48 protein-coding genes (1 of these 48 running past the window's edge) are annotated in these 57,671 nt (G+C 47.4%); 27 read left to right on the forward strand and 21 right to left on the reverse strand.

Going from position 1 to position 57,671, the window contains the following annotated elements:
* Nucleotides 1–113 precede the first annotated feature (113 nt).
* The 5 genes from NEV57_RS06785 (at nucleotide 114) to NEV57_RS06805 (ending at nucleotide 8,988) form a co-directional block, all read left to right on the forward strand.
* Entirely contained in the window at nucleotides 114–3,470 is a 3,357-nt protein-coding gene (locus tag NEV57_RS06785; protein WP_257657554.1) for a SusC/RagA family TonB-linked outer membrane protein, read from the forward strand.
* An 18-nt stretch (nucleotides 3,471–3,488) separates the two neighbouring features.
* Complete coding sequence (locus tag NEV57_RS06790) at nucleotides 3,489–5,036, forward strand: SusD/RagB family nutrient-binding outer membrane lipoprotein (protein WP_257657555.1); 1,548 nt, start codon at nucleotides 3,489–3,491, stop codon at nucleotides 5,034–5,036.
* 58 nt (nucleotides 5,037–5,094) lie between these two features.
* Entirely contained in the window at nucleotides 5,095–6,591 is a 1,497-nt protein-coding gene (locus tag NEV57_RS06795) for a mandelate racemase/muconate lactonizing enzyme family protein (RefSeq protein WP_257657556.1), read from the forward strand.
* A 104-nt stretch (nucleotides 6,592–6,695) separates the two neighbouring features.
* The gene (locus NEV57_RS06800) at nucleotides 6,696–7,775 is read left to right on the forward strand and encodes a bile acid:sodium symporter family protein (protein ID WP_257657557.1); all 1,080 of its coding nucleotides are present in this window, start codon (nucleotides 6,696–6,698) and stop codon (nucleotides 7,773–7,775) included.
* 58 nt (nucleotides 7,776–7,833) lie between these two features.
* Nucleotides 7,834–8,988, forward strand: a complete 1,155-nt coding sequence (locus NEV57_RS06805) for a mannonate dehydratase (protein ID WP_257657558.1) — start codon at nucleotides 7,834–7,836, stop codon at nucleotides 8,986–8,988.
* A gap of 53 nt (nucleotides 8,989–9,041) precedes the next feature.
* Here the strand turns inward: NEV57_RS06805 and mnhG are convergent, their stop codons facing one another.
* From mnhG to NEV57_RS06840, 7 genes are read right to left on the reverse strand one after another with little or no spacing between them, the layout of a single operon-like run.
* Nucleotides 9,042–9,452: a monovalent cation/H(+) antiporter subunit G gene (mnhG, locus tag NEV57_RS06810; protein WP_257657559.1), complete on the reverse strand. Its 411-nt coding sequence runs from the start codon at nucleotides 9,450–9,452 to the stop codon at nucleotides 9,042–9,044.
* Entirely contained in the window at nucleotides 9,445–9,720 is a 276-nt protein-coding gene (locus NEV57_RS06815; RefSeq protein WP_257657560.1) for a cation:proton antiporter, read from the reverse strand. Before NEV57_RS06815 ends, mnhG begins: the two co-directional genes overlap by 8 nt.
* On the reverse strand, nucleotides 9,717–10,193 hold the full coding sequence (locus NEV57_RS06820) for a Na+/H+ antiporter subunit E (RefSeq protein WP_257657561.1): 477 nt from the start codon (nucleotides 10,191–10,193) through the stop codon (nucleotides 9,717–9,719). Before NEV57_RS06820 ends, NEV57_RS06815 begins: the two co-directional genes overlap by 4 nt.
* A 17-nt stretch (nucleotides 10,194–10,210) precedes the next feature.
* Nucleotides 10,211–11,719, reverse strand: a complete 1,509-nt coding sequence (locus NEV57_RS06825; protein WP_257657562.1) for a proton-conducting transporter transmembrane domain-containing protein — start codon at nucleotides 11,717–11,719, stop codon at nucleotides 10,211–10,213.
* A complete protein-coding gene (locus NEV57_RS06830) occupies nucleotides 11,716–12,072 on the reverse strand; it encodes a Na+/H+ antiporter subunit C (RefSeq protein WP_257657563.1) in 357 nt (118 codons plus the stop codon). The genes NEV57_RS06825 and NEV57_RS06830 overlap by 4 nt, the downstream gene beginning before the upstream one ends.
* 4 nt (nucleotides 12,073–12,076) lie before the next feature.
* Nucleotides 12,077–12,490: a Na+/H+ antiporter subunit B gene (locus NEV57_RS06835; protein WP_257657564.1), complete on the reverse strand. Its 414-nt coding sequence runs from the start codon at nucleotides 12,488–12,490 to the stop codon at nucleotides 12,077–12,079.
* A 2-nt stretch (nucleotides 12,491–12,492) separates the two neighbouring features.
* Nucleotides 12,493–14,802, reverse strand: a complete 2,310-nt coding sequence (locus NEV57_RS06840) for a putative monovalent cation/H+ antiporter subunit A (protein ID WP_257657565.1) — start codon at nucleotides 14,800–14,802, stop codon at nucleotides 12,493–12,495.
* A gap of 357 nt (nucleotides 14,803–15,159) precedes the next feature.
* Between NEV57_RS06840 and NEV57_RS06845 the strand changes: the two genes are divergently transcribed.
* The 7 genes from NEV57_RS06845 (at nucleotide 15,160) to NEV57_RS06875 (ending at nucleotide 25,618) form a co-directional block, all read left to right on the forward strand.
* Nucleotides 15,160–15,687 carry an RNA polymerase sigma-70 factor gene (locus NEV57_RS06845; RefSeq protein WP_257657566.1) on the forward strand — a complete coding sequence of 176 codons (528 nt, stop codon included), beginning with the start codon at nucleotides 15,160–15,162 and terminating at the stop codon, nucleotides 15,685–15,687.
* A gap of 112 nt (nucleotides 15,688–15,799) precedes the next feature.
* Nucleotides 15,800–16,957 carry a FecR family protein gene (locus NEV57_RS15840; RefSeq protein WP_257657567.1) on the forward strand — a complete coding sequence of 386 codons (1,158 nt, stop codon included), beginning with the start codon at nucleotides 15,800–15,802 and terminating at the stop codon, nucleotides 16,955–16,957.
* A gap of 253 nt (nucleotides 16,958–17,210) precedes the next feature.
* Entirely contained in the window at nucleotides 17,211–20,606 is a 3,396-nt protein-coding gene (locus NEV57_RS06855) for a SusC/RagA family TonB-linked outer membrane protein (protein ID WP_257657568.1), read from the forward strand.
* A gap of 25 nt (nucleotides 20,607–20,631) precedes the next feature.
* Nucleotides 20,632–22,188, forward strand: coding sequence for a SusD/RagB family nutrient-binding outer membrane lipoprotein (locus NEV57_RS06860; RefSeq protein ID WP_257657569.1), 1,557 nt, complete (start codon nucleotides 20,632–20,634; stop codon nucleotides 22,186–22,188).
* A gap of 387 nt (nucleotides 22,189–22,575) precedes the next feature.
* On the forward strand, nucleotides 22,576–23,004 hold the full coding sequence (locus tag NEV57_RS06865; protein ID WP_257657570.1) for a cytochrome c: 429 nt from the start codon (nucleotides 22,576–22,578) through the stop codon (nucleotides 23,002–23,004).
* Nucleotides 23,005–23,036: 32 nt separating this feature from the next.
* Nucleotides 23,037–24,458, forward strand: a complete 1,422-nt coding sequence (locus tag NEV57_RS06870) for a PQQ-dependent sugar dehydrogenase (RefSeq protein WP_257657571.1) — start codon at nucleotides 23,037–23,039, stop codon at nucleotides 24,456–24,458.
* Nucleotides 24,459–24,532: 74 nt separating this feature from the next.
* Nucleotides 24,533–25,618, forward strand: coding sequence for a carbohydrate-binding family 9-like protein (locus NEV57_RS06875; RefSeq protein WP_257657572.1), 1,086 nt, complete (start codon nucleotides 24,533–24,535; stop codon nucleotides 25,616–25,618).
* A 39-nt stretch (nucleotides 25,619–25,657) separates the two neighbouring features.
* Here NEV57_RS06875 and NEV57_RS06880 read toward each other — a convergent pair whose 3' ends face one another.
* Complete coding sequence (locus tag NEV57_RS06880; RefSeq protein ID WP_257657573.1) at nucleotides 25,658–27,250, reverse strand: PLP-dependent transferase; 1,593 nt, start codon at nucleotides 27,248–27,250, stop codon at nucleotides 25,658–25,660.
* A gap of 433 nt (nucleotides 27,251–27,683) precedes the next feature.
* Between NEV57_RS06880 and NEV57_RS06885 the strand changes: the two genes are divergently transcribed.
* Nucleotides 27,684–29,384 (forward strand): PQQ-dependent sugar dehydrogenase, encoded by a 1,701-nt coding sequence (locus NEV57_RS06885; RefSeq protein ID WP_257657574.1) that lies wholly within the window; start codon nucleotides 27,684–27,686, stop codon nucleotides 29,382–29,384.
* A gap of 76 nt (nucleotides 29,385–29,460) precedes the next feature.
* On the opposite strand, the gene NEV57_RS06890 is transcribed toward NEV57_RS06885, so the two are convergent.
* From NEV57_RS06890 to NEV57_RS06915, 6 genes are all read right to left on the reverse strand, one after another.
* Entirely contained in the window at nucleotides 29,461–31,125 is a 1,665-nt protein-coding gene (locus tag NEV57_RS06890) for an aminotransferase class V-fold PLP-dependent enzyme (protein ID WP_257657575.1), read from the reverse strand.
* 38 nt (nucleotides 31,126–31,163) lie between these two features.
* Nucleotides 31,164–32,132 (reverse strand): hypothetical protein, encoded by a 969-nt coding sequence (locus NEV57_RS06895; RefSeq protein WP_257657576.1) that lies wholly within the window; start codon nucleotides 32,130–32,132, stop codon nucleotides 31,164–31,166.
* 31 nt (nucleotides 32,133–32,163) lie between these two features.
* A complete protein-coding gene (locus tag NEV57_RS06900) occupies nucleotides 32,164–33,093 on the reverse strand; it encodes an RraA family protein (RefSeq protein WP_257657577.1) in 930 nt (309 codons plus the stop codon).
* A gap of 229 nt (nucleotides 33,094–33,322) precedes the next feature.
* Complete coding sequence (locus NEV57_RS06905) at nucleotides 33,323–33,862, reverse strand: RidA family protein (RefSeq protein ID WP_257657578.1); 540 nt, start codon at nucleotides 33,860–33,862, stop codon at nucleotides 33,323–33,325.
* A 109-nt stretch (nucleotides 33,863–33,971) separates the two neighbouring features.
* Nucleotides 33,972–35,231, reverse strand: a complete 1,260-nt coding sequence (locus NEV57_RS06910) for an amidohydrolase/deacetylase family metallohydrolase (protein ID WP_257657579.1) — start codon at nucleotides 35,229–35,231, stop codon at nucleotides 33,972–33,974.
* Between the two features lie 130 nt (nucleotides 35,232–35,361).
* Nucleotides 35,362–36,570 (reverse strand): selenocysteine synthase, encoded by a 1,209-nt coding sequence (locus tag NEV57_RS06915; protein WP_257657580.1) that lies wholly within the window; start codon nucleotides 36,568–36,570, stop codon nucleotides 35,362–35,364.
* Nucleotides 36,571–36,896: 326 nt separating this feature from the next.
* Here NEV57_RS06915 and NEV57_RS06920 point away from each other — a divergent pair, with 326 nt between their 5' ends.
* The 3 genes from NEV57_RS06920 (at nucleotide 36,897) to NEV57_RS06930 (ending at nucleotide 38,466) form a co-directional block, all read left to right on the forward strand.
* Complete coding sequence (locus NEV57_RS06920; protein ID WP_257657581.1) at nucleotides 36,897–37,361, forward strand: PA2169 family four-helix-bundle protein; 465 nt, start codon at nucleotides 36,897–36,899, stop codon at nucleotides 37,359–37,361.
* Nucleotides 37,362–37,479: 118 nt separating this feature from the next.
* Nucleotides 37,480–37,965, forward strand: coding sequence for a hypothetical protein (locus NEV57_RS06925; RefSeq protein WP_257657582.1), 486 nt, complete (start codon nucleotides 37,480–37,482; stop codon nucleotides 37,963–37,965).
* A 42-nt stretch (nucleotides 37,966–38,007) separates the two neighbouring features.
* Nucleotides 38,008–38,466 (forward strand): ferritin family protein, encoded by a 459-nt coding sequence (locus NEV57_RS06930; protein ID WP_257657583.1) that lies wholly within the window; start codon nucleotides 38,008–38,010, stop codon nucleotides 38,464–38,466.
* A gap of 211 nt (nucleotides 38,467–38,677) precedes the next feature.
* Here NEV57_RS06930 and NEV57_RS06935 read toward each other — a convergent pair whose 3' ends face one another.
* Nucleotides 38,678–38,857 (reverse strand): hypothetical protein, encoded by a 180-nt coding sequence (locus NEV57_RS06935; protein WP_257657584.1) that lies wholly within the window; start codon nucleotides 38,855–38,857, stop codon nucleotides 38,678–38,680.
* 314 nt (nucleotides 38,858–39,171) lie between these two features.
* Between NEV57_RS06935 and NEV57_RS06940 the strand changes: the two genes are divergently transcribed.
* Nucleotides 39,172–41,178 carry a sensor histidine kinase gene (locus tag NEV57_RS06940; protein ID WP_257657585.1) on the forward strand — a complete coding sequence of 669 codons (2,007 nt, stop codon included), beginning with the start codon at nucleotides 39,172–39,174 and terminating at the stop codon, nucleotides 41,176–41,178.
* A gap of 104 nt (nucleotides 41,179–41,282) precedes the next feature.
* Entirely contained in the window at nucleotides 41,283–41,642 is a 360-nt protein-coding gene (locus tag NEV57_RS06945; protein WP_257657586.1) for a response regulator, read from the forward strand.
* A 94-nt stretch (nucleotides 41,643–41,736) separates the two neighbouring features.
* Here NEV57_RS06945 and NEV57_RS06950 read toward each other — a convergent pair whose 3' ends face one another.
* Complete coding sequence (locus NEV57_RS06950; protein WP_257658018.1) at nucleotides 41,737–42,063, reverse strand: DUF892 family protein; 327 nt, start codon at nucleotides 42,061–42,063, stop codon at nucleotides 41,737–41,739.
* Between the two features lie 231 nt (nucleotides 42,064–42,294).
* Here NEV57_RS06950 and NEV57_RS06955 point away from each other — a divergent pair, with 231 nt between their 5' ends.
* The 7 genes from NEV57_RS06955 (at nucleotide 42,295) to NEV57_RS06985 (ending at nucleotide 53,282) form a co-directional block, all read left to right on the forward strand.
* Nucleotides 42,295–43,461, forward strand: a complete 1,167-nt coding sequence (locus NEV57_RS06955; protein WP_257657587.1) for a baeRF7 domain-containing protein — start codon at nucleotides 42,295–42,297, stop codon at nucleotides 43,459–43,461.
* A 140-nt stretch (nucleotides 43,462–43,601) separates the two neighbouring features.
* Nucleotides 43,602–44,792 carry a phospholipase D-like domain-containing protein gene (locus tag NEV57_RS06960; RefSeq protein WP_257657588.1) on the forward strand — a complete coding sequence of 397 codons (1,191 nt, stop codon included), beginning with the start codon at nucleotides 43,602–43,604 and terminating at the stop codon, nucleotides 44,790–44,792.
* Between the two features lie 383 nt (nucleotides 44,793–45,175).
* Nucleotides 45,176–45,715, forward strand: a complete 540-nt coding sequence (locus NEV57_RS06965) for an RNA polymerase sigma factor (RefSeq protein ID WP_257657589.1) — start codon at nucleotides 45,176–45,178, stop codon at nucleotides 45,713–45,715.
* A gap of 44 nt (nucleotides 45,716–45,759) precedes the next feature.
* Nucleotides 45,760–46,962 (forward strand): FecR family protein, encoded by a 1,203-nt coding sequence (locus NEV57_RS06970; protein WP_257657590.1) that lies wholly within the window; start codon nucleotides 45,760–45,762, stop codon nucleotides 46,960–46,962.
* A gap of 216 nt (nucleotides 46,963–47,178) precedes the next feature.
* Complete coding sequence (locus tag NEV57_RS06975) at nucleotides 47,179–50,493, forward strand: TonB-dependent receptor (protein ID WP_257657591.1); 3,315 nt, start codon at nucleotides 47,179–47,181, stop codon at nucleotides 50,491–50,493.
* 28 nt (nucleotides 50,494–50,521) lie between these two features.
* The gene (locus NEV57_RS06980) at nucleotides 50,522–51,973 is read left to right on the forward strand and encodes a RagB/SusD family nutrient uptake outer membrane protein (RefSeq protein ID WP_257657592.1); all 1,452 of its coding nucleotides are present in this window, start codon (nucleotides 50,522–50,524) and stop codon (nucleotides 51,971–51,973) included.
* A gap of 16 nt (nucleotides 51,974–51,989) precedes the next feature.
* Nucleotides 51,990–53,282 (forward strand): amidohydrolase/deacetylase family metallohydrolase, encoded by a 1,293-nt coding sequence (locus NEV57_RS06985; protein WP_257657593.1) that lies wholly within the window; start codon nucleotides 51,990–51,992, stop codon nucleotides 53,280–53,282.
* A 179-nt stretch (nucleotides 53,283–53,461) separates the two neighbouring features.
* Here the strand turns inward: NEV57_RS06985 and NEV57_RS06990 are convergent, their stop codons facing one another.
* The 4 genes from NEV57_RS06990 to NEV57_RS07005 form a co-directional block, all read right to left on the reverse strand.
* The gene (locus NEV57_RS06990) at nucleotides 53,462–53,704 is read right to left on the reverse strand and encodes a hypothetical protein (protein ID WP_257657594.1); all 243 of its coding nucleotides are present in this window, start codon (nucleotides 53,702–53,704) and stop codon (nucleotides 53,462–53,464) included.
* 32 nt (nucleotides 53,705–53,736) lie between these two features.
* Nucleotides 53,737–54,384, reverse strand: coding sequence for a LuxR C-terminal-related transcriptional regulator (locus tag NEV57_RS06995; protein ID WP_257657595.1), 648 nt, complete (start codon nucleotides 54,382–54,384; stop codon nucleotides 53,737–53,739).
* A 201-nt stretch (nucleotides 54,385–54,585) separates the two neighbouring features.
* Nucleotides 54,586–54,954 carry a hypothetical protein gene (locus NEV57_RS07000; protein ID WP_257657596.1) on the reverse strand — a complete coding sequence of 123 codons (369 nt, stop codon included), beginning with the start codon at nucleotides 54,952–54,954 and terminating at the stop codon, nucleotides 54,586–54,588.
* Nucleotides 54,955–54,968: 14 nt separating this feature from the next.
* Nucleotides 54,969–55,220 carry a hypothetical protein gene (locus tag NEV57_RS07005; protein ID WP_257657597.1) on the reverse strand — a complete coding sequence of 84 codons (252 nt, stop codon included), beginning with the start codon at nucleotides 55,218–55,220 and terminating at the stop codon, nucleotides 54,969–54,971.
* A 262-nt stretch (nucleotides 55,221–55,482) separates the two neighbouring features.
* On the opposite strand from NEV57_RS07005, the gene NEV57_RS07010 reads away from it, so the two are divergent.
* Complete coding sequence (locus tag NEV57_RS07010; protein WP_257657598.1) at nucleotides 55,483–56,088, forward strand: hypothetical protein; 606 nt, start codon at nucleotides 55,483–55,485, stop codon at nucleotides 56,086–56,088.
* A gap of 144 nt (nucleotides 56,089–56,232) precedes the next feature.
* On the forward strand, nucleotides 56,233–56,847 hold the full coding sequence (locus tag NEV57_RS07015) for a DUF4142 domain-containing protein (protein WP_257657599.1): 615 nt from the start codon (nucleotides 56,233–56,235) through the stop codon (nucleotides 56,845–56,847).
* A gap of 7 nt (nucleotides 56,848–56,854) precedes the next feature.
* Here NEV57_RS07015 and NEV57_RS07020 read toward each other — a convergent pair whose 3' ends face one another.
* Nucleotides 56,855–57,671 carry the end of a glycosyltransferase family 4 protein gene (locus tag NEV57_RS07020; protein ID WP_257657600.1) on the reverse strand. 1,553 nt of this gene lie beyond the right edge of the window, so 817 of the gene's 2,370 nt are visible here — the last part of the coding sequence; its start codon lies beyond the right edge, outside the window; it ends in the stop codon at nucleotides 56,855–56,857.

Below are 57,671 nucleotides of genomic sequence, written 5' to 3' on the forward strand. Positions count from 1 at the left end.
TACCCTTATCCGATTTTCTAACAATAAAAACCAAAGTTATGAAAAAAAGAGAACTATGCAAACAAGTTCTTCGTACTCACTTCTTTGACCAGTTTAAACAAATTTTTTATTTCTTGAACTACGCAATCCTTTTGACGCTTCTATTGACGTTGAATGTGACGGCCAAGAGCTATTCCCAGGGGGAGAAGATTGACCTGGCTGTTGAGGACGTCAAGCTGAAGCTGGTTTTTCCGATGCTGGAGGAGCGCGGGAAGATTCGGCTGATGTACAGCGAGGATGGGCATTCACTGGAACAACTGGTCACCATTCAGGTAAAGGACACCCCGGTACTGACGGTATTGGATATGCTGCTAACCAACACCAACCTCGAATACCGGGCATTGGATGATAACCTGGTTGTAGTAAGACGTAAAAACGTCCAGCAGGACATCACCGTACGCGGAGCGGTCCGGGATGCCGATGGCCGGCCGCTAAGCGGTGTAAGTGTCACCGTGAAGGGGACAAACAACGGAACGGCTACGAACGACAATGGCCAATTCGAACTCACTTCCGTACCGGTGGATGCCGTACTGGTATTTTCTTATGTCGGGTTCCAGTCCCAGGAAATCCCGGTAAATTCCCGCAGTGAGATTTCCGTGGTTTTAACGGGCGATTCGAGGGAACTGGGCGAAGTAATCGTCACTGCGTTAGGAATCGAACGGGAGAACCGGCAGCTGGGGTATTCTGCCTCGTCGGTGGATACGGACCAGTTAACGGGCAGCCGGACAACCAATGTCGGCAATAGCCTGGTGGGCAAGGTGGCCGGATTAAATGTGTCGGCAGCACCGACCGGGCCGGGCGGATCATCCAAAATCCGGTTGCGGGGACAGTCGTCATTCGGTGGCAATAATGCGCCGCTGATTGTCGTGAATGGTGTGCCGATCAATAACGCGCCCCAGGGGGGTGCCAATGCATCAGGCGGGGGAAACGCCGGTGAATTGAATACGGATTTAGGCGACGGACTGCAAAGTATCAATCCCGATGACGTAGCGTCAATGACCGTGTTGAAGGGTGCCGCTGCTGCAGCATTGTATGGATTCCGGGCGAAAGACGGTGCCATTATCATTACCACAAAAACCGGCCGTAACCAGCAGGGTATCGGTATTTCCTACAGCTTGAATTACCAGGCTGACCAGCCATTGGATTACACCGATTTCCAGTATGAATTCGGTCAGGGAGAATACGGTATCCGGAATAAAACGGTAGAAGATGTGCGCAGAACAGGGGTGTGGAGCTTCGGTCCCCGGTTCGACGGGGCACCGATCATGCAGCACGATGGTGTGGAACGCCCTTATGCACCTTATAAAGACCGGGTGAAAGATTTTTACCAGGTGGCTAATACCTTTACCAACTCGCTGGCGATCACCGGTGGCAACGAAAAAGGTAATTTCAGGCTGTCGTTTGCCAATACCAATGCAAACAGCATTGTCCCGAATTCCGAATTTGACAAGAAAATCATCAACCTGGGGTTGAATTATAACCTGACGGAGAAGCTGTCGACGCAGGTCAATGCCAACTATTCCAATGAATTCAACGACAATCCGCCGGTGGTCAATCAACAGGCGTTTAACGTGAACCAGACGGTATACACATTGGCTAACAGCGTTGACATGCAATGGCTGGAAAATGCCTACAAAGATCCGGAAACCGGCAATGAGATCAATCCTGCGCGCTTCACGGACCGGACCAACCCATATTGGTCGATTTATGAACGGTTTGAAACGCAGAAACGTGACCGGTTGTTCGGCAACCTGACACTTCGCTACGATATCGCCCCTTGGGTGTGGGTACAGGGACGCATCGGGCAGGACTTTTTTACCAGCGTCCGCCACGCCAACCGGCCTACGGGCACAGCCATGCTGCCAGTGGCTCCTACCGGATTCAACGGCAACTATTTCCAGAACACCAGTACGTTCCGGGAGCGTAACCTCGACTTTCTGGTAGGCCTGAACCATGAGATCGGCGTCTGGGGTGTGGATGCCACATTCGGCGCCAATTCCATGGACCAGCAATCGGAACGCATGGGCACCTCGGTCACGAATTTCTTTATCCGTGATTTATATACCGTGGACAACGGCCAGATCAAAAACCCGAATTATTCGTACTGGCATAAGCGGGTAAACTCCGTATTCGGAACCGTTGATTTTTCCTTCAACGACCTGTTATTCCTCAACCTGACCGGACGGAACGACTGGTTCTCTACCCTGAACCCGGCATCCAACAGTGCCTTCTATCCATCGGTGAGCACCAGCTTTGTTTTTAGCCAATTGTTTGAGACATTGCCTAACTGGCTTGATTTCGGTAAGCTACGGGCTTCTTATGCAGAGGTGGGGGGCGACACGGATCCATATACCAACGCGCTTTACTACAACATTGAAGACAATTCCTTCAACGGTGTGCCTTTGGGTGTCATCACTTCCGACGTAAGCCCGAATGCCTTCTTAAGGCCGCTCACCGTAAAAGAGGTGGAAGTCGGTCTTGACGTGCGGATGTTTGACAACAGGCTGTCCCTTGACGTAGCTGCGTATAATAAGCTGACTGAAGACGAAATTCTCAATGTGGATGTTTCCAATGCCTCGGGATACGGCCAGACGCTGGTCAATGTGGGCAAACTGCGCAATAAAGGGGTCGAAGTATTGCTGCGTGTTACGCCCATACAGAACGACCGGTTTACCTGGGAAACCGCATTCAATTATGCGTTGAACCGCAGCGAAGTGCTGCAGTTGGCGGATAACCAACAGCGGTTCGATGTGGGTACCGGCGAGTATGTGGGGATGGTATCCCATGAAGTGGGCTTACCCATGGCGTCGCTGCGGGGAGTGGACTACCTGCGTAACGAGCAGGGCGAGATCATTACATCAAACGGCCTGTTCCTTCCGGGAAGTATCGTAACCTATGGCAGTGCGATTCCACCCCATACGGGAGGCTGGTTGAATACGTTTACCTATAAAGGAATCCGGCTGTTCGCTCAGATTGATTTTAAGGCAGGCCATAAGATGATCTCGAATTCCAATTTCAACTGGACACGCCACGGGCTTCATAAGAACAGTCTTGTTGGCCGCGAGACGGGCGTTGTATTCCCAGGGGTCAATTCGGACGGATCACCAAATGCCACACCGGTGGAGGCCGAGCTGTTTTATAGTCAGTACCGGTCGGCCAACGTGGCAACCCCCTTTGTGTACGACGCCAGCTTCATCCGCTGGAGAACGCTGTCAATCGGATATGATTTCGCTAAGTTTATGCGGGATAACTTCTTTGTCAAAGGCTTGAATCTCAATCTGTTTATTAATAATCCATTGATTATCAGTAAACGCGTTGATAACCTGGACCCGGAAGTACAGTATTCGACATCCGATCTGCGGTCGGGTCTGGAAACCCACGCACTGCCAACGACCCGGACGTACGGACTGAACTTGAATGTCAATTTTTAGCAGCAAAATCTGATTAACATGAAAAGGAAACTAACATTTATCATCGTTGCGCTGCTGGTGTCCGTTAACATCAGTTGCGACAAGGATTTTGAAAAAATAAACACGAATCCATCGCTGGCTAATGAACTGAATCCCGAGTATTTATTTTCGAATGCACAGCGGTTATCTGCGGCACCGTCTTATCACTACGAAGGCGAGATTGTACAGCACATCAACACCCCATATGGGGGTGTCCTTGCCGCCGGAAATCGGAACATCATCAATGATCAGCATTCCAATGCGCTGTTCAATACGATGTACACCGACCCGATCCGGTACCTGACGGAGGTCATCAACAAAACCCGGGAGAATCCGGCGGCCAGCAATCTGCATCACATGGCACGTATCTGGAAAGCGTATTGTTTTCAGCGGCTGGTGGATACGTATGGCGATGTGCCATATTCCGAAGCGGCGTTAGGCTATACCGACGGTAATTTTTTACCTAAATACGATGCATCGGAAGTCGTTTACGATGCGATTATCCAGGAATACATTACCGCAACGGATGCATTAGATCCCGCTCAGGGAACGATCGGCGCGGCCGACCTGTTTTACGGGGGCAATATTGAGCAATGGAAGCGGCTCGGAAACTCGCTGCTGCTGCGCATTGGCATGCGCTTTACCAAAATTGATGCAGCACGCGCAGAATCGCTTGTCGCGCAGGCGGTAGACCCCGCTAGGGGTGGCGTAATGGTTTCCAATGCCGACAATGCATACATTCAGCTCAATGAGATCTTTACGAACAGCACATCCAATGCGTTGCTCGCGGGTGAGCGTGCTAATTATTATGTGGGCGAAGCATTTGTTAACTTTCTCCGGAACAACCACGATCCGCGGCTGCGGTTGATTGCGGTCAAATATGAAAACCCATCGAATCCGCTGGCGACGGCCGGAGCGGCCAATACCAATCCGGAGGATCAACAGGGTATGCCTTATGGCTACGATGAGAGTGCGATTGAAGATGCACCGGGTTTCCCGGGTAAGATCGGGTCGGCTTTCAAGTATTCCCAGTTTAACCGGGCGACCGTTATGCGAATCGATGCGCCGGAATACCTGGTCAGCTACTCGCAGACGCTGCTGCTCCTTGCGGAAGCCAATTACCGGGGGTATGTCAGTACCGGTGATCCCGCCGATTATTATGCCGATGCGATCGCAGCGCATATGGCGCAGGATGATTTATACGGCACGCCGCTGAATGTCTCACCGTCCGAACTGGAAGATTACCTGAACGAACCGAACATAGCCTTTGATCCCGCCAGGGCGCTGGAACAGATAAATGTACAGTACTGGGTGAGCTCTTTCAGGAATTGGGGGGAAGGCTGGGCGAATTTCCGCAGGAGCGGCTATCCGACTTTGACACCGATTAATTTCCCGTCACAGGACCCTTCAGTAACCAATGGCGATGGCTTTATCCACCGGTTGGTGTATCCCCTGCGGGAAGTTTCGGTGAACAGCGCCAATGTGCAGGAAGCCATCGGCCGTATGGGTGGAGACAACTTGGGTAACCGTGTCTTTTGGGATCAATAACCATGTATTTTAGGAGATATTAATATATTTAAAACTTAACTGATTTAACATTTAATTTATGAAACGCGTCCTACAACAGATTATCGAAAAGAACAAAACAGAAGAAAAACAGCGGGTACAGGAAATACAGGCAGAACTTGCCCACCCAAATACAACCAATGCCCGGCGCGATTTTTTGAAAAAAGCCGCTATGGGCGGATTGGCCATCGGCGGATTTATGAGCATGTCCATTGAGGATACATTGGCTCACACGACTTCCCGGGTGAACCGCAGCTCCGCACCATCCGACCTACGGATTACCGACCTGCGTTACTGCGTAACCGCGGTTATGGGCCGTACCGCCATTATCCGTATTGAAACCAATCAGGGGATCTATGGATTGGGCGAAGTGCGGGATGGGGCGGATGTGCGTTATGCCCTGTTTCTCAAGAGCCGCATTCTGGGTGAAAACCCCTGTAATGTAGAGCGGATCTTCAAAAAGATCAGGCAATTCGGCGGGCCGGCACGCCAGGCGGGTGGTGTGTGCGGGGTGGAGATGGCACTCTGGGACATCGTTGGTAAAGCATACGGGGTACCGGCATGGCAGCTACTCGGGGGCATGTACCGCGACAAAGTCAGGCTTTATGCGGATACACCGGAAGGTGGATCACCGGAAGAGCAGCGTAAACGTATTGAATACCGGGTAAAGGACCAAGGGTATACCTGGCTGAAGATGGATGTTTCCATCGGGGAGCTCCGGGGGATGAAAGACACGGTGGTTAACGGAAAATTCTGGGAAAATGACCGGGGGAACCTGAGTCAATGGGGGGCCAATGATTACATGTCTTACGCAAACCGCATGCACCCGTTTACGCAGGTACAGATTACCGAGCAAGGGTTGGAAGAACTGGCGCAGATTGTGGAAAACGTACGGAATCTGACCGGATATGAGATTCCCATTTCGACCGACCATTACGGCCACTTTGACCTCAATAATAACATCCGGCTGGCTAAAGCGCTTGAGAAGTACCGGCTGGCCTGGTTTGAGGACATGGTACCGTGGCAATACACCGAGCAGTGGAAGACAATTACCGAAGCCATTGAGACACCGACGATTACAGGAGAAGACATCTACCTGCTGAAGGACTTCAAACCGCTGATCCATGAGCGTGCGGTGGATCTGATCCATCCCGACCTGGCTTCTTCGGGTGGCCTGCTGGAAACCAAACGCATTGGTGATTATGCGGAAGAATTCGGTATCGCCATGGCCATGCACCAGGCAGGCACACCGGTATCGTTCATGGCCAACGTACATTGCGCGGCAGCGACCGAGAACTTCCTTTCATTGGAACACCATTCCGTGGATGTGCCCTGGTGGGAAGACCTCGTGGTTACGACGGACGGCCGGAAGCTGATCGAAAAAGGATTCGCCAATGTGCCGTTGGAGGCACCCGGACTCGGAATTGAACTCAATGATGAGGTGGTAAAACAGCACCTTCACAAGGAAGATCAAAGCTATTTCCAGCCGACACCGGAATGGGATCAGCTGCGTTCGCATGACCGTACCTGGAGTTAGGGATTGATTCCCACGTATTTTTTATACTTAGGGTGTACCGGCGCTAAATGTTTATTACATTTGGGATAACCGCCGGTACCCCTTACCGGTATAAAAAAACGATTATGATACAAAAACGCATTTACACCATCCTGCTTATTGCGGCGGCCTGTTCATTAAGCTGGGCCGTGGCACGTTCATTCATGGGGCACATCGACACTGCCGGCCCGCTGTTCATTTTATTTTTTGTTTTGCTGGCCATCGGCTTACGCGGTTATGCGTCGCTTAAGGGGTTCTCGTATACGGTCGTGATTTTTGCCGCCGTGACCGCCGCGCTGTATTATCCCGATTATTTTCTGGAGCTCCGTGGGTTCACATTGGCGGCCTTGATTACGCCGCTTATCCAGTTGATTATGTTCGGAATGGGGACTTCCATGAGCGTGCGTGACTTTGCAGGGGTAGCGAAAATGCCCAAAGGCGTGATCATTGGTGTCGTCTGCCAGTTTACCATTATGCCCTTAATGGGGTACACACTCGCCAGCCTTACGGACTTTTCCCCTGAAATTGCCGCGGGAATTATTTTGATCGGCTGTGCACCGAGCGGTATGGCTTCCAATGTCATCTGCTACCTGGCTAAGGGTAACCTGGCGCTGTCCATAACGGTTACGTCCCTGGGAACGCTTATGGCCCCTTTTATGACGCCGTTGCTTATGGGCTGGCTGGGCGGATCGTTTATTGAGGTGGATGTGCTCGCCATGATGTGGGATATTTTCAAAATGGTCATTATTCCGATCGGACTCGGATTAGTGGTAAACCGGATGTTGCGTAATCATTCCAATATTATTAACCGGATTATGCCCCTGGTTTCGATGGCGGGCATTGCTGTTATTATTGTGATTATTACGGCAGCGGGCCGTGACAGCCTCTTAACCATCGGACCGCTGTTGATCCTGGTAGTGTCTATGCATAACCTCTCCGGATATACACTGGGCTATTGGGTGGCGCGATTATTCAGGCTGAGTGAGCAGGATTGCCGGACCATTGCGATTGAGGTAGGTATGCAAAATGGCGGACTGGCATCGGGAATCGCCAAGGAAATGGGAAAAATTGCCACCGTTGGTCTCGCACCCGCTGTCTTCGGTCCGTTGATGAACATCACCGGGTCGGTACTGGCATCGTGGTGGCACCGGAAACCAATAACTTAAACTCGCGGCGTGGAGACACATGAAGCGGCCGCGAAAATTTAATTAACGAAATAACATCATGAAAGATAATCGTAGGAATTTCATTAAGAAAGGAGCCGCATTGGCTGCCCTGGCGGCTTCGGGCGGCGGGTTGGCAAACGCTGCCCAACCATTACCATCCGCAAAAGCACAGCAACGGCTTTCGGAAACCGTACAGGACGCGGGGATGGAAATGAGCGAGGCCTATTTCTGGGGGCCGGATGAACGGCGCGTCACGCTGGCCAAACAGCTGAATGTATTCGGTGCGGTAGCCGGTGTGAATCCACGGGTGGCCGGACTTGAAAATGCCGTACCCTGGCATTACGAAACCATTAAGGCGGTTAAAGACGCGTGGAAAGAAAAACACGGACTGAATTTCAACGTGGTGGAGGGGCCGCCCACACTGGGTTCCAAAACCAAGCTCGGGCTGGATGGCCGTGATGAGGAAATCGACAATTTCATTGCCTTCATGAAAAACCTCAAGCGGGCGGGCATTGATGTAATCTGTTACAATTGGATGCCGGTGATCAGCTGGGCCCGGACGGATAACGAACGGAAGGGCAGGGGTGGTGCGCTGATGACGGCATTTAATTACGACGATGTCAAGGATCAGCCCCTTACGGAATACGGGGAAGTGTCTAAGGAAACCATGTGGAAAAACCTGGAATATTTTCTCCGCGCCGTTGTGCCGGAAGCGGAAAAAATTGAAATGAAGCTGGCCATGCACCCCGACGACCCGCAGGTGCACAACATACGAGGTATTTCGCGGATTATGAATACCGCGGACAATTTCAGGCGCATGCTGGATATTGTGAAAAGTCCGTACAACGGGATTACGATGTGCCAGGGTAATTTTGCGCTGATGGGGGTGGATATTCCAGCCCTCATCCGTGAATTCGGCAAACGGGATGTGATCCACTTCGTGCATTTCCGCAACGTGCAGGACCTGAGCGGTGTGCTTCCCAGCACCCACTTTGTTGAAACGTTCCATGACGAGGGGATGATTGATATGTACGATGCGATGCAGGCCTATTACGACATCGGTTTCCGCGGCCCGATCCGCCCGGACCACGTACCTACCATGGCCGGCGACAGCAACGATCATCCGGGGTACAGTACGATCGGTGCACAGTTTGCATTTGGTTATATGCGTGGCTTGATGACCGGCGTGGCCAAAAACGGCCGAAAGGCATAGACTGCTGTGGGTAAACCGGTTTTAGCGATCCCGCTATCCGGTTTACCCCTTGGCTAACCCGCCTGGTCCGGCCCTTCGCCGGCTGCTGCCTGTTTTGCCTGCACGTCTTTATTACTGCTGCTGAGCCGGTGACTGTCTTTGTCATACATTCCCTTCAAATCATCGCGGACAGTGCCTTTCCATAAGGTGGTGCCGATCAGGTAAGCCGTACGGCCGATCATGTGTGCGGCGACGGGTGCGGTGAGCAGCAGGAAAAAACCAATGGCTACCGCCTTGGTGGTTACCGATACCTGGGGAAAGAAAATAGCCAGGCTAAATAGCAGCAAACCGCTCCCCAGTGTTGCGGCCTTTACCGTTACCGAGAGGCGCAGGTAAAAATCGGGCATGCGTAAAATGCCAATGGCCGCAATCAGGATGGCAATCACGCCGATGGTACTCAATATGGCGATAATCAGGTCAGTCATCTTGGTCTTTTTTCTCCAGGTAAAATGAAAAGGCAATGGTGCTCAAAAAGGCAATCAGCGCCAGAATCATGGCTACGTCCATAAAGGTGGACTGCTGCGTACTGATGCTGTATGCGGCAATGATACTCACCCCTATGGTAATGAGCAGGTCCAGCGCAATGACGCGGTCAACGATCGTCGGTCCCTTAAAAAGCCGGATAAATACCAACAACAGGGAGATCGCCAGAATGGGCAGGATTACGTAATCTATGTATAAACTTAAACTCATCGTATAATCTCCAATAGGCGCCTTTCAAATCCATTTTTTATCTGCCGGATGAATTGATCCTTATCTCTGAGGTACATGACGTGGATATACAGTACCGTCCGGTCTTCGCTGATATCCATAATCAGGGTGCCGGGGGTAAGGGATATCACGGTGGAAAGCATATTGATCTCAAAATCGCTCCGTGCGGCCATGGGATACCGTACGATACCCGGCTGCATGAAGAACCGCGGGGTAATCACATCATACGCTACCTGCAGATTGGCTTTAACCAGTTCATAAAGAAAATACAGGATAAAGCCGATGATTTTGGGTACCCGGTTGAAATACCGTTGGTCGTCTTCGTTCCGGTTCATCAGCCATAGTATGAAGAAGCCCAGCAAGAACCCCAGGTAAAAATTGGAGAAATACAGTGAACCGGTAAGTGCGACCCAGATAAAGGCCAGCAAAAGATTCATTAAAAACTGTTTGACCATGGCACGTTTTTTTGTGACTAACTTTTACCCAATACTGCCCGGATATACGGGGTGGTATCCATCATTTCTGATGCAATGCGTTGCACCACCGCTGTAATGTTTTCAGCGCCTAGTCCGATATACAAAGATATAAATGCCAAAAAAGCGATGGGCGTAACCAGCAATGTTTTTTTTCCGATTCCCATCCGCTTGAAGCGGTCCTCGGGTGATGTGTCGTCCAGCGGGGCACGCTTCCAGAAAACATCGGCCCACATCCGGGAGACAACATACAGGGTGACCAGGCTGCCAATGATGATGGCTGCGATCAGTATGTACTGGCCGGTCATAAACCCGGCTTCAAATAAATAGATCTTGGGCCAGAAACCCGATAATGGCGGTATCCCGATCAACGAAAAGAGTACGATCGCGATCAACAGCGACAGCCGGGGGTATTCGGCGTACAACCCGCCCAGCTTTTCCATGTTCATGGTGCCCCGCTGCTGCCGAATCAGGCCGGCAATCAGAAAGAGGTTGGTCTTTATGATCATGTCGTGAAACAGGTAGAACAACGCACCCATCAGGGCAACTTCTGAAAACAAGCCCAAACCACCGATCATAAAACCGATATGGCAGACAATCAGGTAGGAAAACATACGCCGGATATTCCGTTTGATGATGGCACCGAAACTACCGGTGAGTATGGTCAATACGGCCAGGATGATCAGTAGCGTACGGATAAAATCATCCGGGATAAAAATCAGGGTAAATACCCGGAATAAGGCATAAATACCAACTTTGGTCAGCAACCCGCCGAAGATGGCCGCGACGGCAGACGGCGGGGTATGGTACGACGATGGCAGCCAGAAATACAGTGGAAATACGGCTGATTTGATCCCAAAGCCCAGGATGAAAAAGATCGCTGTGACATCGACCAGGATGCGGTGACCGACCAGGGGTACTTTCATCGCCAGGTCGGCCATGTTCAATGTCCCGGTAATTCCGTACAGCATACCGATCCCGGTCAGGAAAAAGGTAGAGGCCAGAATATTCAATGCCATGTATTTGACTGCCCCCTCGAGCTGTGCTTTTCGGCCGCCGAGGGTCAGCAGCACAAACGAGGAGATAATAATGACCTCAAACCACACATACAGGTTGAAGATATCACCGGTGAGGAAAGCGCCGTTGAGGCCCATCAGCAAAAAGTGCAAAATGGGGAAATAGCCATATTGCATCCGTGCCCGCGCAACCCCAGCTGCGGAGAAGAGGGAAACCGCCAGCCCGGCAAAGGATGTGAGCAGCACCATGCTGCTGCTGAACACGTCGGCAACGAATGTGATGCCAAACGGGGCTTCCCAATTAGCGGCCTGCATCACTAATATGCCGTTATTCCAGACCCGGGTAAACAACCCGATGGCGGCCAGCAGGACAATAAAGCTCCCCGCAATGCTGATGATCCGTTGTGCAACGGTCCGCCGCCAGAAAAACAGCAACAGTACCGCCGTAAACAAATGCGCAATTACAGGCAATATGAGGTAATTATTGATCATATATCTTCGTCTTCCGGGGTATTCAAATCATCAAGGTCGTCTGAATTAATCAGCACGTATACGCGTTTCAACAATACAATAGCAAACGACTGGATGCCGAAACCGATGACAATGGCGGTCAGGATCAACGCCTGCGGGATGGGGTCCGCGTAAATGTCGGTAAAGACCTTGGCGGCTTCGTCGATGACGGGCGGCTGCCCTTTGGTGATCCGGCCCAGCAGGAAAATAAGAATGTTTGCTCCATTACCGAGCAGCATGATGCCAAGCAGTAATTTGACCATACTCCGCCGGAACAGCATGTAAATGCCTGCCGCATAGAGTAATCCCATCAAGATGACCAACAAGATTTCCATACAATCACTCGTTATATTGGGTAATGGTAAACAATATGGTGAGGACGACGCCAATCACCACCAGGTAAACCCCTAAATCGAAAAACAGTGCGGATCCCACCATTCCGATTACCGGTATCGGTTCATCGATCCAAAGTCCGGTCATGACAGGCAGTCCGAGCAATACAGGAGCGAACATGCTGAGCGTAGCCAGAGCCAGCCCAGCGGGAATCAGCACGGCGGGATGGTACCGCATCAGTTTCAGTGTGTTTTCAGTACCGTATGTAAACCCATGCAGGACAAAAGCGATGGAGGCGATGAGCCCGCCAACAAAACCACCGCCGGGATGGTAGTGTCCGCGTAAAAGGATGAACACGGAAAACAGCAACAATATTGGAAGCAGGTAACTGGTGGCGGTTTTTAAAATCGTACTTTTCATAGTTACTCCTTTTCAGTGGCCCGTAATCTTAATTTCAATAAGCTGTATACGCCGATGGCGGCGATGCTGAGTACGACAATTTCGAACATGGTATCAAACCCCCTGAAATCTACCAGGATTACATTTACCACGTTTTTGCCCTTTGCCAGCACATACGCATTATCGCCGTAATAGTTGCTGACCTCTGTACGGATAGGTTCACTGAGTACCAGGAGACCGATCAGGGAGATGATACAGCCGAATAGGGTGGCAATGATGCCATCCCTGATCTTGACGCTGTTGTTGGCAAAATTGAGAAACGGCGGGAGCCTGAATAACACCAGTACAAAGAGTACAACGGTGAGGGTATCAATCGTAAACTGTGTCATTGCTAAGTCCGGCGCACTGTAAAAAACAAACATCAGGCAGATGCAATAGCCGACAACACTGGTTGCCGCGACGGCAGTAAGCCGCGAGGAGGTGGTAACGGACAAGTACAGGCCACCAACCAGGATTGCGCCAACGACAAGCTCATAGATGCTGACCGGCGACACGGTACCCAGGTCGATGACAATTCCATCGGCCGTAAGCAGCCGGAAGGCGAGCAGCAGGATGGCGAAAACCACGATCCGCAATAAGTACACCCGGAGGTAACCGTTATGCATGGTATTGGTATACCATACCGACAACTTGATGATACTGCGATAAAGCCTGCGGAACAGCTGTTCAGGCGACAAAGCATTAAAACGTGTCAGTGCCGACAGGCGCTGCTCCGACGGTTTCCGTACCCAGTAAAGCAGCGCTCCCAATGCCAGCGTTACCCCGCTTAACAGTAACACGAGGTTAAATCCGTGCCAGATTTTCAGGGGGGCTACGGTAGTCAGCCGGGTCATCGATTGTGCGGCGGGATGGAGCAGCACTTCACCTATCCACGCGGGAAAACAGCCGAACAGTACACCCAGGAGGCTCAGGAGCACCGGAGGGATCCAGAGCAGTCCATGGGGCAGGTGCACCCCTTTAAACTGCTGCGGGAGTGATCCCGCAAATGGCTTAATGCCTGCCAGAAAGCCGGCATACAGCAGGAAGATGTTGGTTAATACCGCCACGGCAGTAAGTACAAAACGTAATATGCCCGGTGAATGGAGTGTAGCCTCATAAATGAGGTCTTTGCCAATAAAGCCGAAAGTGAGCGGCAGACCGGCGCTCGACAATGCCGCCAGCAGTCCGCCGATCGCCAACGGGAGCATGACGTGGCGCAATCCCGCGAGCTTTGTGACATCACGGGTGCCGGTCTCGTGGTCAATGATACCCGTGGTTAAAAACAGGGAAGCTTTGTAGAGGGCGTGGACGAGGATAAAGACCGATGCAGCCACTAATGACTCCGGCGTGCCGATACCGATAAGGAACACTAAAATACCCAACGCAGCGATGGTGGAGTAAGCCAATATCCCCTTAAGGTCGGTGCGGAAGATGGAATGAAACGCGCTGTACAGCATAGTGACCCCGCCTACGATCAGCAACGTATACTGCCAGTAATCGCTGCCTCCCAGCACAGGCGAGAACCTGGCCAGCAGGTAAACACCTGCTTTGACCATGGTGGCCGAATGCAGGTAAGCCGATATCGGGGTTGGTGCCTTCATGGCCCCCGGTAGCCAGAAATGAAATGGAAACTGGGCAGATTTGGTAAATGCGCCCGCAAAGACCAGCAGCAGGATTAACCCGTACAATGCATGGTTTTTCAGTCGTTCGGCGTTATCCGCCATTTCCTGTATGGAATAACTGCCGGACAGGTGCCCCATTAAGATCAACCCGGCCATCAGCAGCAAGCCCCCGCCCCCGGTAACTGCCAGGGCAATTAATGCGCTCTTCCGCGATACGGGATCGTCGTTGTTGAAACCGATGAGAAAAAACGAACTGATGCTGGTCAGTTCCCAGAAGATAAATAACAACAGGATATTATCGGATAACACCAATCCCAGCATGGATGCCATAAATAGACTCAGGTAGGCATAAAAGCGATCGAGGTAAGGGTGTCCTTTGAGGTAAGATGAGGCATATAGAAAAACAAGCGACCCAATACCGGTAATCAGCAGGCTGAACAGCAATGCCAGGCCGTCGAGGTGAAAATCCAGGTTAATTCCCATGGAAGGCACCCATGGATAATGAAAAGAAACAGGTAATCCGGACCGGATAACCGGAATGTAACTGAGAAAATACAAAAATAAGCTGATTGGCAGTAATGAAACTGCTATTGCTGCCTGCTGCCTGAAGAATTTACCGAAAGGAATAAACAAAATGGAAACGATCAGGCCTGCAAGTACTGCTATCAGCATTCGATACTTAATTTAATGTTGAAAGGGCACTAAAATAGGTAAATTTCGCGAAAATCCGTTAGGAAATGGAGATAAAAGGCGAAATTTTGTCCAATTAACAAATAAGTTGCTTGCAATAATTTTTTGATTATATGGCTTTGATTACTACCTTTGACCATTCCGATTATAGCCTGATGTGATTACAGGCGGTTGAACTTGTCGGTCTTTGTTCATATTTATTTGTGCTATTTCCCATTCATTGCGTTTGCATCGCCCAAGTGAAAGCAAATGCATGAACGTCACGTGCGATTTACCCCAACTACAGCGATTCCAGATGGCTGTGATACGTCCAATAAATTATTAAATGGAAGAAGATACATGTTGTCGGTAGAAAAATTATTTAAAGAGTACTATACCCGCCTTTGTCATTTTGCCTGGCAGTTATTAAACGATAAGGATGCGGCAGAGGATGTGGTACAGGATGCTTTTATGGTCTACTGGAATAATCGGGAAACGATTATTGATAACGATGTAGCGATTAAGAATTTTCTATATGCCGCGGTCCGCAACGCCTGCTATAACGTGGTCCGCAGGGAGAAAGTAACACAGCGTTTCCAGCTGCTTCATCAAATAGAAGAATTGGAGGAATCCCAGGTGTTGGCCAATATCATCCGCTCGGAAGTGATGGTGGAGATCTACGGGATTATGCAGTCGATGCCGGCTGGATGCCAGGAGGTCTTTCGGCTGGGTTACCTGGAAGGGCTGTCAAACACGGAAATTGCCGAGCAGCTGGATATTAGCGTAAACACGGTGAAGACACAAAAACAGCGTGGATTAAAGCTGGTGAAAGGCAAACTCAACCCCGAGCTGTTTACGTTGCTGCTGCTATTCCTTGTCGGAAAATAAATTTCATTTTTTTGTCACCCCGATTTTCACTTTTGGTTTCTTTACTCATACCAATAAGACCGCCATTTCGGTATAACGGTTAAAAATAGGCATAAAAGGCTAATAGGTAGCTATGAAACTCAATCAATACCAGGTTGCTGTGCTGATCAGCAAGTATCTTCGGAATGACATTTCCGAGGAGGACCATATGGTATTGGAGCAATGGCTGGACGAGAAGGAGGAAAACCGCCTGTTACTGGAATCGTTCCGCAATGGTACGCATGAGGTCCAGCATGATATGGATTTTATCCGTTCACTGGATGCCGAGACGGCATGGGAATCTTTTGAGGAACGTGTTCAGCAGCGACGCTGGAAACGGATGATGCGGTATGTGGGTTACGCCGCAGCTATTGTGGTTGTTGCCGGTCTGGCAATCTGGAAGTTTCTTCCAGGATCGTCCGATGCGGACGATGCGCAGACAGCGAATGTGTTCCATAACGACGTGGCCCCGGGAAGTAACAAAGCCCAGCTGACACTTTCCGACGGCAGTACCGTTGATCTGGAGACCTATATTAATGGCCTGCAGGAGCAGGATGGTACGGCAATTACGGGGAGCGACGGGCAGCTTACCTATTCGACACCGGGTGATGCGGCAAACGAACTGATATATAACACCCTGGTGATCCCGAAAGCAGGTACCTACCAGCTCACGTTATCGGACGGCACTAAAGTGTGGCTGAATGCGATGTCTGAACTGCGTTTTCCGGTTCAGTTTGGTGGAAAGGAACGGCGGGTGTATCTAAAGGGAGAAGCCTATTTTGAAGTGGCACACGATGCCGGACGGCCATTCCGGGTGGCGGTTAACGATACCGAAGTGGAAGTGCTGGGTACCCATTTCAATATTAATTCCTACGCCCAGGTGACCACCACGCTTGTTGAGGGTTCGGTAAAGATATACAAAGAGGAGGAAGAGCAGTTGCTGACACCGGGGCAGGAAGCCAAGGTAGGGGAACATATTTCGGTTTATAAAGCGAATATGGATAAGGTAATTGCTTGGAAGAACGGTGATTTTTATTTTAAGAGCGACAATATGGTCGAAATCATGGAACAGCTGTCGCGCTGGTATGATATTGAGGTGAATTACCGGGGGAATATCCCCCTGAACGCGGGATACAATGGGAGTATTTCGCGGAACGTGAATTTATCTGAGGTATTGGAAATGCTGACTTTTGCGAGTGGTGCCCTGTTTTCCATTGATCAGAAACAGGTGTCCGTAACATTTAACAAATAGATAGATTATAAATTTTAACCAACTATTAACACGATGATGAGACAAACCTACCATTATCCCAAATAGCCGGCAAAAAAGACGGGGGTGTTAGCCGCACCCCCGAGCAATAGCTAAGGCTAAAAGTAACTGAATGTTGTTCAAAATCAACTTATTAAATTAACCTTAAGTATGTAAAGGTATGCAATACTTTTTATTTGACAAAAAATCGAAAACACATCCAAACCTTTCGATTTTCACTAAAATACTACTGACCATGAAAATGACTTTTGTTCTGTTGTTGCTGGTCACTGCCGTGCAGGCAGAAGGTATAGCACAGAAAGTCACTGTTTCTTTCAACAATGCGAAGATCGAACAGGTTTTTAAAGAACTGCGGAAGCAAACGAACTACCGCTTTTTCTACAGCGATGAGGTAGCCGAAAAGGCCGCCCCGATCAGCTTAAATGTGAAAGACGCGGACATTCGGGGCGTGCTTGACCAGATTATGGAAGAGCAGGACCTTTCGATGCGCTACCGGATCATCGGCGGAACGGTAACCATTAACCTGGCACCGCGCAAACTTGCGGTAACAGCAAATGAACCTGCAGCGGAAGAAGTGGTTCAGCAGACCATTACGGGTACTGTTAAAGGAGCAGACGGTGAAACGCTTGGCCAGGCCAGTGTGGTAGTGAAAGCTGATCCGCAGAACCGTGGTACACGCACCGATGAGCAGGGACAATTCTCTTTAGCTGTGCCTCCTAATGCCATATTGGTGGTGTCGTACATTGGTTATGTAACCAAAGAGGTGACCGTAACCGGAACCCAGCCCTTGGAAATCGTACTCGAAAGCGACGATAATGTATTGGGTGAGGTGGTTGTTGCCGCATTGGGTATCAACCGGGAGCGCCGTACACTGAACTATTCCAGTGCTGAAGTAAGCGGTTCTGCATTTACCGAAGCACGTGAAAACAACGTTGCCAGTGCATTGAGCGGTAAAATTGCCGGTGTGGACGCTTCGCAGATTGCTTCCGGACCCGGTGGTTCCAGCCGTGTCGTTATCCGCGGTAACGGCTCCCTGAACAGTAACCAGCAGCCGTTATACGTGGTAAATGGTATTCCGATTAATTCATCCAATAAGGGCGGTGGTACAAATACAACAGGCCTTAATATTGACCGTGGGGATGCAATTTCCAGCATCAACCCGGATGATATCGAATCGATTACCGTACTGAAGAGTGGTGCTGCTGCTGCACTTTATGGCAGCCAGGCGGCAAATGGGGTTATCCTCATTACCACTAAAAAAGGTACGGCACGCCAGGGCATCGGTGTCGAATTCCGTTCGAACACCATGATCGGTACACCGACGGATTACCCGAACTACCAATACCAATACGGTTCCGGTAATGACGGGGTTAAACCGGCCACCCAAACGGCAGCATTGAGCGCCGGCCGTCTATCTTACGGTGCACCGGTGGATGGATCCATGGTGGTTCAGTTCGATGGCGTGGAACGTCCATATTCACCGGTGAATGTAAAAGACAATATTAAAAGTTTTTACCGCCCAAGCGTGGACGTAACCAACTCGTTGGCGTTCAGCGGTGGTTCTGAAGCGATCAACTTCCGTCTGTCGTTGTCCGACCTGCGCTCACAGGCGCAGACACCTAACTCTACCTTTAAAAGGAAGACAGGTAACCTGAGCCTGCAATCCAAATTGGGAAAAAATGATTTCCTGCAATTGGAATCAACCCTGCAGTACAACAAGGAAGACCGGGATAACGTAGCGGGTGTAGGTTACGCGGAACGGAACCCATCTTGGGCAGTTTACTTGCTTGGTAATACCGTGGACATCAACTCGCTGGCCCCGGGCTACGATGCGAATGGCAACGAGACACCATGGAACCCGGTTCCTGCAGCACCAAACCCTTGGTTTTTAGTAAACAAAACCGGTAACAGCGACGATCGTCAGCGGTTCATCGGCCAGTTCAGCGCGCAGGTTAACTTCATGGACAATCTGTATGCACGGGGTACCATTGCCCGCGACTGGATGTCTATTGATTACATGGATTACATGCCGATTGGTACAGGCTTTACACCACAAGGATTGCTGAATACTGAGCAGGAGCAAAGCTCTAAGACCAACTACCTCGGTATTCTAAACTATACTTCTGATTTTTCAGATGATTTCGGATTTACGGCAATGGTAGGTGGCAACATGGAGCGTAACGCGACTACGGTAAGCCAGATTGGCGGTGAGCGATTCATTGTTCCTAATTTCATCAGCTACACCAACCTGTCTATTCTGGACAATCCCTTCCGCAGTGATGTGGAGTGGGGAACGAATTCCGTATTTGGTAGCTTGGATGTGAATTACAAAAGCTTCCTGAACCTAACATTTACGGGTCGTCAGGATTGGTTCTCTACCCTGAACAAGGGAAATAACTCGATTTTCTATCCTTCGGTTGGTGCGAGCGTGATTCTTTCGGATATCATCGATATGCCGTGGAACATGAACTTCCTGAAACTTCGGGGTAACTGGGCACAGGTAGGTAGTTCCAACGTGAATCCGGGTGACGTAATCCGTACGTACGAGATCCGTACCGGTGGATTCAACGGGATTCCTGTACAGGATGCACCGAGTGACCTGATTGACCTGACGCTGCAACCGTTGACGGTAACAACCAGCGAAGGTGGTTTTGAAATGCAGTTCTATAACAACCGGTTAGGCATTGACGCAACCTACTACAGCCGGGTAACGACGAACGACATCCTGCGTCCGAATATCTCCGCTACCAGCGGCTTTACTTCCGGGTTTATTAATGCCGGTAAGATTACCAACAAAGGGGTGGAGCTGGCCTTACGCGGAACGCCGATCAGCAAAGAAAACTTCAGCTGGAACGTGAGCTATAACTTTGCTTACAACCTGAGTGAGATTGTTGACCTGGCACCCGGACTTGATTTTGTAACCGTTGGGTCCAGTATTTCCAACGCTGTCCGTATCATCAATGCTGTTGGCCTGCCTTATGGTACCGTGCGGGGCTGGAAATTACTGAAAGACGAGCAGGGTCGTCAGGTCTTTAACTCCGCCAGCGGCTATGAACAACGCGTGGAAGGTGATCTTGGTATAGCTAACCCGCCATACATGATGGGCTTACACAACCAGTTCCGCTACAAAGATTTCTCTTTGGGCGTATTACTGGATGCAAAATTCGGTGCTGTGGCATTTAACAACCTGTGGACTTATGCGATGCGTTTTGGCTTGACCAAAAACACATTACCGGGCCGTGATAACCCGAACGGGTTGACGGTGGAAGGTGTTGACGAGAACGGCAATCCGTTTACCAAGACCTGGCCGCAGGATCAGCTGGATACCTATTACAACAACTTAGGTGTAATGTATTCGGAACTGCAAACCTTCAACACGGATTTCGTCAAATTGCGGGAATTGGTATTCAATTACAATATCCCGGTAAGCAAATTAGGAATTGGAGCCATCCAGTCGGCCAGCATCGGTATTGTTGCACGGAACTTGGCTATCCTGTACCGCGATAAAGCCGTGCGCGAAGCCGGTCTGGATCCGGAAATGCAGCAAACGGTGGGCAATGCTACAGGTACTGCAGGTACCGGCGAACCCCGTACCCGTAACATTGGTTTCAATTTAAGTGTTAGATTCTAATCCCTAAACATAAATAGTGATGAAAATGAAATTAAAGATAAGCGCGATGGTTTTTGCGGTTGCAGGCATGCTATATGGCTGTAACCCAGATAGCCTCACCGATATGAATGTACCCGAGCATGAGGTGGATAAGGTAGAGCCTGAGTTTATGTTCACCGGTGCTATCCTGGATTTGCCTGAATGGAGCTACGGTATGATGGCTCAAGGTGTACAGTTTTTCTCTTCTTATAAGGAAGTACCCGCTATCGGTGATAAATACTATAGCTTTAATGGGTTAGGTGCTCCTTTTAATGAGTTTTATACAGAAAAGCTAAACCGTCTGTACCAAATCCGGAAAGCGTTGGAAGCTGAACAGGAAGAAGGAATGGATAATACCAATAAACTGGCATTGCTTCGTATTATGCGGGTTTACCTTTACCATCAGTTGACGGATGTAACCGGTGATATCCCTTACTCCGAAGCGCAAAAAGGTGAAGAAGGTATTTTGAAGCCGAAGTACGATACACAGGAATCCATTTACAGGGATATGTTTAAGGAATTGGACGAGGCTGCTGCAACGCTGGATCCGGCGAAGCCCGTTTTTGGTACTGGTGATCTGTTCTATCAGGGCGATGTCGCAAAATGGAAAAAGTTTGCTTACACGCTGATGCTGCGGTTGGGTATGCGCCTGACGAAGGTGGATCAGGCCCTGGCACAGGAATGGGTACAGAAGGCGATCACCGGTGGTGTAATGACGGAACAAAGCGATATCGCTTATATCCAATATTCAAATACACCCGGAGCCATTAACGATAAAATCAATAGCTGGATTAACGGAAACTACAATACGCCGGGTGGTGACAACGTGGAGGGTGGTAAGTATGCGGCGACGTTTATCGACTACATGAAAGCAACGAATGACCCGCGTCTTCCGGTGATGTCAATTGTGTGGGAACCCAAAGGCGATGGTACGTATACGGCAAATAACGACGTCAGCGTACAACGTGGGATGATCAGCGGGTCACTTAATACCCGTCCGGATGACTTTGATACGTATTCGGAGCCGTCTCCGCTGATCCTGAACTTAGCGGCACCAACAGTTATCCTGGGTCCGTCAGAAGCCTATCTGTTATTAGCCGAAGCCGCTATCCGTGGCTGGTATAATGGCATGTCGGCTGAGGCTGCTTATAATAAAGGAGTTGAAATGGGCATGAAACAATGGTCATTGTGGGCTGACCGTGCACCGAGCTCCGGTAACATCACCGATGCGCAGATTGCAGCATACCTCACCGCCAATCCGTTTTTAACGGGTGGGACGTTTGAGGAGCAGTTCGGACAGATTAACACACAGAAATGGGTATGCTTGTTCGGTGATGATTACGAAAACTATTCGAACTGGAGAAGAACGGGATATCCTGAGTTAACACCTGTAAATTATCCAGGCAACGTGACAGGTGGACAATTGTTCCGTCGGATGTATCCACCAATTGATGAAAACCTGACGAACCGGGAAAATTACCTCGAAGCATTGCAACGCCAGGGATTTGAGGAATTCACGGGTGATGCGCTGATTACCCGCGTTTGGTGGGACGTAGCGGAATAACGATTTGTGTTTAAGTGAATAGGCTGTTGTTGTAGGACTGCAATGCATGTCCTGCCGAATGCGGCCGGTTAACTATACCTATGGGTGAATTCACCCATAGGTATTTTTATTTAATGGGAAGACAGGCCTTCCGTTGTTTTCGTTCCTAACGATAGCTGTTATACCCCATATGGGTAGCTGTTTACTGTTTAACATATTTGTTACGGAATTGATAAGTTGTGCTCGGGAAACATTATTTTTTTTAGTTAATTTGTGCGCGATTTGATGCAGATCGGAATGAGGATATACGTGCTCTCCAAAGAAGCAGATAAATGCCTTATTTGCTACATTTAGCTTGATTTTAGACGCATTGACTAATTATTAAATTATATTCTTTTGCTATTTCTAATGAACACAACTAGACAAACTGCGAAAATGCTTTTATGGGTTGCCGCCATTACCAGCGGAACGTTACTTTTATCATTCACCAACATTGGCAATGTACAGGATCGGTGGGTTGCCCCAAAGACAGCTGACACGATCAAGAATCCTTATGAAGTGGAACCGCTTACCGTGAAACAGGGCGAGGAGATTTATTTGATGTACTGTGCACCCTGCCATGGTGATTACGGGTACGGAAATGGAGCTGCAGGTGGTGCTGCAGGGATATTACCGGCTAATTTTCATGATCCCGTCGTGCAGAAACAAACGGATGGTGCAATCTACTGGAAACTGTCTGAGGGACGGGGCAATATGCCGGGATTCAAAGACGCTTTATCGGAAGAGCAACGGTGGCAACTGGTTGTGTTTATCCGGGATTTACCAAAGAATAACTAATCGTTTACTATCATAACTAATTACTGATCATTATGAAATTATATTTTTATGGGTGTTCGCTCAGTTTAACATTACTGCTTTCGGGCGGTTTGGCAAGCAATGTAGCTGCACAGGGAAGACCGGCTCCGCCTGTTAATACACCTGTTGCGTTACGTCCGGACATTACAATTGAACGCGTGATGGATATCGGCCCATTGGGCGTCAGGCTGCTTCGTAACGAGGTAACCGGCGACTTTTGGTATACCACATTTGATGGCAACGTTTTCCGTATTACCAACTTTGATACGCCGAGCGCGAAAACGGAAAAAGTGTTCTCCGCTGAAGATCACGCGATCACGCGGTTACAGGGGGCAGCTTTTCTGGGCAATACCCTGTTTCTTTGCGGCAATATCTCGGTCAATGATGGCAAAGGAACGAAGGGCCGGATGGTACGTTATAACCTGGACGAAGCTTCTCCGAAGCTGGTTGAAGTATTTAATACAGTGGAATACGGTACGAATGCAACAACCTTTGACCATGGTTGGAATGCGCTGGAAATCAGTCCGGACCAAAAATATATTTATGTGAACACCGGCGCAAGAACGGACCACGGAGAAGTTCAGGACAATCGGGGCGCATATCCAAACGCACGTGACAATGCGTTAACGGCTAAGGTATTCCGTTTTCCTGTCGACACGGAGAATTTACTGCTGGAGGATGACGAAGCAGCTTTGAAAGCCAAGGGGTATATTTTTGCAGAGGGGATCCGTAATGCATATGATATGGCGTTTGACGGAAAAGGTCATTTATTTGGTGTAGTTAATTCCGGTGATTATGACCATTCGGAAGATATGTTCTGGATCCGGGAAGGACACCACTATGGATTCCCCTGGATCATGGGTGGTATTGAAAATCCGCAACAGCATCCGGAGTGGGTTCCGGATCCGGACCGCGATCCGCTGATCGGCAAGACTTCGCACGCCTGGATCGTGAAATATTTTCACAATGACCCTAATTTCCCTAAAAGACCGGAAGGGGTTACGTTTACAGGAGGTGTATTAAATATCGGCCCTGACGCAAATGAATACCGGGCGTATTCCGGACATGTACTTGATGGGGATACCACGGGCGTAGCGATCAGCACGTTCAATGCACACAGCTCGCCGCTGGCCTTGTTCTTTGATAAAGAAAATGCCTTAAGCGAGGACCTGAAAGGTGACGGTTTTGTTATCCGGTATGCCGGAGGAGGCAGGGCCGGCCGAATGGATCCGCTTCGCGCGCAGGGAAAAGACCTGTTGCATCTGAAATTATCCTACAACAAATTGCTTGATAATTACATTGTGCAGACGACCCGTATCGTGGACGGATTCAATTCGCCAACGGATGCGGTGCTGGTTGGTAACGTCGCATATATCATTGAATATGCTGCGAATACCGATGGCCGGATCTGGAAAATTACATTGCCAAAGGATTAATAATAACCTATTATATATCATTGCGGGGCTCCCCGGCTCCGCAATGATATAAGTGAAACCAAATAGATTAACCAGTGAAAACCCCAAGCCTCTTTTGTTTATGCCTAGCTGGCGTGTTTGCAGCACAGGCACAGGAAATCGATTCGAAATTACTTCAGTCGCCACGTATCTATACAGCAAAGAAAACAACAGGTACCATCACCATTGATGGGAAAGCCGATGAAGCACAGTGGGGCAGGGCAGATTGGACGGTAGGTTATACTGATATCATGTACGGTGAGGAGAAGCCTGCTGCCTATGCCACGCGGAGTAAGATGTTATGGGATGATACTAATGTATACCTTTATGTGGAATTTGAAGAGCCGCATATTTGGGCGACGCTTAAGGAGCATGACTCTTCCGTTTTTCAGGATAATGCCTTAGAGGTATTCTTTGATCCGGACGACGACACCCACAATTATATAGAATTCCAGATTAATGCGTTTACGACAGTCTGGGATTTAATCATGGATCTTCCGTATCGTAACGGCGGTCGCTCGTTGTCTGACTGGGATATCAAAGGACTCCAAAAAGCTGTCTACATAGATGGCACATTGAATAATCCAGCTGATGAAGATCGTGGATGGGGTATTGAACTGGCTTTTCCCATTAAATCGATATTAGGTGGTAGGAGAGGGGTTATTAAACCAGGAGATTACTGGCGGATGAATCTTTCCAGGGTGCAGCGGGAAACCGAAGTTCAGGACGGGCAATATCGGCGGAAGACTGACAGTAATGGCAGGCCGTTATCCCCTGATTATTGGGTTTGGTCGCCGGTAGGCGAGGTTAGTCTGCATGCCCCCGAGCGTATGGGATATGTATTATTTGCCGAAGATGACGGTAACCCTGTGCCACCGACCATTGACCACGAAGAAGAGGGAATGCGACTTGAGCTTTGGAAATACTATTACGTCCAGCAAGCCTATCAAGGTGAGCACGGCACTTATGCAACGGACCTTCGCGCGCTTCGGGACGCATATCCGAAAGACCAATTGGCTGTTGCTGATGCGATCCAGCTATTTGCTACGCCATACCAGTTCTTACTGCGGTATAATTACCCAAATGGCCAATACATTACGATTGACCATCTGGGAAAAGTAAGAAAGGGAAAAGAAGACTGATAAAAGTCCAAGTCGACTAAAAATAAACATGCGGCGGGATTAAGCCTTATAATCCCGCCGTTTTGCTTTCCATGATGCCGTGCCGTATTCACCCAGACTGACATCTCCGCCCATCTCCGAATTGCTGGTTACTGTTCCCGTAAATTCGAAATTGAGCCGTACACCTTCCTTGGTGTAAGAACTTCTGAATAAAATATCACCACCATGCAGTTCACCGAAGAGGTCCCGGTCGCCAAAACTGGCGAAATGGGTTCCCTGTAAGTTACTATCACCGTTCTGTTGTTCAAAAACCAGTTTCTGGTTGACAACACTGGCTGAAAAATGCATTTCAAGGTCCCACTGCCCGGTCAGGTTAAAGGTAGGGGCTGCCGTGGAAACCGGATTCGGCGGTGTGGGGTTCTTCAATATTTCGGCCACGCGCTGCGCAACGATTTTCTCATCGCCTTCATTAAACTGCGAAGAGCCGATGCTGATATTGGGTTGCATGTTGGGGGGGAAGGGAAGGAAACTTCCCGCACCGCTTACAGCAATGCGCGGTTTGCTGTTCCAAAGCAGTTGCTCCATATCATAACCTGTTAGCGGAATTTGCTGCATATCCCATTCTACCCGAAGGGACGGGCTGTGATTGGAACGGCCCCGGGGCATGCGGATATCCGCCTTTACACCGGATATGCCCTTCAAAGGCTGGGCAATATGTTCTAATTTAGCAACCCATTGCTGCATAATGGCTTTGTGATCCTGTTTTAGCCACACTTCCACGGCGGTGAGCATGCCCAGGATTTCTTCCCGGCCTACTTTAAACCCGCGTCCGAAACCATGATGCGGTGCCATGGCAATCCGGGCGGCCTGAATGAGGTCCTTACGGCCGAGTAGCAGGCCGGCACATTGTGGGCCACGCAGGTATTTACCGCCGCTGTATGCAACTAAATCAGCTCCCTGGGTAATGTGTGGATTAGGTACTTCAAGTCCCTCTGCAGCAGCGTCTACAAAAATGGGGATGTTCAATGGTTTGGTATGTTTTGCAATTTCCCGTATAGACAGTGGCCCTTCTTCCGACCGGGCGCCGGCTAATACAAGCACCATGGCCGTGCGTGGGCCCAATGCAAGTGCTAATTCTTCCGGAGAAGATACTTCGACCATTTTTACGCCAACGGCTTTGGCGCCTGCATCGTATGCTGTGCGTGAATAATTGGTAATAACCACCTCATCTTTCATCCCTGCAAGATTGGGTACCTGCCACAGCTTATCCGGGTCGCCACCGGTAACACAGGCGGCGGTAGCCGCGGTTACGGCTGCAGAAGCGCCCGCACTGACAAATCCCCATTCGGCACCGGTGAGTTCCCCGAGACGGTCGCCCACCTTATCCATCAGTTCATCAAGCTGTACATAATGTTGTGATGCGGCGTCCATGGCCTCCAACACTTCGGGCCATACCCGGCTGGCCCCGATAATCGTAACGGTTCCACGGGCATTGATCAGCGGTGTCGCACCGATGGATTCATAAATGTTATTGGCTTTATTCCAGGGTGCCAGCGTGGCGTTTCGGTCCGACCGGGTTTTTCCGATTGCGTGCAGTACCGATCCTCCCAGAGGTAAAACGGTTAAACTTTTAAGAATTTCTCTACGTTTCATGTTAGTTAGTTGTTTTTAAAAAGTAGGCAAACGCCTTAAATTGGTGGTCTTCAGTTTACACACGTGTGCTAAAAACGTGGTGGTTTCGCTCGTTAAAGGTATAAATATTTTGATAATTGACTGCCGATAATTGCCTTTGTTTTCAGCGCCATCGGCCGATGGGCCATCAAAATATAGGGGTTGTCTAAAAAGTATGCAATCGTTGTTTTTGCAAAGCATCTTGACGGTTTACTTTTCCGGACAACCCCATAATACCCTAAATATATAATGTAAACAACCAAGTTGGCCAAATGGGTGACAAACCTATCGTTATTTGCTGCCGCTGGTTTAATTGGAAGTAGCTATATTTGCGGCTTCAAAAAACTACACGTTAACTATGTATGCTAATCTATTAAAAACCTGCTCTAGGGTAGGAAGGTATTTTTTTCCCGCGATGCTATTGTTTTCCGTAGTCGGTTGTACGCAAACAGGGAGTGGCGGGCTCCAGGGCGATCCGGATAATGGCGGGTTGGCGCTTCCGGGCGGCTTTGAGGCAATTGTGGTGGTCGACAGCCTGGAAGGCAGAGCACGTCACCTTGCCATCAATGACAATGGAGACATTTATGTAAAACTGCGCTTCCCGGATTCCATCGGCGGAAATGTAGCGTTACGGGATACCACGGGCGATGGAAAGGCCGATATTGTAATTCCTTTCGGCGATTATGAAGACAAAGGCAGTTACGGAACAGCCATGCGGATTTATAATGGATACCTGTATTTTAGTTCCATGTTAAATGTATTCCGGTACAAGCTGACTCCGGGAGAATTACTTCCGCAGGAGGATATGGAACTGATTTTACATGATGACCACCCGCATGGTACGCACGAACATATTGCTAAACCGGTTACGTTTGACAACGAAGGTTATATGTATGTTCCTTTCGGGGCACCTTCCAATGGTTGCCAGGTCGAGAACCGTACTCCGAACAGTCCTGGTCAGTACCCCTGTGAGATGCTCGCCGATCACGGTGGCATCTGGCGTTTTGATGCGAACAAGCTTAATCAGACACAGCGGGATGGTGAGTTGTATGCTACCGGACTTCGAAGCGTTGTAGCACAGGACTGGAACCATCAGGAGAATAGCCTGTATGCATTGCAGCATGGCCGCGACGACTTGCTGCGCCTATGGGCCAACTATTATAGCCCGTGGCAAAGTGCCATGCTGCCATCGGAGGAATTTTTTAAGATTGAAAAGGGTGATGATGCCGGATGGCCTTATTTTTATTACGATCAGGTGAAAGGGGAGAAAGTAATTAACCCCGAATATCTGGCGCAACAGAATGAATTGGGCGATGGAAGCCAGTACAAACAGCCGCTTATTGGCTTTCCAGGGCATTGGGCACCAAACGATCTGTTCTTTTATACTGGTGACCAGTTTCCTGAGCGATATAAGCAAGGTGCTTTCATTGCCTTCCACGGTTCAACCAATCGCGCGCCGTACCCGCAATCGGGTTATTTCGTGGCATTTGTTCCGTTTAAAGACGGCGTCCCATCAGGTGAGTGGGAAGTTTTCGCCGATGGCTTTGCAGGTGTGGACCCCATTGTCAATGTCAGTGATGCGAAGCACCGGCCAATGGGACTTGCCATGGGGCCGGACGGATCGCTGTACGTGAGCGACGACGTGAAGGGAAAAGTATGGCGTATTATCTATACCGGTAACAAGGGCGGCTTTGGCGAACAGCAGCTCGCAGAGATGGAAACGCATAAGCAACTTACCCATATCCGTACGCCGGATCAGGAACAGGATAACCTGGATAAAGGCAAAGAAGTCGCCGGCGCCAAGGTTTATTCGACCTACTGTGGCACCTGCCACCAACGTGATGGTAAGGGTGATGGTAGCCGATTCCCGCCATTGGATGGCTCAGAATGGGTAATTGGTGATAAAAAACGACTAATTGATGTTGTTTTAAACGGGCTGGAAGGCGAGATTAAGGTGAAAGGTGTTTCCTACAATAACCTGATGCCACAGCATAGTTTCCTGAGCGACGAGGATATTGCTAAAGTTACCACCTACATCAGGCAGAGTTTTGGTAATAACGCTAGTGAAATTACCAATGAAGAAGTAAAACAGGTCCGGGCTGAGACTGCAAGGTAATAATAGCCGTAATAGAAAAGGGTTGGCTGAGCATATTGCTCAGCCAACCCTTTTCTATTATACATAAATCCATTATCTAGGTAGCCAGCGGAGGGCCTACCGGGATTTTGATCGAACGACGGTTTTCTGTCGTATATTCCACTTTTTTCGCTGCAAAAGTACATTCAAGATACTCGCCCATGTGTAACCTGCCGGTCATTTGATCACCATCGTTTCCGGATAAGGTGCCTGAAAATGAAAACACGAGATTGTCTCCGGGTACGCGGTACGCACTTTGGAATTTCACTTCATTTCCTTCTACTGAGCCTACTAAGTCGCGGGTATAGAAGTCTCCCTGGTGTACACCGGTTACCCAGTTGTCTTGTTGCTCGATGTAAAAATTATGTACGCTTTCGCTGTTCGCAAATTTGATGTTTACTTCCCAGCGGCCAGTAATGTCATGAGCTGCCGCCACGGGTGTTGTTGACTTGGGCGTTCTTTTCTGCGAAAGCACTTCATACAACCGATCTGCAACAATCTTATCATTTCCATCCTGCATTTGGAATGCCGTGATCGAAACACCTGTCATCCCGTTTTCACCTCTTGATCCACCTAGGGCAATTCTTGGCCTTGCATGAACCATCTCGTCAACAATTTCATCGCCTGTTACATGCAATGCATTCGGATCCCAGGTAATGGATAATGAGGGGCTGTGATTTGACAGTCGGTTGGGTTCGCGTACCTCTGTTTTAATGCCCGGAATGGTAGATATCCGTTTGTTAATGGTGTCCAGCCAGGAAAGCCATTTTTGCCATACCGCTTTGTGATCCCGTTCAAGCCACGCCTCTACAGCCGTTACCATACCCATCGTCTCTTCCCGTCCAACTTTATCGTTGCGTCCGATACCGTGGTGTGGTGCACTGGCCTGCCAAGCTGCCTGTAAAATACTCTTCTTGCCCAGTAAGAGTCCTGCGCCCTGTGGGCCACACATTACCTTACCGCCGCTATATGCCACTACATCTGCTCCATCGGCCAAATGCACGTTGGGGACGGTGAGGTCCTCGGCGGCAGCGTCCACTAAAATCGGAACATTATGCGGCTTGGCTATAGCAGCGATTGCGCGCGTGGAAAGCGGACCTTCCTCGCTTTGACCTCCGGACATGAGGTAGATCATCGCTGTACGGTTGCTGATTGCATTTTTTAATTCTTCAGCTGTTTCCACCGTAATAATCGTAGCGCCAGTATTGCGGATGGCATGGTCATAAACGTTACGGGCGTAACGCGGAATAATAACCTCGGTTTTTTCAAATCCGGCAACATTGGGCAAACGGATTAACTTTTCGGGGTTTCCGCCGGTTAAGCAGGCGACCGTTACGTGTTTCATTCCGGCCGCGCAGCCTGAGGATACCATGCCCCACTCGGCACCGGTAATTTTTGCCAGGTGCTGTCCTACACCGGCCGCCAATTCATCGTATTGTACAAAATTGTCAGCGGCAGCATGCACTGCGGCTTTTACTTCCGGCAACTCCACAGATCCGCCAATAATGGTAAATGTTCCACGGCAGTTAATAATAGGTTCAACACCTATTGCACGGAACACTTCCGCACTTGCCTCAGCACCAGTCTGATTTGCACTGGCCAAAGCACCAAGTACGCCTGTTTTACTAGTGCTCGCAGTCGTTGCGCCCTGCGCCAGAGCGGAGCCGTAGACTCCGGCAAGGGGTAAGAGGCTTAGCCCCTTAATCACATCTCTTCGTTTCATCCGATTATTTAATTAGTATAGTAGTTAAAAGATTAGTGTTATTGTTTCGTGGTAAAAAAATCGTAATTAATGGTCCAGTGGAGTGTCTCGTCCGGATTAACGCGGATGGAAATGTAAGGTTCCGGACAAATGGTGTTTGGGCTCGCCCAGAAGTTAAGTTTAGCTATCGGCTGGTCGCTGGTTACCGTCACACCTGCGCCGGTAACGCTATTCTTGATGTCGAAACGGTAATCCGTTGGTTCCGCCGTAAAACCGGTAACGCCGCCAAAAAAGGAAGATCCTCCTTTGGTAATTTCACGGTTAAAGACAAACCGATTATCTTCGATGGTCGCAAAATCACCGGCATTTGGTTCTCCGGTAAGCGGATAGGGGAATTCAACGGTATATTCGGGTCCGATCTTCCGGTTATCCATCACAAAGAAATTGTGATTGTATGTTTCAGTTTCCATCGTCTTCTGGCCGAGATTCTTAAGCTCATGGGTGAGCAGGAGCCGCGGTGCATTGTTTGCCAGTTGGACCGTTTTTTTATACACATAGGGATAATCCTTGTCCGTTAACCGATGAATAAATTCGACCCGGTCTTTCTGCGCATGGACTTCCCATGTTCCATGGTCAACAATTTCATACTGACGACTAAAGGAATAAGGCTTATCATCGGGCTTACGTACCCGGCCAACTCCGATTTTTACGAAAGTTTCACCTGGTTTTGCTTCGTTATAACCCAGTGGTTCGAAATACTCTGCCGGACCGGTAATGGCATCATGCGCCATTGGATCGTGATCACGCCAGGGTCCGAAATAATCATGCCCTTTATAATTTAATGTGTTAATGACACCGGCCCAATCAAACCGCGACCCACGGTAATAGCCATTTTGTTGATCGGGCAAATACAGGCGTGCCTCGATGATACCATTGGAAATTGTTGTTTCAGGAGGTGATACCTGCATCATTGCAGCAGTAACTATGGCGAATGCTGCTAACAGCCCGATGCTTAACTTTTTTAACATGGCATTTATATTCCGTTGTCCGAATAGCCGGTTACCAAGTCCTCTTTTCCATTAACTTATCAAGTTCTTCCCGTGTCATTTTGCCTTCCGAAGGGTTTTCTTTCAACCATTGGAGAAAGGCTTCCTTGATTTCGTCGGTCCACTGGCTATCGATCTGTCCGGTTGTGAAGCGGCCATTACGGATCACCTCAAAACCAAAGTTGTCGCGAAGGACGATAAACTCAGCCGTCAGTACAACCTCTTCCGCTAAGTGTGCGGGAATGAACAGTACCCCTTCGCGCTCAGCCAAAACCAGGTCGCCTGGCATCACAATGGCTTTCCCGATGCGGGTTGGCGTATTAAGCCCCATCAATACAGATTCTTCCAGGAACGAAGGGTGGAAGTCACGGACAAAGGCATTAAACCCATCTATTTGCAATAACCCCTGTAAATCACGTGCACCTCCATTAAAAATAACGCCATTGCCGGATTTATTAAATATGGAATTACCGAGCGTCTGACCAATCAATGTGCCACCGGCAACTTTTCCAAAGCCGTCGGCAACATACACGTCACCCTTTTGCAGCATGTCAATCGGCCAAGCATTGGAGGCTCCGATGTAACCCTGTTTATGGCCACGCTCGAGGATGCTTTTCTCGATATCCGGTCGCTTAGGCATAAAGGTTGCCGTCAATGCCCGGCCTACAACGGTTACATCGTCATGTACCAATTTCCAGCCATCTTCGAATTGATTGTTATATCCCATGTTACGCAAAATAGTCCATGCATCGTCAAGACCAATCGCTTTGGCGCGTTCCACGATGTTGTCCGGAATTTTAGGACGGCCATCCTCAAAACGCTCGCCTTTCCATTCTGACGTCAGGAAAACCAATTCCTCTTTGGAAATGGTTTGGGCTGATAAGCCGATAGGTAGGATTAAACAAAATAGGTACGCACAGAGTAAATACGAAAAACGCTTCATTGCTTCTTATTCTTATAAATTAATTTAACGATAACAGTTCAAAGTTCAACAGGCTTTTGCCAGGTGTATTTTTTATTGGGACGATGCAGTTAACGGGTTGCCCGGAAACTTCTATTACTTCCCCGTAATAATGGAAGTAACCAATTTTACATCAATAATAGGTAAGCAAATTAGTATATAGTTAATTGTAATGCAATTATTACGATATAAAATATACGAATATGATTGCTTAATCCTTTAATTCGACAATCATTTCGATTTCAACGGGAATGCCCGAAGGCAACGATGAGAGTCCCACTGACGAGCGCGCATGCTTGCCGGATTCCCCAAAGACTTCCACCATCAAATCAGAAAAGCCATTGATAACCTGTGAGTGTCGTTCGAAATCGGGAGTCGCATTGACCATCCCTAGCACTTTAACGATACGTTTAACTCTGTTCAGGTCGCCAATTTCGCGTTTTAAGGACGAGAGGAGGGAGATGCCAACTAAACGGGCAGCCGCAGTTCCTTCTTCTACCGTCAGATCAGCACCAAGTTTTCCGATAACCTGCCCTCCTTCGGGTTTGTCAGGGCCATGTCCGGATAAGTAAACATAATTTCCCGACTGAACAGCTTTTAAGTAGTTTGCCGTGGGTGGATTGCCTTGGATGAGCTTGATGCCCAATTCCGCTAAACGCGCCTCTGCATCGGTCGCTCCCTGCCCCCTTACTGTGGCAGCAAATAATAGACAAATCATGGTAAAAGAGATGGAATGAAACAGTTTGGTCATGTTAAGTAACTTTAATTTGAGTTAACGGATAAACGCAATTGTCCGCCATACGATCCCCCGATGACTTTATTGGCATCCGTTGGGCGGCATGGCGGACAGCGCAGTTCAATTATCTTCTTACGTAAATGGGATCGGCAATACCGTTCAGGTCATAAACGATCCGGCCGCCCCGTATAGTCATTTCGCATTCGAATTTACGATCTCCTTCCATTTTGTATCCGGTCTTGTCGTAAAATCCGAAATTGCCTTCTCGCATAGTTAAAATGGCGATGTCAGCTTCGGAGCCCTCAGAAAGGTTGCCCAGTTCCTGGCGTTTGATAATGGTGGCAGGTTTCCAGGTGCTGGCCTCGATCACGTCGGCAAGCGGCATGCCCATATTCAGGAATTTAGACATAACACTGAGCTGGTCTTTCATCGAGCTGTTCATGCTTCCGGTATGGAGGTCTGTACTGATGGCGTCTGGATAAAAACCCTCCTTAATGGCCGGAATAGCCTGTGAATAATTAAAGCTTGCTCCTCCATAGCCGACTTCAAAATTAATTCCCCGTTTGCGGGCTTCCCAAACAAACGGTTTTACTTTGCCTGTTGCTTCGTCCACGATCGTTTCGCGGACATTGCCTGGCAACAGCGTGTAGGTATGGGCAAAAATATCACCCGGACGCAGACGTTTCATGAACAATTCTTCAATGGACAATGGCGGTGTTGATCCCCCGAAGTCAATGAGTACGGGTAGGTCTGCTTGGCGGCCGGCTTCTGTTACACGTTCGATTCCGGTCCAGTCGTGGCCGTCGTAATGCGCTAATTTAAATCCGACAATGTAATTGCGGTTTGCACTCGCCGTCTGCGCAGCCAGTTTGGGATCCATATCATTGGTACTCTGTTCGTAAGCTCCGCCCCGCATGCCTTCACCGACAATATTCAGGAAAGAAAGGACACGTGTTTGTGCCTGGTCGATGATGTTTTCTTTAAACATCCGGAAAGATTTCCAGCCTGCGCCGCCGGCATCAACAATCGTGGTTACGCCTACACGGAACGTAAAGCCATCTGGCACGACTGCCACACTGCCGTTGCTGAGATAGTTTGATCGGTCGGTACCGTAAAATACGTGACCGTGAATATCGATAAGCCCGGGAGTAATGTACATGCCATCAGCATGGACAACCTGTTTGGCGCCGGTAGCGGAAATGTCTTTTGCAACCCGTGCAATCTTTCCATCGAGTACCGCTACATCCATCGGACCATCAATACCGTTTTTCGGATCGATCACATGGCCTCCCTTGATCACCAGGTCATACGACTGTTGCGCGAAACCGGTAGTGGCTGCAAATAGTAAGAGGCAAAAAGTTAAAATACGCATTATAAATTTCATGTAAAGTTATACGATAAAACGAGGGCCTTCGAAATGATGTGATCTTTTCGGATACCCTCGTTTACTAAGAAAAGTTGTGTTCAATAATTTGAAAATTAGGCTCACCTATAAATTATTGTCGTTTTAAGACTTAAACGGCTGCCGAAAACTCCTCATGCAGTCGGTTAGCCACAATTTCAGCTTCCCCTGGTTCCAACATAAAAACCGTGAGGTTTACACCGTCACCATTCCGCATTACTTCAATTGACGGGTTGCCATTACGGAGTTTTTCCGATAAATCTCTGTTGGTTATTTTTACCCGATTATCCCATGTAATAGTCAGTGTGGGGGTGTGGTTGGCTATTGGTGGAACGGTAACCTGCGTGCTTACTCCCGCCACCTGTTTCACCGCACTTTCGATGGTAGCTACTCGCTTTTCCCATTCCTTCCATTCCGCCTCATGATCGGTATTGACATATTTTTCCAGGGCTACATACATACCCAGGATTTCTTCTTTGTTGACTTTCATACCCCGGCCGATGTTTCCGCCACGGGGAGGCGCATTCAGCCTTGCAGCAGCAATAAGATCTTTTCTGCCAAGGAGTAGCCCCGCGCTTTGTGGTCCTTTTAACGCTTTTCCGCCGGAGATGCAGACAAGGTCAAAGCCCATGTCATTGTATTTCCAAAGGTTTTCTACGGGTGGAATGTCCGCCGCAATATCGATAATGGTCGGTATACCATGTTTTTTGGCTACAGCCAACCACTCCTCGTGGAGGATTTTGCCATGCATTGTGCTTTCATTCAGGAAATACATTAATGCGGTTTTACTGTTGACAGCCCGCTCCAGTTCCGCGCTTGTTTCAACCACCACCGGTTTAATGCCTGTATTGGTTAATGCGTGGATGTAACCGTGGTTGTGGCCTTTTTGTAGGATTACTTCATTTTTCTCCAAATTGCTTACGTCCGGAAGCTGTGCAATCTTTTCTTGGTCAGTCCCGGTCAATACGCCGGCAGTTCCCAGCACCAGAGCAGACCAGCATCCCGCGGTCACCATCGCAGCTTCCGAATGGCATATGGCGGCAATCTTTTCACCCACCTTGTCCTGGACTTCATCTAACATGACAAATTTCCGTGAACTAGTCTGGATGGCCTGAATTACTTCGGGTTGCATTAAAGATGCGGTCATTGCCGTATACGTACCCGCAGCATTAATGAATGAACGTATACCGAGTTCTTCCACTAGGCCACGTGCCCGAGCCGCTGCAATTGCTTCGGGTGCTGCAGCTTTCGCCGTTGTAGCTACTATGCCGCCAGCCAACGGAGTCACTGATAAATACTTGAGTGCTTCTCTCCTTTTCATATTTTGAAAGTTAGAATTAATTAGATAGTTAGAACTTTTTGAATAACCAAAGTTACTATTTTTTGAAAACTTTCCTAATATAAAGGTGGGGTATAACGGGGTTTTTAACGTTACCGGTCTTGGATGTAGAACGGGGTGTCAAAGGGGGACTGGAGCAGCTGATGCCGAAAGCAACCGCCCCGGATCCTAGTGCGACGGTCCCGATCAGTCCTTCTCTATTTTGAAATTTTTCAAACAATAAATTACGTGGATTGTCAACATCATAAACGTGTGGCGGATGCCCCGTTGATCACTTGAAAATTTTAATTATCAAAAAGAAGATAATCATGGAAGACTTAAAGAAAACTGCTGAGGTGTTGAACGATCTTATTAAAATCAACAACGATCGCGTAGAGGGATATCAGCGGGCAATAACTGAATTGCCGGAAATCAATGCCGACCTGAAAGGCCTGTTCACCCGTTTTGTTGAACAAAGCGAAGGATTAAAAGCGGAACTACAGCAACATATCAGTGCGTGGGATGGTAAGGTCGATGCGCAGACTACTATGTCAGGCAAGATTTACCGCGCCTGGATGGATATCAAAGCGGCATTGGCGTCCGACGACCGTAAGGCTATCTTAGAAAGTTGCGAATATGGAGAGGACGCTGCCCAAAAAGCATATCGGCAGGCTGAACAGGAAGAAGGGATTTCTCCGGCTGCACGTGCCTTAATTACGAACCAGAAAATACAGCTACTTGCTTCACACGATCAGGTAAAGGAATTGCGTGATCGGGAACGGGAAGAAGCATAATGTGGATACGCCCCGGTCACTTAATAGTTATACCGGTGATGCAGGCAGCAGTCTTAGCAAGGGTAACAGTAGCCGAGAATCTAATCACACTACCATACAATATCATATCTACCATATCATGGAAAACCTAAAAAAAGTTGCCGAATGTCTATATGACTTGATAGACTTTCATAAAGAACGGATCAACGGCTACAGGAAAGCATTGAATATGCTTGGGAACGGGGAGCAATGCCTCGAAACCCTGTTCAATGCATTTATCAAACAAAGTGAAAATATGAAAGTGGAATTGGATAATATGGCCACTCATTGCGGTATAGTCCTGCATCTGCATTCCGAACAATTTGGACTGGCTTGGTCCGTGGTGAAAGCAGTGTTCGACAGCCGTATGCCCACTTATTCGTTGGATCGTTGTAAATCTGGTGAAAATGCCCTACTAATTGCCTATCACGGTGTAGAAGGAAGTGAAGGCTTAGATGTAGAACTTAGGGAACTGGTTAAAAGGCAAAAGCGGGAAATTATTGCAGCGCGTGATTGGATTGCCCATTTTGAAAACTTTCTCCTGGAGTCGCCCAAACAGGATCAACCATTGGCCGCTGTTTCTTAGAGAAAGATTTATAATCGATTGTAAACTTAGCGCACGACAACTATGGAACATTCGCCAAAAACTCCGTCACTGCTTAACGATCTCATTGAGGTGAATGGATGGCGTATTTTGAGTTATCAAGCGGTATTGGCAGAAGCCCGTGTACACTCGCCTGCTGAACAGGACGTTTTTGAGGAAATTGTTTTCCAGGGGCAGCATCTTCAGCATGAATTGGAGGCTGAGCTGGTTTCGCTGACGCGGGATCTGCCCCACCGGGGAAATCCGGATGGTCGGGTGCTGAAAGTTTGGAGTGCGGTAACCTCGTTCCTTAGGGGCAGGAAGGCTATGACCATCGGAGAACTGTTCGATCGGGGAGAGCGTGCGTTGTTGAAAATATATCAATACGTGGAGAAACAGCTGGACGGCCCTAAAAGCACAAAAAAGCTAATTGCACAGCAAAAAGAGGAATTGAAAGCTTTTTATAAACGATACAGGTCCTTATACCTGCATCAGCCGGTGTAGTCTGTAACCGGTCAAGTAATGGCGCCATCAAAACTCAATCATTATCATTCAATGAATAATTATTCGGTTTCCATTTGGATATGGGGGCACCAGCTGCGTTAACTCATGGCATATAAAGCCACTTCCATTCCTGTTTCGCCTGCCAATTTCAGGCGGATCAAAACGGAAACAGGATAGCACGCAACGAAAGGATAATGCAAATACGGGTCGGCTACATGGTATCCGTTTCCATGTCAGTCGTATCCATTGGATACACGCTATCGCGGGGCATGGTTTGCTGATCATAGTCCGCCGTATCCATTTGATTACCGTCGTTGTTTTTCCCGGTTCCGCAGGATGCAGCAAGGATGCTGAAACCCACTATGAATAAACTTATTTTTCCTAAATTCATAACGATATGTGTTTGTATATCATCATTCCTGAGAAAAACGAGCCAAAAACGTTGCAGATGATGGATTAATATTCTTTTAGGCAATTAATATGCTTAATGGACGTTTGTCATTTTACGAACGCGGCATGTCGGGTTTACCAATGTGCAGCATACCATACGAAAAATATAAGATCGTATACAATAAATTCAGTTAACTGTACAGCGGGCGGAAGCACATTTTATTAGGAGATTGTTGAGGATATTATTATAAATTTGTATTTATCGTAACATCCCGAATTTCGAAAGGGCTGTGCCAATTAGGAGCGACCGATTATATGAAAGATTTGTTTCCACGGGTCACTGACCGGGTATTCAAAGAAATGTTTTTGGCTTCGCCTCTGGCTGGCTATATCTGTGATAAAGCAGGTGTCTTATTGGTTTATAACGATGCCGCGGTAGCGTTGTGGGGGCGCAAACCTGAAATTGGTTTGGAAAAATGGAGTGGTGCGTTGGCCAGCTATTATGCCGACGGCAGGCCAATGTCATTGGAAGCTTTCCCTGTGGCCCGGCAGTCCGAAGCCGACGTCACGAGTGATAACGAAGTAATTATTGAGCAACCAAACGGCGTACGGCGGAACGTGTTAGTTTATTCTCGGGTCCTGCTGGATGAAAAAAGCGAAGTAATCGGTTCGCATAATACGCTCATTGATATCACGGCATATAAACAGCAGGATAGCAGACAAGCATTGCTGTCCGCTATTGTCGAGTCCTCTGACGATGCCATTGTAAGTAAGGATCTTAACGGTAACATTATGAGCTGGAATGCAGGGGCGCAGCGCATATTTGGTTATCATGAGACTGAAATTATTGGCAAGTCCATTAACACACTTATACCATCCCGTCTGTACTGGGAAGAGGAACACATCATCCAACAAGTGAAGGCTGGAAAAAATGTCGACCATTATCAAACCGTCCGTCTCACAAAGTCAGGACATGAAATTCCAATATCATTGACAATATCGCCTATGCGTAATGGCGCAGGGCAGATCATCGGGGCTTCCAAGATTGCAAGAGAAATTTCAGAACAGATTCGAAACGAACAGCTGATGAAATTGAATGCACGGAAATTGGAAACGTTATACTCCATCGGTAAGGTGATTTCGGAAAAATTGGATGTGAAATTTATCATTCAGACCGTTATTGAAACAACTATCCGTGCATCGGTCGCCGATATCGGCATTTGCAGTTATTGGATGAAAGAAGGAGACGGTCGTATAACGCATTCCGTGGCTATAGGAGGGACGGCATGCAATGGAAATATGCTTGAAAACCCTCGCAGGCTCCAGGAATTGCTGCAACATGTTTTTGCGGATCGGAAAATCGTTCGGTTTGATCCGCTTTCAACGAACAAGGATATGTGTACGTTGTTTAATGACCTGACCAAAAGCGATATACTGACAATCAATCATTGCCTGTCCGCGCCGATTTACTCAGCTGATGGCGAGCTCACCGGGGTGATTTTATTGGGATATGTACAACGTGAAGTATACCAGGGTGCCGATGATGAACTGATTTACAATATTGCTTCCCAGGTGGCGGTGGCACTTGAAAATGCCAAATTGTTTGAAGAAGTCAATGCGTTGAACCTCAAAAAAAATGAATTTATTGCCTTAGCCAGTCATGAGCTTAAGACGCCTTTAACAACCGTAAAGGGATATCTTCAGATATTGGAACGGTATGAAATTAATCAAATCGGCCAGCGATTTCTTGGTAAAGCGTTGAAGCAGGTTGATCGTATCGAGGCATTGATTGCAGAGTTACTCGATATTTCTAGAATAGAAGCGGGCAGACTCGATCTTTATTATGAAACGTTTGATATTGGTGAGTTGATACTCGATGTTGTCGAGACTTTTCGCTTCAGCAGCACAACCCATCAAATTATCATGAATGATAATCCTAATATCATGGTTCATGCAGACAAGCAACGCATTGAGCAGGTATTGATCAATCTGCTAAGCAATGCCATTAAATATTCACCTGAATCAGACAAAGTATATGTTGCTGTTGAAACATCGGATGCCGCTGTGACCGTAAAAGTGACCGACGAAGGTATGGGTATGAGTTTAGCGCAACGTGGGAAAATATTCACCCGTTTTTTCCGGATCGAGGGTACGTCCAAAATGCCTGGATTGGGACTTGGGTTATACCTGAGTAAAGAAATCATCAATCGGCATAATGGCCATATTGATGTCGAAAGCGAGCTTGGCAAAGGCGCTACGTTTTATTTCTCAATACCTTATACACAGCAAGATACTGATGCCGTGAAGACGCTTTTCGATTAAAACCGGTGCCTGTGAACCTGTAATGGGTTACAACACTATATAACTTTTATTTAAACTTCGCGTGTTTTATTCCGTCAAAACTACAGCTGAGTAAAAGCTGTACGGTGAAAAAGATAATCCATTTCATTGAGGATGATAAGGCAATTGCTGAACTTATCGCTTTTCTATTGAAGGAAGAGGAATATAATGTCAGTATCTATACGAACACAAAAGTCTATAAAGAACAGCTGTTCAGTGCACTGCCTCATTTACTCATCGTTGATGTGAAGCTTTCCTGCGACGATAGCCTGGAAATGTGCCGGACCTGGAAGCTCGATGAGGTGACCCGTGATATTCCTCTCTTGGTTACCTCTGCTTATGAAGGCAACCGAACCGATGAGCGGATTGTATCGGCTGATTATTTTATGGGCAAACCATTTAGTATAACTGAATTTCTTAACCGGGTGGCTTTACTTCTTAGTTAATTACGGATTAGAGTCAACTTCGCGGAATCCCTTTTGCATCTTTAAAATGATTGAAAGATGCAAAAGAGGGTAAATATGTTGCCAGTGAATTACACTATTGTACAACATTTGCTTGTTCCATGGGGATATCGGTTAGTTTACTGTCTGTTTCCTTTTCTTCGTTGAGTGTTGCACTCAGTATCTCATCGGCTTCTTGATGTTCCATTAATTTGGCATAAGTAACCAAGCACCCATAACTGGCTATTTCATAATGCTCAATTTTTTGGGCGGCGGCAATAAGCGCAGCATCAAGTGCATCCGTGTTTTCAAAATTTTCCATGATTTCTTCAGCTTCTTTTAACAGGCTTTTCATTGCTTCGCACGTTTTTGCTCGTGGCGACATATCGATGGATCGAAATTCCTGCCTCCATAGCGATCTTATCGATCATTGCCGTCCGCGGGTTGATGCGCTGGGATATGGGGGCAGTTTAATTTTTTAAATCAAATTTTACCGGGATGTGTTGTTTTAAATACGACGGTTTATACGCGCACAATAGACAAGTGCACGAAAGACCAGGTTGAACGGTTATTAATAGATAATAGAGAAAGGGGTGAATAGATGAATCTGATGCACTGTCAATCACCCGTGATAATATAAGTTTATTTAATACCTATGGGAATAGGAATAGTAACCAAAGAAGATTTTACAGCACTGGCAACGGAGAAATTACCGGCACCCTGTATATCGATTTATTTGCCTACGCATTCTTCAGGCGTAGAAGTAAATGAAAGACATGACCTTATTGTATTTAAAAATTTGCTGCAGGAAGCAAACCGTGAATTAATCAGCAAGGGAATGCCTTCACACAAAGTGGAAGCGCTGCTGAAGCCGGCAACTGCACTGCTTGGCGACGAGTCTTTTTGGTCAAATTTGTCTGAAGGTCTTGTCGTATTCGTAGCGGACGGATTTTTTAAAACGTTCACGTTGCCCCAACCGGTCAAACAGGAAGTTCATGTCAATGCAGCGTTTCATCTAAGTCCGCTGGTGTCATTCGTTGGAAGCACGGAGTATTTTTATTTGCTTGTTTTCAGTAAAAATGCCGCCGCCTTTTATAAAGGAGATGCGTTTGGATTATGGCCGATGCATATTAGTGGCTTGCCGCAGGGCATGAATGACGTGATTCATTTTGAGGAGAAAAGCGCCCGGAAACTTTTCCGGGGAGGCGGTACGGCAACACCGGGCTCAGGGGCCAGCTTTCATGGACATGGTAGTGGCTTGGCAGATGACCGAGAATATATCATACAATATTTGACCGAGATTGATCAAACGTTGCATACGGAGGTACTTGCTAATGAACGGGCGCCTTTGGTATTGGCTGCAGTCGAATACATGGTCGGTGCCTACCGCCAGGTATCCAGTTATGATTACATTGCCGAGCAGGCGATAATCGGAAACTATGATCATGAAAACGCCGGGTCATTGTTTCAGCGCGTACGGAAAATTATCGCTCCCTATTTTAAAGAGCGAAGTAAACGGGCACTGGATAATTATTATAATCAGCTGGCTACACCACGAACATCCTCGATGCCGGACAGAATTATCCCAGCCAGTTTTTATAAGCAGATTTCAGATCTGTTTGTTGAAAAAGATGCGCACATCTGGGGTTCATTTGATGCACATTCCAATAAGTTGGTCGTTCATCCCGAACGGCAACAGCACGACGAGTGTTTAATAAACTTTGCGGTCGTAAACACGTTGTCGAATGGAGGCGATGTCTATGTCCTTGACACCGAGCAGATGCCCAAAAAGGCAGTTATTGCAGCTGTTATGCGATATTAGGTTGACGTAGGAGCACAGATGAATATATTATGTGACGAAATTATGCACAGGTTATGATTACGCTTTAATTAGAGTCATGGTATCTCATTTTGGAATCACACGAGGATTTAATAGCAGTTTATACCAACAATTGGCGTTTCATGATAGGGAAACACAGTGCGTCCAATGCCGCCTTTACGCCGGATCAAAAGATTAAACTACTTTCAAGTGGCCGGGCCTATTTTGAATTACTCATTCGGTTGATCGAACATGCCCGGGAAAATATTCAATTGCAGGTATACATATACGAACCGGACGAAACCGGTCAGCAGGTAGCCGATGCATTGATACGGGCAGCGAAAAGAAAAGTAAAAGTCTATATGCTGGTAGACGGTTATGGAAGTCAGGGACTAAAACGGAGTTTTTTTAGACAATTCAGAGAGAACGGGGTTCATTTTCGATTTTTTAAACCCCTTTTCAAAAGCAGGGACTTTTATGTGGGTAGACGCATGCACCAAAAAATGTTGGTGGTAGATGCGCAGTATGCGTTGGTTACTGGCATTAATATCGGCGACCGATATAATGACAAGCCAGGACAACCAGCCTGGCTGGATTTTGGCGTTTGTATAGAAGGTGAAATTGCTGCCCTGTTGTGTAACTGGGGTTGGACGACTTGGAGAAATTTTAAGCGAATCAAAAACGCACCCTGTGAACCCTCATTAACTGCTGTCGATTTCGGTTATAATCATATCGGTCACATACGTGTAAGAAGAAATGACTGGGTCCGGCGGAAATACGAAATTTCAGATACTTATAAGGCAATCTTGGGCAAAGCACAAGCAAGGGTAATCATACTCTCAAGCTATTTTCTTCCTGGGCACGCGGTAAGAGAGGATATCAGAGGTGCCCGGCGTCGTGGTGTGCAAGTGGAAGTAATTGTCTGTAGCCGGATGGATGTGCCTTTAGTAAAGGACGCCGAACGGTTCATGTACAGCTGGTTGCTCCGGCAGGGTGTAAAAATTTACGAATATTCAGGTAATATTCTTCATGGCAAGCTAGCTATTTGCGACGATGAGTGGATGACTATTGGATCATTCAACGTAAATGATTTGAGTGCCCGTGCCAGTATTGAATTGAATGTGGATATAAAAAGCAAACCCTTCGTAAGGGAGGTTATCGATCACATGGAATACATTATGGCCAAGAAAGCGATGCGGATAAACGCCGAAGACTTTACCCAGCATAATAGGTTGTGGCATCGCCTGATTCAATGGTTTGCTTTTAAATTTTTGCGCCTTATCTTTTTCCTTGGTACGTTTTACATTAAACAGGAGGATCCGAGGGGAAACTAATTGGTTTAGTCATATTGCCATTTTCATAAAAAATAGCCTCCCATTCACCCATTTTTATTGTTAAGCTGTCTCTGATTAAGAATAAATGCTTTGCTGTTTTTTCAGCATAAGTATATAATATGGATTTGCATGCAACGCCATTCAAGGTGTTGGTGTTACCAATTAATAATAACGTTGCCTAAGTTGTGGAATACCAATATGCACAGGATACGGTGATTCCTGCTAACTATTGGATCAGCAAATTTTATGATGTTATGGTACGAAATGGATCATGTGAGGTCTATGTCAAAAGCATTGGTCTGATATGCTGCATGCTCAAACAGTAACGGTTTTGACCTGTAGTGTATAAGTATAGCTGATAAGTCGATCAAAACGTAATATGTATGAAAAACGACGCCGATAACCTTTTACTGCAACAACTTAAAAGCGGAGATATCACGGCCTACGAAAGCCTGTTTAAGAAATATTATAAACTGCTGAATATTGAGGCCCTGCTTTTACTGGCAGATCAGATGGAAGCGGAAGATCAGGTGCAGTTGCTGTTTATTGAATTATGGAATAAAAAGCTGTACCTCAATATCAGATCATCCGTAAAAGGTTATTTGCGAACGTCCATTCGGAACCGATGCCTGAATGTCATTGAAAAATGGAAAACGGAAGAGCGAAAGCTTGGAAATGCCTTTGCCGCAAATCACGATTGGATCGAAGCAGACCTAGAGGAAGAGCATGAGACGGAACAGGAATTCGATGCGTTTTTGGAGACATTACCACCTCAACGGCTACAGGCCTTTTATCTGGTGTACATCGATAAAAAGCGTTACAAAGATGCTGCAGATGTAATGGGTATCACAATCAATTCCATTAAAACACATTTAAAACTAGCCGTAAAGGATTTGAGACGAAAGTTTATCAACTATCGGTAGGTTCACCCATTTTACAAAATTAAAATGTCTCAACATTAAACTGTATGAAATACCACATTGATCATATACAGGAACTGTTAATTGAAAAATTGGCAGGCACCATAAGCGACCAGGATAATTTACACTTGGATAGCGCATTGGAAAGGGACTATCCGGCGCAATTGTTATGGAAAGCAATGTCTGATCAATTCGAGGCGGTTGAAGGGGAACATTTTTTAAATAACGTAAATGAACACGATGCCTGGCTTCGCATCATACAAAAAATAGGTGAAGACACGCAGGTATCGAGAGCAAATAAAAGAAAGACGTTAATTGGCGGGTTCAACCTGAAACACAAAATAGCTGCCGCCGCCTTGCTGCTCGTCATAAGCATCAGTGGATACCTTTGGTTAAATCCGAATGAACAGCTATTGCCTGCTATCTCCGGAGATCATCGATCTTATCAAGCAGAAAATCCCCATCGGAGCGATCAGGCAGTATTAACCTTGTCAAATGGCGAATCAATTATACTGGATAGTGTGGAAACAGGTGTACTGGTAAAAACAGGAAATATTGAGGTCAGCAAAACGGCTGATGGACAACTGATTTATGAGGTAAGTCCAGGGGAGGTAACCGAAGATCCAGCCGGATTAAATACCATTACGACGCCAACTGGGGGCCAATATCAGATTATGCTGCCAGATGGAAGTACAGTATGGCTTAATACCGCTTCTTCGCTAAAATTCCCCAATGTGTTCCGAGGAGAACGACGCGAAGTAGAGTTGGTTGGAGAAGCATACTTCCAAGTGAAGAAAAATGCTGAAATGCCTTTTATCGTGAAGTCAAAATGGGGTGAAATAGAAGTGCTCGGAACGGGTTTCAATGTGATGGCGTATGATGATGAACCCCAGATGAAAACAACACTGATTGAAGGTTCTGTAAAAGTAAAAGGAAGGGAAACCAGGGTGTTGAAACCGGGCGAGCAGGCGATATCGAATGGACAAAAAACACGCGTTGTGCGAGTGGATGTAAACGAGGCAACGGCTTGGAAAAGCAATATGTTCCAGTTCAATGATACACCGGTTGAATCCGTTATGCGCGAGGCATCACGTTGGTACAATGTGGATGTGATATACAGTGGAAAAATACCTGAGCGGTCTTTTACGGGTAAGATATCACGGGAGGTAAGGATTGACGAGTTCCTGGAAATGATCGGTTACCTGGGGGTTCGCTTTAAAGTAGAAGGGAAGCGGGTTACCGTATTATAACATAAAATAAAAAGCATATGCATATGACTTGACGCAAGCAGAAAAATCTTAAACCTGAAAACCGGGAGTGTTGGTCCACCCCCGGTTATAATTCGGGTTGCAACATTCCAAAAAACCATTGAAATAAGTACTAACCCTTAATGCATCAAATTTATGAATTTTAATGCTAAAGTCAACCCTTTGACCAGGCTCGGACTAATCCATTTTTTATTGACCATGAAACTCACCGCAATTGTTATTATGGTCGCACTTAGCAACGTAAGTGCCAAGAGTTACAGCCAGAGCATCATGCTGAAGATGAAACAGGCATCTGTTAAAGAAGTGCTCCGGGTAATTGAGAACCAGACCGACTTCCATTTTCTGTACGATCAAAAAGATCTTGCAGCAGTTGGACCAATTAGTGTAGACCTCGCCAATGTATCGCTTGAAGCGGCGTTGGATGCCTGTTTCCGTGAACAACCGCTCACGTATCGGATATTTAAAAATACGATCGTCCTGAAGCGTAAAGCCATAGAGGAGCATCAAACTTCTGTTATTCAATCCGTAATTCGCGGAAGGGTTACCGACACCAGGGGTGTTCCGCTCACGGGAGTAAGTGTCCAATTGCAGGGGACAACAACCGGGACGGTTACAGACGACGAGGGTAGGTATACTATTAACGTAAGCAGCCAGGCAGGCACACTTGTGTTTACATACGTAGGCTTTGTTGCGCAGGAAATTGCCATTGGAGGCCGGAGCTCCATAGACGTGCAGTTGGAATCAAGCTCAGAATCACTCAGCGAAATTGTGGTTATTGGCTATGGCACACAGCGGAAGAGTGATTTGACGGGAGCCATTACTTCTGTGTCTTCAGAAGAAATTGAAGGGCAGGCATTTTCAAATGTGAACCAGGCGTTACAGGGCAAAGTAGCAGGAGCCGATATCACATCGACATCCGGCGAACCAGGCGGACCGATACAGGTGCGGATCCGCGGACAGGGTACATTCAATAATTCCGGCCCCCTGTATGTTATTGATGGCGTGCCCATGCCCGGTGATAATATTAATGCAATTAACCCAAATGATATTGCATCTGTCAATATACTTAAAGATGCATCGGCATCTGCAATATACGGTTCCCGTGCGGCCAATGGGGTTATTCTGATTACGACAAAGAAAGGGCAGGCAGGCGAAACCCAACTGAATTATAACGGCTATTATGGTGTCCAGTCGTTTACGGATTATATACCGATGGCCAATTCCCAACAACTTGCCGACGTTGTCAACGAAGCACATATTAATGGGGGCTATCCGTTACAGGCTGCTTTTAATGATCCGGAAGTTTTAAAAACAAATACCGACTGGCAACGGGCCGCTTTTCAGACGGCACCTATGCAGGACCATTCGTTGACGGTGTCTGGCGGTGGTGAAAATGCCCGGTTTTATGTCTCAGGTGGATATTTTAATCAGGACGGCGTTATGGTATTCAGTTCATTGGAGCGATTTTCTGGTCGGGTAAACAGTGAATTTACGATAGGTAAAAAGGAAAAGTTGAAAATTGGAGAGTCGCTAACGTTAAGCCGTTCGAATGGGTTAAACCTGGGACAGGCCAATAACCTGGATTTTGCCTACCTGCTCGGATCTTCTCCAACGATGAAATTATATAAACCGGAGAATATCGGCGGGTATGGTGGACCGAATCCGGCGGAAACCGGTGTAAACAACCGGGAAAATATTGTGGGGAGACGCGACCTTCGACGCAATTACACCTACCGGAATAACCTGCTCGGAAATATTTTCGTTGAGTACAACATCATCCCTTCCTTAAAATACCGACTAAATGCGGGATTAAATACCGGGCTCAACACAAACAAGCTATATGTCGGCATATTTGAAATGGATAACCGTTCCAACAATACGCAAACATTAAACCAGTATAAAAATGAATCAAACGAGTACCTCCTGGAACATACCCTGAATTTTGATAAAGTATTTGCCGAGCATTATTCCGTCTCCTTACTTGCCGGATATACCCAGCAAAATGCGGTGTATAGTAACATGAGTGGTAGTCGCCGCGATGCACCAAGCAACGACCTTCAGGTATTTGATGCCATGACGGGCACATTTACACTGGGGGGCAATGAGGCGGAATGGGCGTTGCGTTCTTTCCTGGGGCGTGCCAATATTACCATATTTGATAAATACCTGTTTACCGCAACGATAAGGCGGGATGGTTCATCCCGATTCGGCAAGGAAAACCAGTATGGTAATTTTCCATCATTTGCGGTTGGCTGGAACGTCGACAAAGAACCTTTCATGGAAGCAGTTCCGGCAATTACCGGTTTAAAATTAAGGGCAAGCTGGGGGCGGCTAGGTAATCAGGAGATCGGTAATTACAGCAATATTACCACCGTAACCACGGCACCGAGGTACTTCTTCGGCGCGGATCAAATTGCGCCGGCCGCAGCGGTCACCGAACTCGGTAATCCGGCGTTACGCTGGGAATCGACAGAGCAAACCAACGTCGGCATTGATTTATCGTTTTTTAATCAGTCATTTACCTTCTCTACGGATTATTGGGTTAAGAATACAGATGGTATTCTGTTGAGGACACCGGTTTCTGTGGTGTCGGGCGTATATCGTGACAACGGAGCCTATGAGAACGCCGCGGGCCTGCGAAACTCAGGTTTCGAATTTTTAGCCGGCTATCATGGGCAGGCCGGAAATGTCAACTTCTGTGTGTCGGCAAACCTTTCAACGGTTAAAAACGAAGTGACCTCTTTAGGAAAGGGATCGGAGATCATTAACCTGGTAGAGAATGTATATCAATTTGGTACGTTTACGCGGACGGCTATCGGGGAACCCATGTCGAGCTTCTATGGCTATGTTATGGAAGGAATTTTCCAGACCCCTGAAGAAATAGCTGCCCACGCAACACAAACCGGAGCAGCGCCGGGAGATGTCATTTTTAAGGACATTGATGGAAATGGTATTATTGACGCCAATGACCGCACGGTAATTGGCGATCCGTTTCCCAATTTTAATTATGGCCTATCTTCCAATATATCCTATAAAAGTTTTGATTTGAACTTCAGTTTCCAGGGAGTGCAGGGAAAACAGCTGTATAATGCACAACGCGCTTATCTGGAAAGTATGCAGGGCGAACACGGGCAAATGGCGACCGTAGTGGAGCGTTGGGCAGGCCCAGGCACTTCGAATACGATGCCAAGGGCAATACGTGGGGGAGCTAACTTAAACTCACGCCCCTCTACGCGTTATGTGGAAGATGCCAGTTATTTAAGACTTCAGAATCTGCAGATCGGATATGTATTGCCTGAAAAAACCCTGAGCTCTGTGGGGGTCAAGCGCTTGCGTACGTATCTCAATACACAAAATTTATTTACGATTACGAAGTATTCGAACTACAGCCCCGATGGCCTCGGCGGATCGGGCTATGGCAATAACGACTTGAACCCGCTTTCAATCGGTGTTGACACCGGGAATTATCCGATACCACGGGTTTTCCAATTCGGGGTGCAAGCAAGTTTTTAACCAGATATCCACTTCAAAACTCATTCACATGAAATATATTAAAATAGCCACTGTTGCATTATCCTTGTTGTTTCTAGCAGGTTGTGACAAAAACTTTCTCGAAAAATCACCACCAGACCGCCTACCGGAGGAAGGGTTTATTAATTCCGCTGATCGGTTGGAATTAGCTGTCAATGGGATCTATCAGCAGCTTCAGGTATCCGATTTATATGGCGACTATTTGCCTAAATTTCTTGGTGTACCCTCGGGAGAAGTATTGCTCTCAAACACGCAGCCGCTGGCGATCAACAATTTTTCATTTGATGCGTCCGACACCTATATGTTGAATATTTATGCAGCATTTTATCAGGGCATAAAAAGGGCCAATACCGTAATTACCGAAGCGCCGGCAGTGGAAATGGATGAAACATTAAAGGCAAGGTATATTGCTGAGGCCAAATTCCTGCGGGGATTTTATTATTGGAATCTCACCAACATGTGGGGCGATGTTATTTTGATCACGGCGCCGGTAGCACATCCTGACGATGTTTTGATTGCTAAATCGCCGCAGGATGAAATCTACGCATTTATTGTAGCGGATCTGAAAGCAGCAATCGAAGACCTTCCACGAGTGACCGAGTACGGCACCAATGACATTGGGCGAGCAAGTAAAGGAGCCGCCCAGTCGTTGCTGGGCAAAGTATACCTCTATATGGAAGATTATGAAAGCGCATTAACCCAGTTTGATGAGGTGATCAAATCAAAAGATTATGACCTAATGGACGAATTTGATCAGGTATGGAACCGGAATTTCGAAAACAATAAAGAATCCATTTTTGAAGTCCAATTTGCCGATATTGGCGGATCCGGAACCAGTACCCGGAACCAATCGCATTTACCGGGCGTCAACGGCGGTACGGGCAGCCATGTCGCCACCCAGTTGATCGTAGATGCATTTGAGCCTAATGATCCCCGTCTGGGTTATTCCATATTCAGGGAAGGTGATGTCTTTGCTCCGGAATTGACCAATTCGAATATTAACCTGGATACCTATAAAGCGGCTTGGTCGGCCACGGGATATAACATCCGGAAGGGGATGGTACCGATCCTTTACCTTCAGGGTGGAGGCGCCAATTACCCGGTTATCCGTTTTGCTGATGTGCTGTTAATGTATGCGGAAGTTGCAAACACACTCAATATGCGGGATGAAGCACGCGAAGCTGTCAACCGTGTCCGTCAGCGCCCCTCTGTAAATATGCCTCCGCTTACGGTAGCACAAACAGGAGATCAGACTGCCATGTTTAATGCGATCGTGCATGAAAGACAGGTGGAACTGGCTTTTGAGAACCACCGGTTCAGTGACCTGAGGAGGTGGGGTCTTGCAGCGCAGGAACTGGGATCGTTGGGTTATTTGTCCAAACACCGGTTTTTCCCACTGCCGCAACTTGAGGTTGATATCAACCGACAGTTAAAGCAAAACCCCGATTGGCTATCCGAATAATCAATTAACCCGTATAATGATGAAATGTACACGAAAAACAGCAACGATTATAAAAACGATCAGCCTGCTCAGTGCGCTGTTTGTTTTATGTATATCGGTAAGCATGGCCCAGGAGTTTGATGTCCTGTTAAAAGGTGGGCATGTTATCGATCCGAAGAATCAGATTGACGGGCCGATGGACATTGCCATTACCGGAGATAAGATTGCCCGCGTAGCACCGGATATTCCGGCTGCTCAGGCGAAGAAGGTGGTGAACGTGAAGGGGCTCTACGTGACCCCGGGTATTATCGATATGCATACCCACGTGTTTCATGGAACAAGTGAAGCCCGGTTTACGGGGTTTCAGATCACAAACGGCTTTGGCAGTGTTATCCCCGATGATTTTACTTTTCGGTCCGGTGTTACCACGGTTGTTGATGCAGGCTCATCGGGTTGGCGTGATTTCCACTTATTCAAAAAGCAAACGGTTGACAATTCCAGAACCCGTGTATTGGCATTTATAAGCATTGCAGGGCACGGCATGCTGGGTACCGTACACGCACAGGACGTAACCGATATGAATCCGGTGGCCACAGCTTTCGTGATGAATGAATACCCTGATATCATCGTTGGTATTAAAGCACATCATTACCAAGGGCATGACTTTATACCGGTAGACCGGGCCGTGGAGGCGGGGAAACTTACCAGTAAACCTGTTATGGTCGATTTTGGTGGAACAAAGCCTGCGTTGTCGATTAAATCGCTTTTCATGGAGCACTTACGTCCCGGTGATATTTTTACCCATACTTATGCGTATTCGTTACCGGGTAGAGAATCTGTGGTCGATGAAAACGATCAGGTAAAACCTTTTGTGTTTGAAGCGCAAAAAAGTGGGCGGATCTTTGACGTGGGACATGGTGCCGGTGCTTTTCGATGGCATGTAGCGATCAATTCAGTACAACAGGGATTTTTACCCAATACAATTAGTACGGATCTATATGCAGCAAGTCGGAATGCAGGAATGAAGGATATGGCAAACGTCATGTCTAAATTCCTGGCCATGGGCCTGACTGTCCAGGAGGTTATTCTGCGTTCGACCTGGAATCCAGCCAATGTGATCCAGCATCCGGAGTTAGGCCACTTAAGTGAAGGAGCTGGTGCGGATATCGCTGTTTTCAATGTCAGGAAAGGGAATTTCGGTTTTATGGATGCACGGGGCGCTGTGCTGAATGGTACTGAAAAATTCGAAGCCGAATTGACCGTCCGTGCCGGCAATATTGTATGGGATCTCAATGGAATTAGCGGCGAACACTGGAATAAAGCTGATTGATAAATAAGGGTTGGGAGTGTGTGTAAGCTGCTCTCAACCCTTATGTTTTACTATAATATTGGCACTGAAAAAGATTCCAAACGATGTCTTTGGTAACACGTTTCCAGTGTTTGTAATGCCACCCGGAAGTGCCAATGTAGATGTTACCTGCCATGACATGTGGATAGCATAGCGGATGCTCATTGTAGATGATGTTCAAGTGCTTCGCCGATTGCCAGCACAGAATGCTTATCCAATGTACCCCAAACCTGAATCCAGTCGCCATCACTGGACTGACGGAGCTGGGTTATCGGTTTTCCATCCAACAGGCAATTGTAGATGGAGACGCCATCAGTGGTCTGAACAGGTTCAATCAATAACTGCTCTCCTGATAGTGTGCCTTTTTGAAGGGTTACTGTAAAATAATCAGCGGACTTTTCCATGATAATGCAATGGGTTTATAACCATTATCCGGTCAATTAAGTACGCCTTGCTGCAAGGCAATACGGATGACAGCGGATATATCCGAAGCACCTGTTTTTTCGAGTAGGTTTTCACGGTATTTTACAATGGTTCGCTTATTCGTAAAAAGCTGATAAGCAATTTCCTGATTGGAATACCCTTCTATGATCAGTTTAAGAATCTGTTCTTCACGAGGGGAAAACTCCACAGCCTGATCCTGCTTCCCAAAATCAGTTTCCGCAATACGTTCCAGTACTTTTAAATATAATCGAGTGCAGATATATGTATTTCCTGCCAGAACATGTTTGATCGCAAAAACCAATTCATCCTTGTTGACCTCGTTGAGGATATATCCATCGGCTCCGGATTTCATTAGCAATAAAATATCCTTATCCTCACCGATTTCAGATAATACCAATACTTTCAGTTGCGGATACGCCGTCTTCCACTTGCGGATATCCGTGCTATTCCGGTCGAGAAAAAGATTATCAATGATCAGTAAGTCAATGCCAGCCAAATCACTCAGTGTGGGCTCAATTTCCTCCTTGCTGGATAAGGTCATCTCAAAGGTAAAACCCTGTTCCTGGCTCAACAGTGTGATGATGCCATCCCGTGCAATCGTTTGTGGTGCTGCCCAAATAATTTTTCCTGAGTTTTCCATAATATTCGGTTAAATCTTTACTTCACTTCTTGCGTATGTATACATTTCAGCGTAAGTAAAAGTTTTGTTTTTTTGAAAATATTCCCGTTTGACTACAGGAAGTATGCCTTTTAGGACACTTATACCAGGTTAGGAGTATACAGGATGTTAATCACATGATCCGTGTAATGATACTTTTCTGTCAGAAAGAAGCATATGAAGCTAGGTTGACGCCCGATTGCGGATGAGGAAAATAGTCAATAGCAGCATAAAAATGCCTTGAATGACCGCGTCAATTAAGTAAATATTCCGGATCGTTCCGTTGGCTACGCATACAACATCCATAACAAAGAAACTCAATGACACTGCATAGGCTAAAAACACAGGCAGGTTTTTACGCCGTAATGCCGCTTGCAAGAAAGTAAGTCCTATCGCAATAGACAGTAAGCCGACCATTTGAACAAGCCAGATGTCCTGCTTTGGCCCAGTAGCCGATATAAAGCTGGCCATATTAACCACAGGCCAGACACCAGCGACGACGAAATAGCATCCCTGGACGATAAAGACACTATATATGAAGTTCTTGCCCAACTTTTTTTCTGAAATTAGCTATGCAACTGATCGTGCCCTGTCGTTTTAACAATCTTATTGTATGTTCCAAGAATCAAAAATGGAGCCGCCCATTGGCCGACAAACAGCGCCTTGTGGTAATGGCCGGTGCATTTCAATAAAAGCGAGACGGCCATCGCGCTCAGGGCTGCGCATAAAAATAATTTGGAAGGGAGTTTCGAAGTCTGTTCTTCGATTGCTTTTGTTGCTTCACCTTCTGTATGTGGTGCATTTTCATTGAGTACCATGATTATTCTCCTTATTTTAATAATACAATTAACACACGAAAAAGTACACACACAATGCCACGTTCTGAATTGATCTGAAAACGGGATTCAAGCTGAAATGGGTTCCACCTCTGCTCCCGGTAATAAACAATGTTTTTTGAAATGACGACAGCGAATGCAGTATTTAGTACAGTATTGCAAACCAAGCTTGCCCAGATCGCTCACTAGGGGCATTTATAAAAAAGGCGCAATATATGAGGTGCCTTTATCAAACAATGAAGTTATGAAGATTCGTAAAAGAGATCCGATTGTTCCGCCCGGACAGCGGAATACCGATGAAACACGCGAGCCTACCGGCGAAGACTTAAAGTACAATGAGGCAAGTGATAGCTTTGAGCTGGACGTCGAACCTCAGGAAGGCGACGATTACCAACACGATGATCCTTATCAAACAGCGGCTCCACATGGTGAAGACGATAACTCCTCCTGGGATGAAGCTAATCCCGAAGCCAATGAGGAGTACCGGGACAAACCATCGGATGTGGATGGCCAGTTAGATGGGCTGGACATTGTCGACGACCGGGCACTTCGGTTGGACGAGACAGATGAGCTACTGGCTCGGACACCCGAGGACCGGCGAGGTGACCTGGATGAAGAGGGGTACCCATTGCGTGACGACGCGGGCGGTCCCGGGAACCCGATTACTGGTCCAATAGACCAGCCGGGGAAACAAGACCCTGATCCGGAAGTTCCTCCCTTTGAAGATCCAAGGAGAGACGATAACGAAGCCGAAGATATTCCACCACCAGATGAGCTGGATGAAGATCCGTTTGATGCGCCTGAAAGAGAGGAAGACCTGTTTACCAAAGACAATACAAAACGGAAGTGAAATAAATTTATCCCTTCACCGCAATATGGAAACACGCGGAACAAAGTAAAAGCTTGGCAAGGTCCGACGAAAAACAAAATAATCGGTTGATTGTCTACTTGTTGAGTTTCGACATAGCTAGTCTTATTATCAAATATCAGTTCGATGAAAACATTAACACAACTTTCCCTGGGGATTTTTTTGACATGCAGCATGCTGGCTTGCAATAACAATAACGGACGGACAGCGGATGACAGCGTAGAACAGGCCCAGGATGTGAATGATACCACTGCGACCGTAAAAATGGAAGATTCGGAGTTTGCGGTGAAGGCGGCCGATGCCAGTCTGGCAGAGGTCCAGCTGGGCAAATTAGCACTGGAACGTACAACGGATCAACGGATAAAGGATTATGCGCAGTTGATGATTGATGACCACAATAAGGCAAATGATGAATTAATGACCATTGCGGCGAACAAAAATATCACATTGCCCCCCGTTCCCAGCGAAGACCATGCGGCAAATATGCGTGATTTACAACAAAAATCAGGAACTGATTTTGACCAGGCTTATCTCGACCGGATGGTCCGGGACCATAACAATGCCGTATCCCTGTTTGAAGATGCCTCAAAAGGAACAGCGGATCCAGACCTCAAAAATTTTGCTGCAAAAGCCCTTCCCACGCTTCAAATGCACCACGAGAAGGCAAAAGAATTGCGGGATTCCCTGGATACCGGGGAAAATGTACCCGCCTTAACGCCCGATACAAAGATTGTACCCTAAAGCTGGTTTACGGGTTAACAAAAAGTACTAGACTGCTTTTGTTAACCCGTAAACCGGACTCCCTTTCGCACTCTGTTGAACGTAAATGTGAACTAAACTCCCTGTTGTCTAATTTAACCACGGCATCGGCGAATACCGACCCTTCTGCTTCCTGAACCTGAAGGACATTTGCCACGGTCGCGTGAGCCATGAGGTAAGCGAGCGTGCTCTCGGCACCCTGGTTGAGGTTAGGTCCTGCTGTTGACAACCCATCATAACAACCTCCCGTTTCGGGATCATATAAGGGCGCGCCGACTGAATTGGTTCCCAAAAACCAGTTAAATGCTGTAATCATGTCATTGCGATAGGTGATTTGCCGCGTTGTCTGATACGCTTTCGCAAATAGTAGTACGGTCGCAGCCGCATCTATTGCCTGTTGGTCATATGCCGGCAAATGGCCGCCTTTGTTATACCATCCCTGATTGCCAACAGGAGTTAGGTAGCCGTTAGCCATCGTTGTGTCACGGAGGAAACCCATTGCATCGAGTGCAATGGATTCGAATTCATCGTCGGGGACGATTTCATACGCATACAACAGGGCTAAGGGAATGATCCCGTTATCATACGTGAGTTTTTCCTCAAACCAGCGCCAGTCTTCACTTGATGTGCTATGATATGCGGATTTTAACAGATCACCCAGCCTGCGGACTTCATCAACCATGCGCAGATCATCCGGATGAACAAATGTATAATAGGAAATGCCAATCAATGTGTTGGCTATGCCCCGTAAATGTGTGAGCTTGTGGAAATGTGGCACAGCGTTGGAAAATAATTCATAGGCCAAC

This window comes from Parapedobacter lycopersici, assembly GCF_024643285.1.
Lineage (GTDB): Bacteria > Bacteroidota > Bacteroidia > Sphingobacteriales > Sphingobacteriaceae > Parapedobacter > Parapedobacter lycopersici.

Bases quoted from the DNA above. Each gene is read 5' to 3' on its own strand.
- NEV57_RS06990 (WP_257657594.1), bottom strand. From the start codon at position 53,704: ATGGAAAAGTCCGCTGATTATTTTACAGTAACCCTTCAAAAAGGCACA.
- mnhG (WP_257657559.1), bottom strand. From the start codon at position 9,452: ATGACTGACCTGATTATCGCCATATTGAGTACCATCGGCGTGATTGCC.
- NEV57_RS06925 (WP_257657582.1), top strand. From the start codon at position 37,480: ATGGAAAACCTAAAAAAAGTTGCCGAATGTCTATATGACTTGATAGAC.
- NEV57_RS06905 (WP_257657578.1), bottom strand. From the start codon at position 33,862: ATGACCAAACTGTTTCATTCCATCTCTTTTACCATGATTTGTCTATTA.
- NEV57_RS06940 (WP_257657585.1), top strand. From the start codon at position 39,172: ATGAAAGATTTGTTTCCACGGGTCACTGACCGGGTATTCAAAGAAATG.
- NEV57_RS06795 (WP_257657556.1), top strand. From the start codon at position 5,095: ATGAAACGCGTCCTACAACAGATTATCGAAAAGAACAAAACAGAAGAA.
- NEV57_RS06960 (WP_257657588.1), top strand. From the start codon at position 43,602: ATGATAGGGAAACACAGTGCGTCCAATGCCGCCTTTACGCCGGATCAA.
- NEV57_RS06955 (WP_257657587.1), top strand. From the start codon at position 42,295: ATGGGAATAGGAATAGTAACCAAAGAAGATTTTACAGCACTGGCAACG.
- NEV57_RS06995 (WP_257657595.1), bottom strand. From the start codon at position 54,384: ATGGAAAACTCAGGAAAAATTATTTGGGCAGCACCACAAACGATTGCA.
- NEV57_RS06825 (WP_257657562.1), bottom strand. From the start codon at position 11,719: ATGATCAATAATTACCTCATATTGCCTGTAATTGCGCATTTGTTTACG.
- NEV57_RS06920 (WP_257657581.1), top strand. From the start codon at position 36,897: ATGGAAGACTTAAAGAAAACTGCTGAGGTGTTGAACGATCTTATTAAA.
- NEV57_RS06985 (WP_257657593.1), top strand. From the start codon at position 51,990: ATGATGAAATGTACACGAAAAACAGCAACGATTATAAAAACGATCAGC.
- NEV57_RS06790 (WP_257657555.1), top strand. From the start codon at position 3,489: ATGAAAAGGAAACTAACATTTATCATCGTTGCGCTGCTGGTGTCCGTT.
- NEV57_RS07005 (WP_257657597.1), bottom strand. From the start codon at position 55,220: ATGGTACTCAATGAAAATGCACCACATACAGAAGGTGAAGCAACAAAA.
- NEV57_RS06980 (WP_257657592.1), top strand. From the start codon at position 50,522: ATGAAATATATTAAAATAGCCACTGTTGCATTATCCTTGTTGTTTCTA.
- NEV57_RS06880 (WP_257657573.1), bottom strand. From the start codon at position 27,250: ATGAAACGTAGAGAAATTCTTAAAAGTTTAACCGTTTTACCTCTGGGA.
- NEV57_RS06935 (WP_257657584.1), bottom strand. From the start codon at position 38,857: ATGAATTTAGGAAAAATAAGTTTATTCATAGTGGGTTTCAGCATCCTT.
- NEV57_RS07010 (WP_257657598.1), top strand. From the start codon at position 55,483: ATGAAGATTCGTAAAAGAGATCCGATTGTTCCGCCCGGACAGCGGAAT.
- NEV57_RS06900 (WP_257657577.1), bottom strand. From the start codon at position 33,093: ATGAAGCGTTTTTCGTATTTACTCTGTGCGTACCTATTTTGTTTAATC.
- NEV57_RS06975 (WP_257657591.1), top strand. From the start codon at position 47,179: ATGAAACTCACCGCAATTGTTATTATGGTCGCACTTAGCAACGTAAGT.
- NEV57_RS06895 (WP_257657576.1), bottom strand. From the start codon at position 32,132: ATGTTAAAAAAGTTAAGCATCGGGCTGTTAGCAGCATTCGCCATAGTT.
- NEV57_RS06915 (WP_257657580.1), bottom strand. From the start codon at position 36,570: ATGAAAAGGAGAGAAGCACTCAAGTATTTATCAGTGACTCCGTTGGCT.
- NEV57_RS06865 (WP_257657570.1), top strand. From the start codon at position 22,576: ATGAACACAACTAGACAAACTGCGAAAATGCTTTTATGGGTTGCCGCC.
- NEV57_RS06830 (WP_257657563.1), bottom strand. From the start codon at position 12,072: ATGGAAATCTTGTTGGTCATCTTGATGGGATTACTCTATGCGGCAGGC.
- NEV57_RS06845 (WP_257657566.1), top strand. From the start codon at position 15,160: ATGTTGTCGGTAGAAAAATTATTTAAAGAGTACTATACCCGCCTTTGT.
- NEV57_RS06970 (WP_257657590.1), top strand. From the start codon at position 45,760: ATGAAATACCACATTGATCATATACAGGAACTGTTAATTGAAAAATTG.
- NEV57_RS06870 (WP_257657571.1), top strand. From the start codon at position 23,037: ATGAAATTATATTTTTATGGGTGTTCGCTCAGTTTAACATTACTGCTT.
- NEV57_RS06800 (WP_257657557.1), top strand. From the start codon at position 6,696: ATGATACAAAAACGCATTTACACCATCCTGCTTATTGCGGCGGCCTGT.
- NEV57_RS07015 (WP_257657599.1), top strand. From the start codon at position 56,233: ATGAAAACATTAACACAACTTTCCCTGGGGATTTTTTTGACATGCAGC.
- NEV57_RS06965 (WP_257657589.1), top strand. From the start codon at position 45,176: ATGAAAAACGACGCCGATAACCTTTTACTGCAACAACTTAAAAGCGGA.
- NEV57_RS06910 (WP_257657579.1), bottom strand. From the start codon at position 35,231: ATGAAATTTATAATGCGTATTTTAACTTTTTGCCTCTTACTATTTGCA.
- NEV57_RS15840 (WP_257657567.1), top strand. From the start codon at position 15,800: ATGAAACTCAATCAATACCAGGTTGCTGTGCTGATCAGCAAGTATCTT.
- NEV57_RS06855 (WP_257657568.1), top strand. From the start codon at position 17,211: ATGAAAATGACTTTTGTTCTGTTGTTGCTGGTCACTGCCGTGCAGGCA.
- NEV57_RS06890 (WP_257657575.1), bottom strand. From the start codon at position 31,125: ATGAAACGAAGAGATGTGATTAAGGGGCTAAGCCTCTTACCCCTTGCC.
- NEV57_RS06835 (WP_257657564.1), bottom strand. From the start codon at position 12,490: ATGAAAAGTACGATTTTAAAAACCGCCACCAGTTACCTGCTTCCAATA.
- NEV57_RS06860 (WP_257657569.1), top strand. From the start codon at position 20,632: ATGAAATTAAAGATAAGCGCGATGGTTTTTGCGGTTGCAGGCATGCTA.
- NEV57_RS06885 (WP_257657574.1), top strand. From the start codon at position 27,684: ATGCTATTGTTTTCCGTAGTCGGTTGTACGCAAACAGGGAGTGGCGGG.
- NEV57_RS06820 (WP_257657561.1), bottom strand. From the start codon at position 10,193: ATGGTCAAACAGTTTTTAATGAATCTTTTGCTGGCCTTTATCTGGGTC.
- NEV57_RS06805 (WP_257657558.1), top strand. From the start codon at position 7,834: ATGAAAGATAATCGTAGGAATTTCATTAAGAAAGGAGCCGCATTGGCT.
- NEV57_RS06815 (WP_257657560.1), bottom strand. From the start codon at position 9,720: ATGAGTTTAAGTTTATACATAGATTACGTAATCCTGCCCATTCTGGCG.
- NEV57_RS06930 (WP_257657583.1), top strand. From the start codon at position 38,008: ATGGAACATTCGCCAAAAACTCCGTCACTGCTTAACGATCTCATTGAG.
- NEV57_RS06840 (WP_257657565.1), bottom strand. From the start codon at position 14,802: ATGCTGATAGCAGTACTTGCAGGCCTGATCGTTTCCATTTTGTTTATT.